Origin of the sequence: Anaerobacillus alkaliphilus (genome assembly GCF_004116265.1) — a bacterium.
Taxonomy (GTDB): Bacteria; Bacillota; Bacilli; order Bacillales; family Anaerobacillaceae; genus Anaerobacillus; species Anaerobacillus alkaliphilus.
Genome location: NZ_QOUX01000036.1, coordinates 1 through 48619, shown reverse-complemented (window position 1 = coordinate 48619; position 48619 = coordinate 1). Strand labels below are relative to the sequence as shown.

General features: G+C 36.6%; 49 protein-coding genes and 1 rRNA gene. 3 read left to right on the top strand and 47 right to left on the bottom strand.

Annotated features, from left to right (window positions below):
- Window positions 1–145: 145 nt before the first annotated feature.
- From cysK to DS745_RS10890, 18 genes are all read right to left on the bottom strand, one after another.
- Window positions 146–1069: a cysteine synthase A gene (gene cysK / locus DS745_RS10975; protein ID WP_129078304.1), complete on the bottom strand. Its 924-nt coding sequence runs from the start codon at window positions 1067–1069 to the stop codon at window positions 146–148.
- A 166-nt stretch (window positions 1070–1235) separates the two neighbouring features.
- Window positions 1236–2114, bottom strand: coding sequence for an Hsp33 family molecular chaperone HslO (gene hslO / locus DS745_RS10970; RefSeq protein ID WP_129078303.1), 879 nt, complete (start codon window positions 2112–2114; stop codon window positions 1236–1238).
- A gap of 113 nt (window positions 2115–2227) precedes the next feature.
- The gene (locus DS745_RS10965) at window positions 2228–2995 is read right to left on the bottom strand and encodes a type III pantothenate kinase (protein ID WP_129078302.1); all 768 of its coding nucleotides are present in this window, start codon (window positions 2993–2995) and stop codon (window positions 2228–2230) included.
- Window positions 2996–3322: 327 nt separating this feature from the next.
- Window positions 3323–5314: an ATP-dependent zinc metalloprotease FtsH gene (gene ftsH / locus DS745_RS10960; RefSeq protein ID WP_129078301.1), complete on the bottom strand. Its 1992-nt coding sequence runs from the start codon at window positions 5312–5314 to the stop codon at window positions 3323–3325.
- A 72-nt stretch (window positions 5315–5386) separates the two neighbouring features.
- Window positions 5387–5926 carry a hypoxanthine phosphoribosyltransferase gene (gene hpt / locus DS745_RS10955; protein WP_196121238.1) on the bottom strand — a complete coding sequence of 180 codons (540 nt, stop codon included), beginning with the start codon at window positions 5924–5926 and terminating at the stop codon, window positions 5387–5389.
- Between the two features lie 84 nt (window positions 5927–6010).
- The gene (gene tilS / locus DS745_RS10950) at window positions 6011–7396 is read right to left on the bottom strand and encodes a tRNA lysidine(34) synthetase TilS (RefSeq protein WP_129078299.1); all 1386 of its coding nucleotides are present in this window, start codon (window positions 7394–7396) and stop codon (window positions 6011–6013) included.
- Window positions 7380–7823, bottom strand: a complete 444-nt coding sequence (locus DS745_RS10945; protein ID WP_129078298.1) for a threonine/serine exporter family protein — start codon at window positions 7821–7823, stop codon at window positions 7380–7382. The genes tilS and DS745_RS10945 overlap by 17 nt, the downstream gene beginning before the upstream one ends.
- Window positions 7824–7839: 16 nt before the next feature.
- On the bottom strand, window positions 7840–8595 hold the full coding sequence (locus DS745_RS10940; RefSeq protein WP_241657793.1) for a threonine/serine exporter family protein: 756 nt from the start codon (window positions 8593–8595) through the stop codon (window positions 7840–7842).
- 126 nt (window positions 8596–8721) lie between these two features.
- Entirely contained in the window at window positions 8722–9690 is a 969-nt protein-coding gene (locus tag DS745_RS10935; RefSeq protein ID WP_129078297.1) for a serine/threonine protein kinase, read from the bottom strand.
- Window positions 9662–10390, bottom strand: coding sequence for a VWA domain-containing protein (locus DS745_RS10930; RefSeq protein ID WP_129078296.1), 729 nt, complete (start codon window positions 10388–10390; stop codon window positions 9662–9664). The genes DS745_RS10935 and DS745_RS10930 overlap by 29 nt, the downstream gene beginning before the upstream one ends.
- A gap of 172 nt (window positions 10391–10562) precedes the next feature.
- On the bottom strand, window positions 10563–13022 hold the full coding sequence (gene spoIIE, locus DS745_RS10925) for a stage II sporulation protein E (RefSeq protein WP_129078305.1): 2460 nt from the start codon (window positions 13020–13022) through the stop codon (window positions 10563–10565).
- Between the two features lie 390 nt (window positions 13023–13412).
- A complete protein-coding gene (locus tag DS745_RS10920; protein ID WP_129078295.1) occupies window positions 13413–13889 on the bottom strand; it encodes a S1 domain-containing RNA-binding protein in 477 nt (158 codons plus the stop codon).
- 70 nt (window positions 13890–13959) lie between these two features.
- On the bottom strand, window positions 13960–14340 hold the full coding sequence (locus tag DS745_RS10915; protein ID WP_129078294.1) for an FtsB family cell division protein: 381 nt from the start codon (window positions 14338–14340) through the stop codon (window positions 13960–13962).
- Window positions 14341–14362: 22 nt separating this feature from the next.
- Window positions 14363–14944 (bottom strand): spore cortex biosynthesis protein YabQ, encoded by a 582-nt coding sequence (gene yabQ, locus DS745_RS10910; RefSeq protein ID WP_129078293.1) that lies wholly within the window; start codon window positions 14942–14944, stop codon window positions 14363–14365.
- Window positions 14941–15249, bottom strand: coding sequence for a sporulation protein YabP (gene yabP / locus DS745_RS10905; protein WP_129078292.1), 309 nt, complete (start codon window positions 15247–15249; stop codon window positions 14941–14943). The genes yabQ and yabP overlap by 4 nt, the downstream gene beginning before the upstream one ends.
- A gap of 185 nt (window positions 15250–15434) precedes the next feature.
- Window positions 15435–15710, bottom strand: coding sequence for an RNA-binding S4 domain-containing protein (locus DS745_RS10900; protein ID WP_129078291.1), 276 nt, complete (start codon window positions 15708–15710; stop codon window positions 15435–15437).
- A 116-nt stretch (window positions 15711–15826) separates the two neighbouring features.
- Window positions 15827–17287, bottom strand: coding sequence for a bifunctional methyltransferase/pyrophosphohydrolase YabN (yabN, locus tag DS745_RS10895; RefSeq protein WP_129078290.1), 1461 nt, complete (start codon window positions 17285–17287; stop codon window positions 15827–15829).
- 73 nt (window positions 17288–17360) lie between these two features.
- On the bottom strand, window positions 17361–18941 hold the full coding sequence (locus DS745_RS10890; RefSeq protein ID WP_161568234.1) for a putative polysaccharide biosynthesis protein: 1581 nt from the start codon (window positions 18939–18941) through the stop codon (window positions 17361–17363).
- Between the two features lie 122 nt (window positions 18942–19063).
- Between DS745_RS10890 and DS745_RS10885 the strand changes: the two genes are divergently transcribed.
- A complete protein-coding gene (locus DS745_RS10885; RefSeq protein ID WP_129078288.1) occupies window positions 19064–20059 on the top strand; it encodes an NAD-dependent epimerase/dehydratase family protein in 996 nt (331 codons plus the stop codon).
- 233 nt (window positions 20060–20292) lie between these two features.
- Here the strand turns inward: DS745_RS10885 and spoVT are convergent, their stop codons facing one another.
- From spoVT to DS745_RS25515, 20 genes are all read right to left on the bottom strand, one after another.
- A complete protein-coding gene (gene spoVT / locus DS745_RS10880) occupies window positions 20293–20832 on the bottom strand; it encodes a stage V sporulation protein T (protein WP_129078287.1) in 540 nt (179 codons plus the stop codon).
- 259 nt (window positions 20833–21091) lie between these two features.
- Entirely contained in the window at window positions 21092–24619 is a 3528-nt protein-coding gene (gene mfd / locus DS745_RS10875; protein ID WP_129078286.1) for a transcription-repair coupling factor, read from the bottom strand.
- Window positions 24620–24809: 190 nt separating this feature from the next.
- A complete protein-coding gene (locus DS745_RS10870) occupies window positions 24810–25040 on the bottom strand; it encodes an anti-sigma-F factor Fin (RefSeq protein WP_129078285.1) in 231 nt (76 codons plus the stop codon).
- Window positions 25041–25161: 121 nt separating this feature from the next.
- Complete coding sequence (gene pth, locus DS745_RS10865) at window positions 25162–25719, bottom strand: aminoacyl-tRNA hydrolase (RefSeq protein ID WP_129078284.1); 558 nt, start codon at window positions 25717–25719, stop codon at window positions 25162–25164.
- Between the two features lie 465 nt (window positions 25720–26184).
- Entirely contained in the window at window positions 26185–26817 is a 633-nt protein-coding gene (locus tag DS745_RS10860; RefSeq protein ID WP_129078283.1) for a 50S ribosomal protein L25/general stress protein Ctc, read from the bottom strand.
- A gap of 99 nt (window positions 26818–26916) precedes the next feature.
- Window positions 26917–27867 (bottom strand): ribose-phosphate diphosphokinase, encoded by a 951-nt coding sequence (locus DS745_RS10855; protein WP_129078282.1) that lies wholly within the window; start codon window positions 27865–27867, stop codon window positions 26917–26919.
- Window positions 27868–27894: 27 nt separating this feature from the next.
- On the bottom strand, window positions 27895–29265 hold the full coding sequence (gene glmU, locus DS745_RS10850; RefSeq protein WP_129078281.1) for a bifunctional UDP-N-acetylglucosamine diphosphorylase/glucosamine-1-phosphate N-acetyltransferase GlmU: 1371 nt from the start codon (window positions 29263–29265) through the stop codon (window positions 27895–27897).
- 208 nt (window positions 29266–29473) lie between these two features.
- Window positions 29474–29767, bottom strand: a complete 294-nt coding sequence (gene spoVG / locus DS745_RS10845) for a septation regulator SpoVG (RefSeq protein WP_129078280.1) — start codon at window positions 29765–29767, stop codon at window positions 29474–29476.
- Window positions 29768–29951: 184 nt separating this feature from the next.
- Complete coding sequence (locus DS745_RS10840) at window positions 29952–30326, bottom strand: RidA family protein (protein WP_129078279.1); 375 nt, start codon at window positions 30324–30326, stop codon at window positions 29952–29954.
- A 1-nt stretch (window position 30327) separates the two neighbouring features.
- The gene (gene purR, locus DS745_RS10835) at window positions 30328–31173 is read right to left on the bottom strand and encodes a pur operon repressor (RefSeq protein WP_129078278.1); all 846 of its coding nucleotides are present in this window, start codon (window positions 31171–31173) and stop codon (window positions 30328–30330) included.
- A 58-nt stretch (window positions 31174–31231) separates the two neighbouring features.
- Window positions 31232–32095, bottom strand: coding sequence for a 4-(cytidine 5'-diphospho)-2-C-methyl-D-erythritol kinase (gene ispE, locus DS745_RS10830; protein ID WP_129078277.1), 864 nt, complete (start codon window positions 32093–32095; stop codon window positions 31232–31234).
- Between the two features lie 248 nt (window positions 32096–32343).
- Window positions 32344–32523, bottom strand: coding sequence for a small, acid-soluble spore protein, alpha/beta type (locus DS745_RS10825; protein ID WP_129078276.1), 180 nt, complete (start codon window positions 32521–32523; stop codon window positions 32344–32346).
- Between the two features lie 447 nt (window positions 32524–32970).
- Window positions 32971–33237 carry a biofilm formation stimulator Veg gene (gene veg / locus DS745_RS10820; RefSeq protein ID WP_129078275.1) on the bottom strand — a complete coding sequence of 89 codons (267 nt, stop codon included), beginning with the start codon at window positions 33235–33237 and terminating at the stop codon, window positions 32971–32973.
- A 250-nt stretch (window positions 33238–33487) separates the two neighbouring features.
- On the bottom strand, window positions 33488–34384 hold the full coding sequence (yabG, locus tag DS745_RS10815) for a sporulation peptidase YabG (protein WP_129078274.1): 897 nt from the start codon (window positions 34382–34384) through the stop codon (window positions 33488–33490).
- A gap of 78 nt (window positions 34385–34462) precedes the next feature.
- A complete protein-coding gene (gene rsmA, locus DS745_RS10810; RefSeq protein ID WP_129078273.1) occupies window positions 34463–35335 on the bottom strand; it encodes a 16S rRNA (adenine(1518)-N(6)/adenine(1519)-N(6))-dimethyltransferase RsmA in 873 nt (290 codons plus the stop codon).
- The gene (gene rnmV, locus DS745_RS10805) at window positions 35328–35888 is read right to left on the bottom strand and encodes a ribonuclease M5 (protein ID WP_129078272.1); all 561 of its coding nucleotides are present in this window, start codon (window positions 35886–35888) and stop codon (window positions 35328–35330) included. Before rnmV ends, rsmA begins: the two co-directional genes overlap by 8 nt.
- A 189-nt stretch (window positions 35889–36077) precedes the next feature.
- On the bottom strand, window positions 36078–37286 hold the full coding sequence (locus tag DS745_RS10800) for a G5 and 3D domain-containing protein (RefSeq protein ID WP_129078271.1): 1209 nt from the start codon (window positions 37284–37286) through the stop codon (window positions 36078–36080).
- Between the two features lie 232 nt (window positions 37287–37518).
- Complete coding sequence (locus tag DS745_RS10795) at window positions 37519–38286, bottom strand: TatD family hydrolase (protein WP_129078270.1); 768 nt, start codon at window positions 38284–38286, stop codon at window positions 37519–37521.
- Window positions 38287–38403: 117 nt separating this feature from the next.
- A complete protein-coding gene (gene metG / locus DS745_RS10790; protein WP_129078269.1) occupies window positions 38404–40362 on the bottom strand; it encodes a methionine--tRNA ligase in 1959 nt (652 codons plus the stop codon).
- Between the two features lie 155 nt (window positions 40363–40517).
- Window positions 40518–40652, bottom strand: a complete 135-nt coding sequence (locus DS745_RS25515; protein WP_421721816.1) for a hypothetical protein — start codon at window positions 40650–40652, stop codon at window positions 40518–40520.
- A 474-nt stretch (window positions 40653–41126) separates the two neighbouring features.
- Here DS745_RS25515 and DS745_RS10785 point away from each other — a divergent pair, with 474 nt between their 5' ends.
- The gene (locus tag DS745_RS10785) at window positions 41127–41414 is read left to right on the top strand and encodes an AbrB/MazE/SpoVT family DNA-binding domain-containing protein (protein ID WP_129078268.1); all 288 of its coding nucleotides are present in this window, start codon (window positions 41127–41129) and stop codon (window positions 41412–41414) included.
- A gap of 35 nt (window positions 41415–41449) precedes the next feature.
- Here the strand turns inward: DS745_RS10785 and rsmI are convergent, their stop codons facing one another.
- The 8 genes from rsmI to DS745_RS10745 all read right to left on the bottom strand — a co-directional run bounded on the left by rsmI (window position 41450) and on the right by DS745_RS10745 (window position 47957).
- On the bottom strand, window positions 41450–42322 hold the full coding sequence (gene rsmI, locus DS745_RS10780) for a 16S rRNA (cytidine(1402)-2'-O)-methyltransferase (RefSeq protein ID WP_129078267.1): 873 nt from the start codon (window positions 42320–42322) through the stop codon (window positions 41450–41452).
- Window positions 42323–42346: 24 nt separating this feature from the next.
- The gene (locus tag DS745_RS10775) at window positions 42347–43084 is read right to left on the bottom strand and encodes a tRNA1(Val) (adenine(37)-N6)-methyltransferase (RefSeq protein WP_129078266.1); all 738 of its coding nucleotides are present in this window, start codon (window positions 43082–43084) and stop codon (window positions 42347–42349) included.
- 108 nt (window positions 43085–43192) lie between these two features.
- Window positions 43193–43543, bottom strand: coding sequence for a DNA replication initiation control protein YabA (gene yabA, locus DS745_RS10770; protein WP_129078265.1), 351 nt, complete (start codon window positions 43541–43543; stop codon window positions 43193–43195).
- A gap of 7 nt (window positions 43544–43550) precedes the next feature.
- Entirely contained in the window at window positions 43551–44384 is an 834-nt protein-coding gene (locus tag DS745_RS10765; protein ID WP_129078264.1) for a PSP1 domain-containing protein, read from the bottom strand.
- A 6-nt stretch (window positions 44385–44390) separates the two neighbouring features.
- Window positions 44391–45377 (bottom strand): DNA polymerase III subunit delta', encoded by a 987-nt coding sequence (gene holB, locus DS745_RS10760; RefSeq protein WP_129078263.1) that lies wholly within the window; start codon window positions 45375–45377, stop codon window positions 44391–44393.
- 12 nt (window positions 45378–45389) lie between these two features.
- Window positions 45390–45719 (bottom strand): cyclic-di-AMP receptor, encoded by a 330-nt coding sequence (locus DS745_RS10755; RefSeq protein WP_129078262.1) that lies wholly within the window; start codon window positions 45717–45719, stop codon window positions 45390–45392.
- A 159-nt stretch (window positions 45720–45878) separates the two neighbouring features.
- On the bottom strand, window positions 45879–46511 hold the full coding sequence (tmk, locus tag DS745_RS10750) for a dTMP kinase (RefSeq protein ID WP_129078261.1): 633 nt from the start codon (window positions 46509–46511) through the stop codon (window positions 45879–45881).
- A 15-nt stretch (window positions 46512–46526) separates the two neighbouring features.
- Entirely contained in the window at window positions 46527–47957 is a 1431-nt protein-coding gene (locus tag DS745_RS10745) for an aminotransferase class I/II-fold pyridoxal phosphate-dependent enzyme (RefSeq protein WP_129078260.1), read from the bottom strand.
- A gap of 228 nt (window positions 47958–48185) precedes the next feature.
- On the opposite strand from DS745_RS10745, the gene DS745_RS10740 reads away from it, so the two are divergent.
- Window positions 48186–48380: a sigma factor G inhibitor Gin gene (locus tag DS745_RS10740; protein WP_129078259.1), complete on the top strand. Its 195-nt coding sequence runs from the start codon at window positions 48186–48188 to the stop codon at window positions 48378–48380.
- A gap of 112 nt (window positions 48381–48492) precedes the next feature.
- Here DS745_RS10740 and rrf read toward each other — a convergent pair.
- Window positions 48493–48608, bottom strand: a 5S ribosomal RNA gene (gene rrf / locus DS745_RS10735).
- Window positions 48609–48619 lie beyond the last annotated feature (11 nt).

Here is a 48619-nt window from a genome sequence, read left to right as displayed (position 1 = left end):
TTTTTGAGAAGTTATTTTCGAGTTATAGCCTTCAATGATCATTAATTTCGTATCACTTGTAAATTTAGTCATAAATAAAACTGCACCCCAATCGTTAGTTGTGTCTAACAATTGGGGTGCAGTTCAAATTGGACTGCTTTCTTAATTATTCTTCAAATTGATATAAAGCCGTACTTAAATATCTTTCACCGTTACTAGGAATGATTGCAACTACTTTTTTACCTTTACCTAGCTTTTGGGCTAGTTTTAGAGCGGCAGCAATTGCAGCACCAGAAGAAATACCACCTAAGATACCTTCTTCTTTTGCAGCACGACGAGCATACTCAAATGCTTCTTCTGTAGAGATTTGGATAACCTCATCATATATTTGTGTGTTTAAGATGTCAGGAACAAAACCTGCTCCAATCCCTTGGATCTTATGCGGTCCTGGCTTTCCACCAGATAATACTGGAGAATCCGATGGTTCTACTGCTGCGATGTGTAAGTTCGGGAATTTTTCTTTTAACACTCCACCAGCACCTGTAATTGTACCACCTGTACCAATACCTGAGACAAAACCATCAAGTTGGTCACCAACTTGCTCTAATAGTTCTCTACCAGTAGTTAGACGGTGAACTTCAGGATTCGCTTCATTTTCAAACTGTTGTGGCATAAAGTAGCCATTTTCTTTTGCTAATTCTGTTGCTTTACGGATTGCTCCACCCATTCCCTCTGGACCAGGAGTTAACACTAATTCTGCTCCATAAGCACGAAGAAGATTACGGCGCTCTAAACTCATTGTTTCTGGCATAACTAGGATTGTACGGTAGCCTTTCGCCGCAGCAACCATTGCTAACCCAATTCCTGTGTTACCACTCGTCGGTTCAATAATAGTCGTATCAGCTGTTAATTTTCCGTTTTTCTCAGCTGCTTCAATCATCGCTAAAGCTATACGGTCTTTAACACTACTTCCTGGGTTCATGTATTCAAGTTTTAAGTATACGTCTGCATGATCCTCAGATACTAGACGATTTAATTTCACTAAAGGTGTTTGACCAATTAATTCTGTAATTGAGTTTGCAACTTTCATAAATAACTCCTCCTCATAAGATCTCTATTTTTAATACCGAGTAAATTCATTGGTTTAATTACTATTAATTTATCAGAGCAAGTTACAACTGTCAATTCTTTTTTGTAAAAATTAGCCTTTATTTATCAACGTTGCATTTTAAGTGATAAATAAAGGCTTTCTTTACTTAGTTAGCTTCTTCTCGTAACTGTTCGAGCTCAGCTTTTGTAAACGTATATTTTTCGTTACAGAAGTGACATTCTGTTTCTGCTCCAGCTTCTGTTTCAATCATATCTGTAAGTTCTTCTTTTCCTAAACTGATAAGTGCATTAGCAATTCTTTCCCGTGAACAATTACATTTAAAAATAACATCCATTTTCTCTAAAATTTTTACATTGTCATCGCCTAAAAGGGCATACAATAATTCCTCAGGTGGCATTCCTGCTTCTATTAGCTTTGACACTGGGGGTATCGTACTTAACCTATTTTCTATAAACGTAATTGTTTCATCATCAGCACCAGGCATCAATTGAATGATAAATCCACCAGATGCCAAGATCGTTTCATCTGGGTTTACAAGCACACCGACACCAACAGATGCTGGTGTTTGCTCAGATGAGGCAAAATAGTAAGTAAAGTCTTCACCAAGCTCTCCGGATACAAGTGGTACACTTCCTGTGAAATGATCACGCATGCCAATATCCTTGACAACCGCTAATAATCCATCTCTACCAACTGCCCTTGCTACATCTAGCTTGCCATGAGCATTTAACTCAAAGTGCACTTTTGGATTTCCAACATAGCCTCTTGTTTCGCCTTTGGCGTTACTATCCACGATAATTGCTCCGATTGGACCGCCACCATCAATTTTTACTGTAATCTTTTCTTCTCCTTTTAACATAGCAGCCATCATTGTAGAAGCAGTCATAGCTCTTCCTAAAGCTGCAGATGCAGTCGGCCAAGTTCCATGTCTTCGAACTGCTTCTCCGACCATATTTGTTGTTCTAATTGCGTATGCTCTTACTTTTCCTTCAAATCCTATTGCCTTTACTAAGTAATCTGTCATAAAAAATTCCCACCTTCTAGTATATACTACCAAATAGAAGAGGATCACTCCACCGGAATGACTCCACCAAAATTGGTAGTAACCGACTCCCTTGAGTCATCCTCTTTACTAATTTATTCTAGATTTTTTGTATAGATCATTTGAAGTCCTTTGAGTGTTAAAAATGGGTCTACAACATCAATCATCGTCGACTCATTTGCAATTAAAGGTGCTAAACCACCTGTTGCAATCACCTTAGGATTCCCTACTGCTTGTGCTTTCATACGAGTAACGATACCTTCAACTTGTCCAACATACCCATATAAAATACCCGCTTGCATGGCACTAACAGTATTTTTACCAATAATGTTATTAGGCTTAACAATTTCTATTCGAGGAAGTTTAGATGCTCTATTGTATAAAGCTTCTGTTGAAATCCCAATCCCTGGAGCAATAGCACCACCCATATATTGTTTTTCTTCATTGATATAACAATATGTAGTTGCAGTTCCAAAATCAACAATAATCAAGGGACCACCGTACATATCAATTGCAGCTACTGCATTGACAATTCTATCGGCACCCACTTCTTTCGGATTATCATATTTAATATTCAAACCTGTTTTAATACCAGGACCAATGACCATTGGTGTGATATTAAAATATTTCTTACACATTTTCTCTAAGGCATACATAATTGGAGGTACTACTGACGAAATAATAATTCCATCTATGTCTTTCGTGGTGAGCCCTTCATAAGAAAAGAGTTGTTTCACCATCATGCCAAACTCGTCTTCTGTTTTTGTTCGGTCAGTCCCTATTCTCCAATGGTACTTAAGTTTTTCTCCTTCATAAACACCTAATACAATGTTTGTATTTCCTACATCTAAAACAAAGATCATTAATGTCACCTACTTAGGTTATTGAATTTTTATCCCTCTTCAGTATAAATACTTATGAGCGAAAAATGAACAAATTTGTATTTTTAACTTATTAAAGTGCTGTTTTCGAAAAGTTTGTTGCTTTCGTAAAAATCCCAAAAGCCGGATTTTTACACAAAATACTAAGGATTGATCACTAATTTAGTAAGTATTGCTCTTTTCTTACTTGATTTGTTGGCTGATATCTTCATCTAGGGTATTTTTTTCGATTATTTTAGCGTAAAAAGCCACAATGTTTACGAAAAGAGCTAGTAAAAAAAGGTGTCTATAAAAGACACCCTTTTAACATTACTTATTATCTTCGTTCTTGGTTTCATCCTTCTTTTCAGGAAGAAGTGCTTCTTCGTCATTTTCAACTGGAGCATCTGTAGGCTTTGTTTCTTCTTTCTTTGTATTAATATTCACTTTAACATCGCCTTCAGTTGTCTTATTTACGTTATTGGAATGATGCCCTTCTGGAAGCTTACCATCCGCCATTAACGATTTAATTTGCTCAGCATCTAATGTCTCTATTTCAAGAAGCGTTTTTGCAATCAATTCAAGCTTATCTTTGTTATCAAGTAAGATGGTTCGACAACGCTCATAGCTCTCTTTAATAATGCGTTGCATTTCTTGGTCAATTTCATATGCAATTGCATCACTATAGTTTTGCTCATTATTAATATCACGCCCAAGGAATACATTGCCACCTTGACCTGTACCAAATTGCATTGGGCCAAGCTTATCACTCATTCCGTACTCCGTGACCATTTTACGAGCAATTCCTGTTGCACGTTGGAAGTCGTTATGGGCACCTGTACTTACTTCACCAAAAATAATTTCTTCGGCAACTCGACCACCAAGTAAGCCGACAATCTTATCTAACAGCTCTGGTTTCGTCATAAAGTAACGATCTTCTTTTGGAAGCATTACTGCATAACCACCAGCTTGACCACGTGGGACAATGGTTACTTTATGGACCATATCAGCACTTTCTAGTCTAACTCCAACGACTGTATGACCGGCTTCATGATAAGCAACAATATTTTTCTCTTTTTCAGAAATAACTCTGCTCTTCTTAGCAGGTCCAGCAATAACACGGTCAATTGCCTCTTCAATATCGTTCATATCAATGATCTTCTTATCAGTACGAGCAGCAACTAAAGCAGCTTCGTTCAATAAATTCTCTAAGTCGGCACCCGAAAATCCAGGTGTACGAGTAGCAATCGTTTTTAAATTTACATCTTCGCCTAAAGGCTTATTGCGAGCATGTACTTCAAGAACCGCTTCACGACCTTTGACATCTGGGCGTCCAACTAAAATTTGACGGTCAAAACGTCCTGGACGAAGCAATGCAGGGTCTAAAATATCCGCGCGGTTTGTTGCGGCGATAATAATAATTCCTTCGTTAACGCCAAATCCATCCATCTCAACAAGTAATTGGTTTAATGTTTGTTCACGCTCATCGTGTCCTCCACCTAAACCAGCACCACGTTGTCGTCCTACAGCATCAATTTCATCTATGAAAATGATACAAGGTGCATTTTTCTTAGCATTCTCAAATAAATCACGAACACGCGAAGCACCGACCCCAACGAACATCTCAACGAAGTCTGAACCACTGATTGAGAAAAATGGAACTCCGGCTTCTCCAGCAACTGCTCGAGCTAGTAATGTTTTACCAGTACCAGGAGGTCCTACTAGTAATACCCCTTTAGGAATACGTGCTCCAATCGCAGAAAACCTACGTGGATCTTTTAAGAATTCAACAACTTCTACGAGTTCTTGCTTTTCCTCATCTGCACCTGCTACATCTTTAAACTTGGCTTTCTTTTTATCATCGTAAAGCTTAGCTTTACTCTTACCAAAGTTCATGACTCGGCTTCCGCCACCCTGAGCTTGGCTTAAAAGGAAAAAGAATAAAATAAAGATAATCACAAATGGAATAATTGATGTAAAGAAAGTTACCCAACCACTTGTTTGTTCAGCTGGTAATACTGTTAATTCAGTGTCGCCTCTTTCAGCAGCATCTAAGATAGCATCAAGAGCGATATCTGATCTAGGTACATTAACTACAAAAGCCTCTGCACCTGCTGTTTTTAGTTCTCCACGGATTACGTACACATCCCTGACTGGCTGAATAGAACTTTCACCCACTTCACCTCTTACTAAGTGAGTGTGAAATTCACCGTACGTCATATCCCGAGTATCTGCTGGTGGCCCGTTAAAGAAACTTACAATACCAACAATTACTAAAAAGATTAATAAATAAAAGACTGTATTTCGAAAAATTCGATTCATCCTTTACCTCCTCCCACTAGCACATAAAGCTTCATTAAATATTAGCATAAAACTATTCTTAATCACAATTAATTACCCCTGATAAATCTCGGGCTTTAAAATTCCGATATAAGGAAGGTTACGATAACGCTCTGCGTAGTCTAAACCATACCCTACCACAAACTCATCAGGCACTTTGAAACCTGCCAAATCAGGCTTCAGATCAACTTTTCTTCCTTCAGGCTTATCCAATAGCGTGACAATCTTAACCGACTTAGCTTTTCTATAATGAAATAAATCAACTAAGTAATTTAAGGTTAGCCCACTATCAATAATGTCCTCGATGATTAATACATCTCTTCCTTCTACAGAAGTATTTAAATCCTTAATGATTTTCACTTCTCCTGAAGAAACCATTTCATTTCCATAGCTAGAGACATCCATGAAGTCTACCTCTAAATGAACATCCATTCGTTTAATCAGGTCACTCATAAATGGCATTGCGCCTTTTAGCACACCTACTACAAGAGGAAAACGATCCTGATATTCTTCAGATAGAGATGCACCTAGTTCCTTTATTTTTGTTTGAATTTCCTCTTCTGATAATAATACCTCTTTAATTTCATCTCTCATCATGACTTGAAAATAACCCCCTAAAATAATGTATAACTAAAATGAATAATCATGCTTTAATCCTCAAAAAAATATGTACTTTTACTAAAACTCTTCAAAGGTTAACTTTACAAACTCCTTTGTTCCACTTGTAGGATCAGCAAAGTTCGCTTTTCTCAATTTAGGAACCCAAAGTATTTCTCCATCTCCATTAACTACAATCGGCCAGCTCTCTCTCTCATCACGAGGTACTTTCTCATCAATAAATAGCGCCTTTAACTTTTTTGTTCCTCGCATACCATTGATGAACATCGAGTCTCCCTTTTGGCGATTTCTTATTATTAAAGGTAGTTTTAATTTCTCCTTATCACAAACCATGGTGTTTCGGGTTATTGGTGCTTTCTGGTTTGCCTCAATTACTTCTCCAATTATCTTACCCTTTTTAAGAGTAACAATCCCTGGTATCAATAATTGGTCTTCATAAAAAGAAACACCCTTTTGTTTTTCAAATTCTAGAAAACATTTGTCATAGGATTTTGTGATGGATAAACCGTTTGGAAAATCTAGAGAGCCTGATGGATGACGGTTATTAAGGAACTGCAGAAAATCATTCATATGTATAGTGGTAATTTCTGGTATGTTTTGTTCGTAAAGATAGTTTAATATTAGTTGAAAGCCTCTTCTTTGTAAAGAGATTGGACAACTTATTAGCGTTGATATCGCAAGGACGATTTTTTTAGGTTCCTTTTTTAGGATAACATCTTCTAATTTTTCTCTAGCCAATTGCTCTAGAAGTTGCTCATCTTCGGTCAAGAGTTCACTTTGTTGTTGAAATTTTAGATGAACAGCTGGGTTTTCTCTCTTTAAAATCGGTAACACTTCATTTCTAATTCGATTGCGCATGTATTTTGAAGTGAAATTACTAAGATCAATTTTCGGCTGAAGATCTTCGTCCTTACAATAAGTTAGTATGTCTTCCTTTGACAGACAAAGAAAGGGGCGAATAAGTACTCCACAACTGAACGGTCTCTTAACAGGAATACCAGCTAGTCCATATCCATGTGCACCTCTCACCTGCCGCATAATCATTGTCTCTATTTGATCGTCACCATGGTGGGCCAACGCCAAAAAATGGCCTTTATAATTTTGCATTACAAGTTCAAAGAATTGATAGCGACATTCCCTTGCGGCAACTTGAACACTTACTTTATGCGTTTCTTGATATTGTTTCACGTTAGCCTTAGTACCTTCAAACGTAATTCCTTCTTCTAAGCAATAGCTTTCTACAAAACGGTATTCATCCGCCGATTCTTCTCTCAACATGTGATCTACATGGGCTGCGATAATAGTTATATGCAATTGCTTCAATTCCTTATGTAAATAATGCAAAAGCGCCAACGAATCTGGCCCACCTGAGACTCCTACTACAACAGTTGCGCCTTCCGATAAAAGGGAGTGTTTATTAATAAATGAGTTAACGACCTGCCTCATAGCGGTGTCCAATCCCCTTCCCAAATGAAAATATCGCAATCGCAAAGACAATTCCCGCAGCTATTCCCCCAGCATGTAACATTGTCTCAATCCCAAGTTCAAGTCCACCAAGGTAATCTCCATCAACAAAAGCTAACATTGTATAATAGGCTTTACTGCCTGGTACTAGAGGAATAATTCCTGGTATGGTAAAAGCAGTAGCTGGTATTCGAAATTTTCGTGCTAAAAAGTGGGCTAAAGTTGCCGCTGTGATGGATGCGATACTCGTAGCAAATATCGCAGTTACTCCGTAATCCGACAATAAGCGAAAGATAGTCCAAGCCAGAACTCCTATTCCACCACCCAGGAAAAGAGCATTTCTTGGAACTCCGAAAATAATACCAAACGAAACAGTAGCAAAAAAACAAACAACAAGTTCTATAATCATAATCATTCACCTCTAGCTATAAGAATAACGAAATTGCTAGAGCAATTCCTGTTGCAATGGAAAGAGATGTGATCGTTGCCTCTGCCCCTCGGCTAACACCTGCAAGAAGGTCGCCGCTCATTAGATCTCTAACAGCATTTGTTAAGGGTACACCTGGAACTAATGGCATTAATGTCCCAATGATGATCTGATTTAAGTTTGTACCGATCCCAAAATAAACAAGGGCAATAGCTACTGCCCCACCAGTAAAAGCCGCAATAAATTCCGCAAAAAACTTTACTCGTAAATATCGTTCAACTTCTATTAATAAGATACTAGCTGTAACACCAGCAAGAAACGCAGGTAATGTATCTTTCACGCCACCACCAAATAAATAAGAGAAGCCACCACCTGCAATTCCTGAGGCTAAGTGTATTAACCAAATAGGGTAATTCATTGGCGATAAAGCAATTCTTCTCAACTGGTGATAGGCCTCATCAGCAGTGATAGAGCCAATAACGAACTCACGGGATACTTGGTTAACTAGTGTTACTTTATTGAGATCATAGTACCGATCATCAATACGAATCATTTGCATGATATCTCCACGGTCCTCTTCTTCAAACGAAATAAAAATTCCAGTCGTTGTTACAAAACTATGAACATTCTTTAAGTCCGCTGCCTTTGCCATTCTTTCTAAGGTCTCCTCAACCCGATAGGTTTCAGCACCATATGTAAGCATAATCTCTCCAGCAAGTAAACAAATGTCCATCATTTGGTCTGCTTTCCCCACTATAGCACCCCCTTAAGAGCAATTATGAATGTTGAATTATGAATTGTGAATTGGTGTTAGTAGCACTTCGAAGCTTTGCTAATCTTATAATTCATAATTCACAATTGACAATTCATAATTGTGCATTCACATCATTTGTCCAAATAAGTATAGGATATATGCTAAAAGAAGGAAAGAGGCAAACAAGAATGTTTCAAGAATTCCTGAAGATTTCTCTTTCTTTTTATGAACTAGTTTTTTATTTGGCTTTTTTATGCTCGCTTGCGTTTTGTTAGCTGGTGGAATTGAATGCTTTGATCGATTAATAGAATTAATCACGTCTTTCTTCATTAGCTGTGCATTTTGATATTTTCCTTGAAGAGCATTTAATAAAACAGCTTCATATTGTTTCAAAACTGGCTGTTTTTGAATTTTTTCCTTCAATTGTTTAATGCCTTCACCGTTTTTCTCAAAGCGGTTTTGATAACACGTATTGATAATAATCATTGCAACAGCAAAAAGATCATAGGATGGTTCTGCTACTCTCGTTCCTAGCCCCCAGTAGCCACGGTCATAGAATTCTGTGTATTCTTTAATAGATCTCCCTAGTAACGTTGTTCCACCTACATCTAACCAACGGACTCTTGGCGGAGGGCCAACAATCATTAAGTTATCAGGCTTTAAATCTCCAAAAACCCAACCAGCTTGGTGTAGCCGATCTAAGTCACCTAATAACTGCACCATAAATATACCAATCCATTCGCTACCCTTGCCGCGTATAAATGTAAATAAATCTTGCCCCTTTAAATATTCCATAGCATAAAAAGGAATATTTCCTTCAGGCGTTATCCAGTCGTCTACATCGATTAAAGAAGGTCCAAGAACTTGTCCTTGGACCTTGGAAAAATGCTTTAGGACGTTTACCTCTGAGGTAATTGCCATACTATTTAACCCCATCTTTAAAGCTACTAAACCCTCAGGTGAATGTGCTAAATAAACAGTCCCTGTAGCGCCGTTACCTAACTCTTTTATTATTTTATAAGGTCGTTTATGCCATTTGCCAATCAGTTTCGTCTCAGGAGGTAAGTTACATACTTGACTCTTCTTGATACTCATCGGCTAACAGACTCCTTTTGCTCTTACGTGGGAACATTGCGATTGCTTCCTGTAGTGCTGGTCCTGTAGGTGTGATCCCTCCTGAAGCTAATTTATGAAACACACCTGTTAACGACTCAATTTTTGGCGTCCAGCTTAACAACTTATCAACTTCTTTTCGTTTCCCCGGAAATGAATATAATGCAAATTTATTAGAGCCTTGTCTAGAGTTTAAACTTATCGATAAGTCGGTCAAGGCTTCTTGGACCATCGCCAACTTATTTTTCATACTAGCACTTGTATCTACTAATATTAAAAGTTCCAACTCCATCGTTTCCCCAAGTTCATCGACAACTTCCATTACTTGACCACGTTTTTCAGGTGGCAAATCTTCTATATCCTGATCTTTTCCTAGTATTTGAGTTAACTCTCTATTAACTACCCCATGAATTGTTTGTGTCATTGCTTTTCTAGTAACCATTTGTACAGTTTTTGCTAGTTGCTGAGTGTATACTATTTGGCTTATCCCACCACCAGACATTGCTATTGCTTGAATTTCTTCAATTCCTTGGTCACTAATTCGATCATCTTCAACGACACCAATTACATTGACAGTGATCCCTTCTTCTTTCGCTAATGCTGCAATCGCAACTGGATCTTCACCTTGATTTGAACAACCGTCAGTTAATAATAGAATTTGCTTTAACGTCCCTTTACCCATAATACAATTCCCCTCCATTTTCCATGAATGTTACCATCATTCACTTTTTTTAGAGGGAATATACTTTAAATTCTGAATTAGTTAATTTTGAATTTTTAACTAAATGTATTGCTTCGAAGCTTCTCAGAACAATTCATAATTCACAATTCATAATTCATAATTGACAATTGGTCTACTGCGCTTTCTTTCTCTTGAGTGAGCTTGTTTGGTACATTGGTATTGTCGCCCATTTTGGTAAATTTCTTTTTACTTGGGCAACAACGACTGTCATATCATCTTCTATTCGGTTATCACCGGTGCGAATGACTTGTTCAATGATAATATCAGCTACCGCTTGTGGTTCGGTTGCCTCAATCTCTTTGATAATACGCCTCATCCATACTTCACTATTCTCAACATGCTTAGGACCATCAAAAATACCATCGCTCATCATAATTAATAAATCTCCTGCTTTTAGTTGATCGCTAACTACATCAACATCAAATTCATTGATAATCCCCATTGGAAGATTACTAGCTTCAATCATAAATACCTTTTCTCCCCTTTTGATAAAACTTGGGGTTGAACCGATTTTTAGAAACTTCGCAGAAGCATCTTGTAAATCAATCATCGCTAAGTCTAATGTTGAAAAAATTTCGTCTGTAGATCTTAAAGAAAGAACAGAGTTAATCGATTTAATCGCTACTGTTTCTTCAATACCTGATTGAAGTATATTTTGTAATAGTTGAAGAGTTTCATTGCTTTCTAAATGAGCTCTTTCACCATTTCCCATTCCATCACTAATAGCAACGGCATATTTTCCCGAACCAATTTCCATTGTTGAATAACTATCGCCTGATATCCAGGCTCCACCTTTTGCCACTGTTGCAATACCGGTCTCAATAACGTATTGCTTGGCTGATCCAAACGATACATTTGTTTGACCGTTAGCATACATGCTTTTCTCTATCTTTTTTACGACAATTTGTTCTTCAAGGATATGGGAAAGCATTGGCGCAATTACTTTTTCACATTCACCATGTTCATTCGTAGGAACGCTAATTTCTATATCAACATTACCCTCGTCAAGTTGAAAGATTTCCACATGACCAATATCGACGCCTGCGTCATGTAATGCATCTAAGATTTGTTCTTCTTGCATTTGTAAGTTTTCACGTTCTTTTTGAATTTCTTTTGCAAAGTCACCCATAACCTTTGATACGCCTAGAAGTTGGTCAGCAACTAGTCGCCTGCTTTCAAGAAGTTGTCGTTTTAACTTTTTCCCAGCGTGATATTGATTTAATTCTTGCTGAATGACGTGAACAACTTGTTCGCCCTTTAGGCAATATCTTGACCAGTCTGCTTTTAAACGTTTATTTATGGTTCCCTCGTCTTCACAGCTAACCATTATGTCTTGCATGTAGTTATATGTTTTATCAAAGTTCTTCGTCCAACACTGTTGTTTTCTAAAGCACATTTGACATGTTTTCTCAGTGACATTACTTAAGAAGTAATCTACTTCTCTTTCTGGATCTTCAATCTCAGCTGGTAGGTTTACATTTGAGAAACTATTCGACAACGTTTGGAATAAGGTAGAGAATTGTTCTACCTTACCTGCTGTTACATCGCGGAATTTACGCAGATATTGTTGTTGTTCTTTCCAATACTCTGTTGTCCCAGGTATATACTTGGCAAGTTTCATAATTAAACTCCGTGGCGTAACCATAAATATAGTAATTGCTACTAAGGATTCCATTACTGTCGCAGTTATTGCTCCACTACCTTCTCCGTATAAACCAATTAGAAGTGTCCCTACAAGTAAACCTATTCCTACTCCTACCTTTTTTCCATCTTTCAACAGTCCACCAAGTAGCCCTGAAAATGCTAATAGACTCATTTGATAAAGACTCGCTACGCTAGCTAAACTTAAGATTAGCCCTGTGACAACTCCAACTGTTGAACCAATTGCTGCTCCACCAACAAACGCGAAGATTAAGACTAGGTATCTAGCTAGTACGTTTTCTGCTGCCATCCCATAAGCTAGCCAACCAATAGTACCTGTCATTATTGAGGCTAGTAAGATAATTAAGCATACAATTTCTTCATTCTTTAATGAGTGCTTCCTTTTTCGTTCAGTAACGATTGGAACACTTTGTAGAAAGATCATTGTTAAAATAAAGCTAAGTCCACCTTCTACAACTGTTACTAGCCAGTCGTAATTTGTAATAGTTCCAGTAAAGATGTATGTCAAAATTATTTTTGTTGAAACTACTGAACTAAAAACGAGATACGGTAATAATCTTATCTTGTTTTCATATAATTTATTAAATAGCCGGTATAAAACTAGAAATCCTAAAATAGAGATAAAACTATAAGCGCCGTTAATAGGGATAACCGTAATAGCACCAGCAATTAAAGCTAGCATTGCAATTGGAGCCTTCTCTCTCTTAACAAGAAAAACCGTTGCAAAAAAAGGTAATACAAAAGGGAGCATTTCTGATAGGATCATCGCCCGACCGAGTAAAAAACCGATAATAAAAATTAGAAATCCCCATTTATAAAGAACAAGCGAAGCTATATTACCTAACCGATCAAAAAGACTTTCTCTATGGTTATCTGCTTCTAGTTGATCAGATAACACCAAACCCCTCATTGGTTCGACCACTTTCAATACTTTTCGAAACACTTTGTCCACCACCCGTATTTTTTTTGGTGTTTCTATTATAAGCAGATACTTCTTTCAATTTTTGTCAAAACAACAGAGCATGTCTAAAAAAGTGTTCGACTTCTTTCTAGTAACCTTGTCAAAATAACAGTAATTGCTAGAATATTATTTTCATTTCATGTAAAACTGTCTCGAAATACTACTAAATTAAGGCGAATAATGAGGACAAATAGTGGTTTTAAATTTGGATGACGCTACCATGATAGAAAAGAAGTCATTTAAAAACCTCTCATAAACAAAAATAAACACCCTTCAAATATTGAAGGGTGTGAAATTTATATGGTTAAGAATCAATTAATCCGTCAATTTGCAGCAAGTTTAGCCTCGTCTTGCGCCTCGACCTCCGCGTTTTGATTCAGTACTTCGCTTTAAAGTAGTTAATCGTTCTTCACTATCCTTTAAAAAGCGATTCATTTTATCCTCAAAAGAAAGGGATGGGCGAGCTTGATTATTATTTCTATTACCGCTATTACGAGAACCAAATTGTTTATTTGCTGGTCTTTCTTGATCACGATCACGTGGCGGACGTTTTTGTGGTCTTGGTTGCTCTTCCGGCGGACGTTCTTTAGCCTTTCGGATTGAAAGACCAATTTTACCGTCTTTTTCTACGGCAATTACCTTAACCTCAACTTCATCACCAACTTTAAGAAACTCGTTGATGTCTTTAACATAATTATCCGCTACCTCACTAATGTGAACAAGACCAGTATTACCACCTGGCAGCTCAATGAATGCTCCAAAATGGGTGATGCCGGTTACCTTCCCTTGTAACTTGCTGCCTACTTCGATTGACATGAAAAAAATGCTCCTCCTTAAAAACATAATTATAATACTATTTAATTATACATGAAGCAAAAAACAAGTGTCAATCTGAAGAAGATGAAGTAACTTTGAAGATGATCTCTCCAGGTCTAGACAGAAAATAATCTCTCCTAGCAATCTCTGAGATATATTCTAAATTATTTAAGTTTATAATCTCATCATTGAGATCTCTCTCTAAAATTTGTAAGCGTGCTAGCTCATTTTCAAGAATTTGTTTCTTTTCTAGTTTTTCATTAAGAACGCTATTTTGCGAATGGAGGGTTATTGCAGTAAATGCAATTGAAAGTATAACAAATAGACCTAAAGCACTCAGACGTCTAGCGAGTCCTTTTTTGCTTTTTGACCTTTGTTCCATCTGCGTTTCATGCTGTTCAATGTAATGAGAGTTTAGTTCTCTTACTTTTCTTGGTTGTGCGCTTCTCATACTCCTCACCCTTTTAAGATCTTTATTTTGATAACCATCGCTTTATATAGTTCTTCAACTTTTTCAAAAACCCTAGTTTATTTATTAATTTTCTGAATTTTTCTTTCGGCAAAAGACGCCAAATTCCTCTTCCCACCCATTTAAACGGTGTAAAGATTATCTTCAAAAGGAAAAAAATAACTGTAATTAAAAAGCCTATAATCATCATACACAGCTTGTATAGAAACTTCAATATCTCTTTCGTTGGATTTATGATTAATATAAATAAAGTTGCCTTTAGAAATTTATAAGTTTTAATTATTCCCTGAATCACTGCTTCCAACACTTTCATGTAAACACGATATAATAGAGCTCGATAGCATGAATAACCACACAATAAAGCTAGTAAGATATAAAAACGCATTTCTCCTTCATTAATTTGCAATAAAACATAAAAAACAAACAGGCCTTGGAGTATCCAGAATAAACTATCATTTATTACGGTAATCCACTTGTTCCAATGGCGACCTCGAATTAATCGGCTATAGGTGTCAATCGCCATTCCTAGCCATCCACCCATAGCCACCATTGCTAGCATTGTTTGTAATTGTACGGTTAGGCTCACTTGAACAACTTCCCAAAGAAGCCTTTAGATTTGTCGTTTTGTTGCTGATCTAAATAAACGAGGTCAAAAATTTTTCCTTCAATAGACACAATACCTTGGTCAACATCTAAGTTTTTCATATGGAGGTTGCTACCTCTGATTGCCAAGAAGCCAAGCTCTGTTTCTAATAAGAATTCCTCATTATCAAAGCTTTCTACTTGTTTTACCCCCGTGATATCTAAATGCTTTCTGCCACGCATGGTAATGTTATGTTCCTTGACCTTTCTATCTCTTCCCATCGGGGTACCATATTCATAATGTTCCATTTAAAAATTCCTCCTCAATCCTCTTTTACACTATTTTTATGTACAAGGACTTAAGAATAGAACAAGCCTTTTGGAATTGTGAATTGTCAATTTTGCATTATGAATTTTAGGAGCTATTAAGAATTATAAAGTTAGGTATTCTGAAAAAAATAAGGAGCGACGTCTTCTGTCGGCTCCTTGTACATTTAGAATAAATTCTCTTCTGTATTTAATTTTTCTTCTCCAACAATTGTATACATATTAGCTGCTTCATCTTTTTTTGAAGTTTCTTTAATATCGTCAATTCGTACAGTAACTATTTTTTGCCCAAAGCGAACCTTTAATTCGTCACCTACTTTTACTGTGGAACTTGCCTTTGCCACTTGGTCATTTATCGTAATACGCCCTTGGTCAGATACTTCTTTAGCCAATGTACGTCGTTTAATTAAGCGTGATACTTTTAAAAATTTATCTAATCTCATGTTTAAACCCCTTTCTTTAATGTAAAGTGTAGAATGTAGAATTATTATTAATTTCAATTACTTCATTTTACACTCTAAATTTCTCACTCTACATTTTTCATTTTAAATTTTTCATTCTACATTCTTTTCGCTTCTTCCCAAATTGCATCTAAATAGGCTAGATCTACATCTTCAAACGAGAGACTTCTTTCATGTAATGTTTGTTCAATGTATAAAAATCGTTGATAGAACTTTTCGTTTGTAGATTGAAGTGCTAATTCTGGATCAATCTCATAAAAACGTGCTAAGTTTACAAATGCAAATAATACATCACCAAATTCTTTAAAAGCTTTTTCTGTGTTGTTTTGTTTAAGTTCATTCATAAATTCAGCAATCTCTTCTTGGACCTTCATCCAGATGGGAGCTACTTCTTGCCAGTCAAAGCCAACTTTTGCGGCTTTCTTCTGTAACTTTGCAGCACGATACAATGCAGGCATGCTTTTCGGGACTCCAGCTAGTAGTGAAATAACTTCTTGTCCGCTCTCTTGTTTTTCCTGTTTCTTTATTTCATCCCACTGTTGAATTACTTCGTCTTCGTTATTTAATTTTCCTGCTTCAAATACATGTGGATGTCTGCGAATCATTTTTTCTGTTATGGCAGCTACAACATCATCAACAGTAAACATCCCTTCATCCTCGCCAATTTGAGCGTGCAGCATGACTTGCAGAAGGACATCTCCCAATTCCTCCGCTAAATGGTCATCATCCTCTTCATCAATCGCATCAAGAACTTCGTAGGCTTCCTCTAACAAGTACTTTTTTAATGAGACGTGTGTTTGTTTTTGGTCCCATGGACAACCATTTGGACCACGGAGTGTAGCTATCACTTCTCTTAGTTTTCCAAAATCTCGATAAAGCAAATTTTCTTCTTTTACCGGCGGCACATAAACTGCTGTTAAATTGTTCAAGGTTGTCACACGATCTAATTCGTAAAGCGGCACCGATAACAATTGCTCATGTTGACTACCTGCTGCGGTTACTACAGTTATTTCATAGTCATCTGGTAAGAGTTCCATTAAGGTGAGTTTTACTTCACTTGCAATAAATGCATCATAGACTTGGCAAATGATCATATGATGCCTTATTTGTAATTCGACTTTTTGCAGTGCTGTTCCATCGACGATCTGACAACCCTCTATTGGATCAATTTGTACCGCTTGAAATAGATTATCTAAGAAGCTTTGTCCGCCCTTAATTTCAACTGCCACGTTTACAGTAGGTGCCTGCTCTAATAATAGTTGCACAGTACTCTCTGCAACAAACGGATGTCCTGGCACCGCATAAACAATATCATTCTCTTTGGCTAAGTTAAGTAACTGATTTGTTATTTCTTGATAGACATCACTAAATTGCTCGTTATTTTCATAGATACTATCAAATGAGTGATAAGTAAATCCTTCTTTTTCTAGCTCCCTTACAACAGGATGTTCTTTTGTTCGTAGGTAGACATTTTCACTTTTTATTAACTTTTGATAAATTCCTAACGGCATCTGTTGAAGATCACCAGCACCTAAACCTAAGACTACGATTTTTGCCATTGTTTTTACTCCTTTTTCTGTTTTAAGCCTTACTCTTCCGATTTCCTCTATACTACTCTATAGGCCTTATACTTTATTTTCTAAGCTGCAATCTAGCTGCAAGCTTTTGTATTTTAGGAATATGCTCTAGTTCTTCTTCTGTAAAGAGCCTTGTAACAATAACTAAGAAAAGAAAAGTCACTGCTCCGACAGTCATACTGCTTACAGCAACAGCTGCATAACCTAATCGATGAGCATAATCTTCTGAAAAAATTAGATAAGTGCCTTCTTTCCAGATATATGTTAAAGCTCCCATTGCAACTAAAGAAGTAATGATTTTCATTGTCCTACTAGGTGAAACTTTAGCAAGTACATCTTCTCTTCTTAGTTTATAGTAATTTAGCCAAGCGCATACAGCACAAGCAACAACTGTAGCGATCGCTGCACCAAGAGTACCGTGACTTGGTATAAGGAAAAAATTTAGAAATCCTTTTACTATAATACCTACCATTACATGGATAACAGTTACATAAACCAAATTTAAGCCATGTAAGATTGCTGAAGTCGTCAAGAAAATTGACGTAAACAATATTGCTAGACCCATAACAGCAAGGACGATCGAGTCACTGTCATCTTTGAAAAGCATCGCATTGGTTGGCTCAATAATAACAGCTAGTCCCACCGCTGCAGCTGCCCCAATTAGGAAGCTAACCCTAAATGCAAGACTACTGTATTTCTTGATAAGGTCCTTTCTTCCTTCTATACTAACTTTTGCAATAAGTGGTACCACCACTAAAGAGAACGATGTTGTAATGACTGTTCCCATTTGAATGAGCGGTTGACCACGGTCGAACACCCCTTTTGCAACTTTAGCTAACTCCATTTCCACACCGTTTTCAACTAACACTCTTAACACTGTTATTGAATCAATAAACTGAAAAACAATTAAGATAAGACTACTAAAGCAAATCAGTATTCCTTGTAATACAATTTTAGTTATTACTTTCATTGAAAGGTTAGTACTTTTCTTCTGTATGGGTGTTTGTTTTTGCCTAACATAAAAAATAAACAAAACTACTGAACCTATAATACCACCAAAAATTGATCCTAATGCAGCACCCGTTCCAGCAGCGTAAGGTCCATAACCGTTCGCAATGAAAACATAGGTTAATAATAAAATCACACATACTCGAGAAAACTGCTCTGTTACCTGTGATATAGCTGTTGGTAGCATATCCTCTTGTCCTTGAAAAAAGCCCCTTAAGACAGATAATAACGGAATAATGATAAAGATAAATGATACTGTCTGTAAAGGTAATAGTAGCTGTTCATCGCCCATGATCCCTGCTAGCCGAGATGCTTGGCTATAAACGAGAATAAATGCTGTTATGCTTATAATTGATAAACCTACAAACGCATTTTTTAAGACAACTGAGCGGTCGTATACCCTTTCTGATAGTAATTTTGAAATTATTACCGGAAAGCCATAGGTAGATAACATGATGGCAACACCATAGATGGGGTATATTTGCTGATATACGTAAAAGCCAATATCGCCGGCAATATTTTGATATGGAATTCGATAAATTGCACTCAAGACTTTAATAAATATGGCTGCTAGTGACAAATAAACTGCCCCTTGCCATAATTTCTTTCCTTTTAAGATAAACTTCAACCCCCTAAGCGATGAAACTACATGCAATTATATCACAGAGTCGAAAACTATCTTTACTACAGATAGGAATATTATGTATTTTCACGAATTATATTGAAGGAGATGAAAAAGGAGGTTTTCAGATGAATATATTAGTTATTGGCGGTACGAGGTTTATTGGTATTCATATTGTTGATGAATTGCTTAGAAAAAAACACAAAGTAACGCTTTTTAATAGAGGAAAAACAAATGCTGACTATTTTCCTACTGTTGAAAGAATAGTTGGTAACCGTGATGATGATTTATCTATGCTAACTAACAATCACTGGGACGCTGTTATTGATACGTGTGGCTATGTACCAAGGATTGTTCAAAAATCTGCGACCACTCTTGCTCCAGTAAGTGACATGTATGTTTTTGTTTCATCGATTAGTGTTTACCGTGACTTTTCACAGTTAAATATAGATGAACAAGCGGAAGTTACAGTCTTAGAAAATAGCAACACTGAAGAAGTAACAGGTGAAACATATGGTCCATTAAAGGCTTTATGTGAACAAGAAGTTGAAAAGGCATTTCCAGGTAGAGCTTTGATTGTACGTCCTGGCCTTATCGTTGGACCTTACGATTCTACAGATCGATTTACATATTGGCCAATGCGTGTTGCACGTGGTGGAGAAGTTCTTGCGCCAGGTAGCAAAAACGCCCCAGTTCAATTTATTGATGCTCGCGATTTAGCTGCTTATATCGTTTCAGGAATAGAGCAAAAAGTAACAGGTATCTATAACGTCACTGGTCCTAAAGAAACGTTAACTTTTGAGGGTTTTCTATCTACTTGTAGATCTGTATTAAACGATGACGTGTCCTTTACTTGGGTAGATGATCAATTCTTAGCAAAAAATGAAGTTGGACACTGGATTGAAATGCCTCTCTATATTCCAGAAGCCATGAGCGGAATGCTTGCAGCGAATATTGACAAGGCCCTCAGTACAGGACTTTCATTTACATCTCTTGAAAAAACAATACAGGATACTTATCAATGGGATGTAGAGCGGAATATACCTGTTTCTGACCGAAAAGCTGGGTTGGCAGCAGAAAAAGAAGCGGTTGTATTAAATGCTTACCTAGAACATAAAAAATAAAAGGCTCTTTTCGTGTAAAAATTGTGGCTTTTCTATCCTAAAATTATCGGAAAAATACCCTAGATGAAGATATCAGCCAATAAATTATGTAAGAAAAGAGCATTACTTACTAAATCAGTGGTGAATTCTTAGTCATTTGTGTAAAAATCCGGTTTTTGGGATTTTTACGAAAGCAACAAACTTTGCGAAAACAGCCAAATAAAAAGAAGGGAATATCCCTTCTTTTTTCATGGCTACTGCTCCATTTGTCGCGCTAAAAATCCAGCAGCAGTCTCTGATAATTTTTGTTCCACGTCACCCATGGATTTGTCATTTTTCGAAAGCATAACTACTGCTCCAATTGGGTCACCATTTGCCACTATTGGGGCTACAACATATGCAGTAACATCTTCGGTTGAGTCACCCACGATATTATATTCACCTTTACTTGTTTGCACCATTGACTGTCGCTCATTCATAGAAGCTTCAACAATTTCACCAATGCTCTTATTTGCATAATCTTTCTTCGATCCACCCGCTACCGCTATGTATGTATCGCGATCAGCGATAAGAACAATATGGTTCAAGCTTTCGTAGAGTGCTTCGGCATATTCTTTTGCAAAATCACCTAACTCAGAAATCGGAGAATATTTCTTAAGAATTACTTCTCCATCCCGATCGACAAAAATTTCTAAAGGATCGCCCTCGCGAATTCGAAGCGTTCGGCGGATTTCTTTTGGTATTACCACACGACCTAAATCATCAATTCGACGTACTATTCCTGTAGCTTTCATTTGTGATGATGCCTCTCTTTCTTTGTTGTAGTTACTAGTTGTTAAGGAATCAATTTCTTTAGCGTAGAACTAAGAAATCAATACTTAATTCTTGGTCTTATTATCCTTCTTTAGGAAAGAACTATTCACCAATTCGACAATTTATTGAACAATTGGAAAACTGGCACTTACCATTTTTATGATGGTCCGCTTAGTTTTTCTAATTTAAAGAACATTATTCAACAACCGGTAAATATCTACAATTTAAGCGAGGTGATCATCAAATATCCTCTTTTTTTACAGTCCATAGCTTGGATAGAATTTCCTCAACTACCTGTAAATACTTGATAGGCTCTAGCTTTTTTGTCTTAATATTTATTTTGATTTTTGTCCCAACTGTTCCGATCGCAATGTCTCGACTCATTTTACTAATTAATTCAAACAGTTTCATACCATCAATTCGTTGGCTCTCTTCTTCTGACAAAAGAATAGAACATTGCTGATTGTCATCAGTAATTGTTTCTATACGTTCTTCTCGAGCAAGTAATTTAATTTCTGATATTTTGAACAGATAATTGACTTCTTGTGGATAGTCACCAAAACGATCAATCATTTCACCTTGCAAGTCTTCTATATCCTCTTTCGTTTCTACTGATTTAAATCTTTTATACATATCAATTTTTTGCTTCGAGTCAACAATATACGATTCAGGAATATAGGCATCTACATTTAAGTCGATTTCAACTTGATGACGATTAACCTTTTCACCTTTATCTCCTTTACGTTCCTCAATAGCTTCTTTCAACATCTGTGAATATAAATCAAAACCTACTGAAGCAATAAACCCATGCTGTTGTGCTCCTAATAAGTTTCCAGCTCCACGTATTGATAAATCTCGCATAGCAATTTTAAAACCAGAACCCAACTCTGTAAACTCTTTAATTGCTTGAAGACGTTTTTCAGCAACCTCTGTTAAAACTTTATCTTTTTGATAGGTAAAGTACGAGTAAGCTACCCGGTTAGAACGACCCACCCGACCTCTTAACTGATAAAGCTGAGACAAGCCCATCTTGTCAGCATTATAAACGATCAGGGTATTTACATTTGGAATATCTACACCAGTTTCAATAATTGTTGTAGTCACCAATACATCACTGTTTCCTTCTAAGAAATCTATGATAACTGATTCAAGCTCTGTCTCATTCATTTTTCCATGCGCAAAAGAAACTTTCGCGTCTGGCACTAGCATTGAGATTTTATCCGCCATTTGAGCAATTTCCTCAACCCGGTTGTACAAGAAATACACTTGTCCGCCTCTACTTAGTTCTCTTTCAATAGCTTCTCGAACAAGAGATTCATTGTATTCAACTACGTACGTTTGAACTGGGAAACGATTTTCAGGTGGCGTTTCGATTACAGATAAATCACGAACACCTAGCATTGACATATGTAACGTTCTTGGGATTGGTGTAGCTGTTAACGTTAACACATCAACATTTGCTTTTAATTGCTTGATCTTCTCTTTATGAGTAACCCCAAAACGCTGTTCCTCATCAATAATTAATAGACCTAAGTCTTTATAAACAACATCTTTTGATAGTAGTCGATGGGTACCAACAACGATGTCAACTGAACCCGCCTTTACACCTTTTAATGTCTCATTCTGCTCTTTTCTAGTACGGAAGCGGCTAAGTAAGCCGATATTAATCGGATGATCTGAAAAGCGCTCTCGTATGGTTTCATAGTGTTGTTGCGCTAAGATTGTCGTCGGAACTAAAAATGCTACTTGCTTTCCATCCATAATAGCCTTGAATGCAGCACGAATAGCAACTTCAGTTTTTCCATAACCAACATCACCACAAAGCAAACGATCCATTGGTCTTTCTCTTTCCATATCTTCTTTAATTTCTTGGATACAGCGTAATTGATCTTCAGTTTCTTCGTATGGAAACGAAGACTCGAATTCACGTTGTTCAATACTATCAGAAGAAAATGCATAGCCCTTACTAGCTTCTCGTTCTGCGTAGAGCTTAATTAGGTCATCTGCGATATCTTCAACGGAAGACTGAACTTTTTTCTTGACCTTTTTCCAGTCGCTTCCACCTAGTGCATAAATTTTTGGCTCTTTATCTTCTTGGCCAACGTATTTCTGAACTTGATCTATCTGTTCAACTGGAACATATAACTTATCATTACCTGCATAAGTAATGTGTAGGTAATCTTTATGGATCCCGTTAATTTCTAGTGTTTTAATTCCTAGATACTTTCCGATCCCATGATTTACGTGTACTACTAGATCGCCAACTTTTAATTCAGAATAATTCTTAATACGTTCGGCATTTGAAAGTTTCTGTTTACGTTTGGGCTTCTTCGTTTGTTTCGTAAATATTTCCTCTTCAGTAATTACAATGAGCTTTTGTAAGGGCAACTCAAATCCACCTGTTAATTGTCCGACAAAGATCTGACAAGATCCATTAACAAGTTCCGTTGCAGTTTCTACCACATTAGCAGCAATCTTATAATCTTCTAATATTGACTCAATTCGTTTGGCCCGCTCTTTCTCTGCAGTAGTGATGACAATTTTGTAGTTTCCTTTAAACCAACGCTCCACTTCACTTTTTAATAGGTTAAGCTGTCCATGAAAGTTTTGCATTGATTTACAGTTGAAATTAACAATATTCTTCGGACTAGTGTGTGGTACGTGTCTTAGAAAAAGGGATAAATAGACAATAGGTTTTTTTGTATCTTCAATAATTTCGTTTAAATGTTTCGACAACTTTAAATCTGAGATGATTGCTCCTTGACTAAGTAATGCTACTTGCCATTCTGCCTCTTCTCTATCAAGGCTTACCCCCATTTCCTGGACACGGCTCACCTCGTCAATGAAAATAACACCGTTCTGGGGTAAGTAGTCCAGTAATGTTGTTACATTCTCGTAGTAAAGTGACATATATTTATACATGCCTTCAAAGGAGTGTTTACCTCTTAAAAGCTCAATTTCATACGATATTTGCTCTACCATCGACTCTTTTGCTTTTCCATCTTTTAGCTTTGCTATACTACTAGATAAGCCCGCTTTCAGTCTTTGGGAACCTCTCTCAAAGTGCTCATCATATAAAATTACTTCTTGCGCCGGTCCGATACTAATTTCATTTACTTGTTTTTGAGATCTTTGTGTGTCCACGTCAAAAAATCGGATCGAATCTATCTCTGTATCAAACAGCTCAATCCTTAAAGGCATTTCTTCAGTTAGAGGATAGATATCAATAATTCCACCACGTAAGCTAAAATCACCAGGCGTAGACACCATTTCTGTTCTCTGGAAACCTGCTTGCACTAACTTTTTTAGTGTTTCTTCTATACTGATGTCTTCACCCACTCTAAGTTTCACCTGACAATGTTGCCAAATTTCTTTAGGTGGTAATAATCTACGTAAACCAGCAATGGGAGTAATAATTATCCCCGTCTTAGACTGGCTTAAATAATTTAATACTTCAATACGTTGCCCTCTCATTTCAGGACTAGCAACTGCTATTTCAGAGGAAATCAGTTCATTTACTGGGTACAAATAAACGAATTCTTCTCCAATTAAACTTACAAGATCATCATAGAGTTTTTGGGCTTGAAATAGATTATTTGTAACTACTATCTGAGATCTCTTTGTTTGCTCAAAGACAGATGCTAATAATAACGTTCTTGCTGAGCCCGTTAAACCAGAGACCATTTGTTCACTTAATTGGGCTTCTACTCCATCCAATACCGCTCTTACATCATCATCTTCTAAAAAAAATCGCTTTAATCCTAACAATGCTTTTGTTCCCCCTTTTTAAAGCCAAATCTCTACTATAACAAAGTAGCTTTTATTCTATTGATGAGGTTCCATCACCGGTCCTCCTACTTACAACCTAGAAGCGGAAAAATGCTTTGGTGTGAGACCAAAGCTAGAAAATTTCCGTACAAAACTATTATGACCTTTGAAAACCTAGTTTTAAACAGTCTTATTGAATAAATGTTTGGTTTTCATGGTATTGCGGGTTTCTATCAAGAGCTTCGTGACAGTCCTCGCAAATTGTGTTCACATGCATATTTCCATTGTCATCGTATTGAATCATCTCAGTTCTTTCACTTTGATCAAGTTGATGAAAGCCTAATTTTTCACTATCTAATCTTTTTTCTTCTAACTTCCCAACATTAACACCACAATGGCGACACCAATAGTGGATAGCCATACGAATTCCTCCCTACGATAGCCAATCTTATAAGCATACTTTTTCTACTATTTGAAAGTAGAAATGTCTTATTATAGTATGAGCGTACATATAGGGAACTATGCATCAACTTGTTTCTAGCTTAATTAAAAGTGTTCATTACCTTTAAGAAATCTTGGCTTAACCAACTCTCACATGCCTTAACAGCTTGAGTAACCGCTTCCTCGACTTCTTGCCTTTCATCTGCTCGAAAACCACCAAGGACGTAATTGGCAACTGCAACACCTGACTCTGGCCTTCCTACACCTATTCTTATTCTCTTAAAGTTCTCGGTACCAAGGTGGGCTAATAATGATTTTATTCCATTATGACCACCATGACCACCTTTTTGCCTTAAACGAATTTTCCCCGGTGGGATATCTAGATCGTCATAGATCACGACAACATCATCAATACTAATTTTATAAAAATCCATTACAGGGCGAACAGATTCTCCTGATAAATTCATGTAGGTAAGGGGCTTTAATAAGAAAACCTTCTCACCATTAATTGTCTCAAACCCAAACACACCCTTAAACTTTTCCTGCTTTAATGGGATATTGAATGTTTTTGATAGTTCATCTATCACTCGAAAACCAATATTATGCCTGGTATCCTCATATTTAGCGCCAGGATTACCAAGTCCTACAATTAATTTCACAATGACTTCCTCACTTTCTATATATGCCAGTCATATCGCTCTTTAACCATTTCGCTATGAAATTTAAAAATCCTTCAACTTTATATTAGGCTGTTTTCGCAAAGTTTGTTGCTTTCGTAAAAATCCCCAAAGCCGGATTTTTACACAGAATACTAAGAATTCACAACTAATTTAGTATGCATTGCTCTTTTCTTACATAATTTATTGGCTGATATCTTCATCTAGGGTATTTTTCCGATTATTTCAGGATAAAAATGCAACAGTTTTTTTTGTGCGACGAGTAACCGCAGGAGCAAAGGTTTTTTGTGCGACGAGTAACCGCAGGAGCAATGTTTACGAAAAGAGCCTTATATTATGTCTAACATTCCTAAGGATTTCCCTTCCCTATTTTAAAAAGGTATAACCATACGGCTATACCTTTAAAAAGATAATTTATTGTTTTACATTACAACTACTATCTGCTTGCTATTCTTCCTTAGCGGTATTTTCCATCTCAGCTTGTACTTCTTCTTTATCTGCTTTTTCTTGTTGCTCGTCAGGCTCGTTGCTAAGCGCTGGGGCTAAGATTGACATAATTCCTTCTTCGGGCTCATTGTTAATTTGGTAGTTACCAGACACCTTAATATCTCTAACTTGTAGAGAGTCACCAATCATCATCTCGCTAATATCAATCTCAATAGCCTCTGGGATTTCTGCTGGTAGGGATCGAACAGAAATTTCATATAAAGTCTGTTGGATAATTCCGCCATCCTTTACTCCGAGTGCTTCTCCTACTAAATGAAGTGGTACATTTGCATCCATTTCACTTTTCATGTCGACCTTATAAAAATCAACATGAATGAATTCTCCCTTTAATTTACCTCTTTGGATATCATGGGTGATTACTTCATAGCTTTCACCTTCTGTAGTTAAAGCAATAATCCCGTTTTTCCCCGCTTCTTTAAGTGTTTTCAGAAATTCTATTTCGTTAATAGATACGGTTTTATTTGGGATATCTTTTCCATAAACTACAGCCGGAACATTCCCTTGATTTCGAAGCTTTCTTAAGGTTGAACCTTTTAAATCATCACGACTAGTCGCTTTTAACATTGTAGCCATATTCTTCACCTCATATTTTTCATTCTCTATATGGTCTACCCAATAAAAGGTCTTTTTAACCAATATTCATGAAAAATTTGGTTTCCTATGCTACTGCTCTTAGTCAAAAAGCTGACTTACAGATCGTTCTTCATGAACGTGAATAATTGCTTTTGCTAATAATGGTGCTACTGATAAAGGAACAATTTTAGGAATTAACTTCTCTTCACTTAACTGAATCGAATTAGTGATTACTAATTCTTTTATTTTCGAGTTATCAATTCTTTCAATTGCCGGGCCAGATAGAACAGCATGTGTACAACATGCGTATACCTCTTTGGCTCCTCTTTCTACTAACGCATTAGCTGCTAATGTAATTGTTCCAGCAGTGTCGATAATATCGTCAATAATAATACAAGTTTTTCCTTCTACATTACCGACAATATTCATTACTTCTGCTACGTTTGGTTTCGGACGACGTTTATCAATAATAGCTATTGGAGCTTTAAGTCGATCCGCCATCTTTCTAGCTCTTACTACGCCACCATGGTCAGGAGACACAATCACTAGGTCATCCATTTGTTTTTGTTCAAAGTATTCAGCAAGTAGAGGAACACCAACTAGTTGGTCAACTGGTATATCGAAGAACCCTTGGATTTGTGTTGCGTGTAAATCTAACGAAATGACACGTGTTGCTCCTGCAGTTTCAAGTAAGTTTGCTACTAATTTTGCAGTAATCGGTTCACGAGCTCTTGCTTTACGGTCTTGACGAGCATAACCGTAGTATGGGAGAACAACGTTAATAGTTTTTGCTGATGCACGTTTTAATGCGTCAATCATAATTAAAAGCTCCATAATATGTTCATTCGCTGGAGCCGATGTAGATTGGATCACGAATGTATCACATCCACGAATACTCTCTTCAATATTAATTTGGACTTCTCCATCACTAAATCTAGAGACACTACTCTTTGAAATCTCAATTCCGATTTTTTCAGCAATTTCTTCAGCAAGCTTTCGATTAGAGTTTAACGTTAATACCTTTAAACTTGGATCACCATATTTTACCATTGTTGGACTTACCCCCATATGTGTATATTACTTTTTATTTAAATTTTTTACATATTCTTCTTTTACAGTTTGTCTTGCACGAGCAATAGCTAGAGCATTTTCCGGTACGTCATCTGTTATCGTAGAACCAGCCGCAACATAGGAGTTTTTTCCAATAGTAACAGGTGCAATTAAATTAGAATTACAACCAACAAAAGCGCCGTCTTCTACTTTTGTTAAGTGTTTGTTTTTCCCATCATAATTAACGGTAATTGAGCCACAGCCTAAATTAACGTCATTGCCGATTATGGCATCACCGATATAACTTAAATGTGAAGCCTTACTTCCTTTGCCAAAAGTGGATTTCTTCACTTCAACGAAATTGCCAATTTTAGCCTCGTCACCGATACAAGAATGTGGACGAATATGAGCAAAAGGACCAACAGCAACATCATCGCCAATTTCACTTGAAGAAACTACTGATTGTTTAATACTTGTATTATTACCTACAGCACTATCAATAATTTCTGTATTTGGTCCAATAATACAACTTTCTCCTATGAAGCTTTTTCCTGTTAATATTGTTCCGGGTTTTATAATCGTATCCATCCCAATTAAAACATCAGCACCAATATAAGTGTTACTAGGATCAATAATAGTGACACCATTACGCATATGAGCTTCATTGATACGTTTCTTCATAATCGTCTCCGCACTAGCCAAAGCAACACGATCATTTACGCCTAGAGTCTCATCAAAGTTAGCAGTTTGGTAAGCTGCTATTAACTCATCATTACTTTTTAATATTTCAATTACATCTGGTAAGTAATATTCCCCTTGAACATTCTTATTTCCAACATGTTTTAGTGCTGCAAATAATGCTTGATTATCAAAGCAATATGTTCCCGTATTTATTTCAGTAATCTTGCGTTCTTCAATTGTAGCATCTTTATGTTCCACGATCCGTTGAACAAGGCCTTGGTCATTACGAACAATTCTACCATATCCAGTAGGATCACTAGTTTCCGCTGTAAGGATTGTCGCCTTTGCCTTTTGCTCTTCATGAAATAATAGAAGCGAGTCCATCGTTTCTTTTGTAATGAGAGGGGTGTCTCCGCACAGAACAATAGTCACTCCTTCTTTATCTTCCAATAGGGAATCGGCTTGCATAACTGCATGACCAGTACCTAACTGCTCTCCTTGCAATACATATGTTACTCCGTCACCTAGTTGTTCCTTTACTTTCTCTGCTCCATGCCCTACAACAACAACAGTTTCATCAACCCCAACTTTTGAGATTTGGTCAACTACATGTTGTACCATAGGCTTGCCACAAACAGTATGAAGAACTTTATAAAGTCTAGATTTCATTCTAGTCCCTTGACCAGCGGCCAAAATTACCGCAAAACGATTGTTCATAGCTACCTCCAACGGTTCTTTTTTTCCATTACGAATATATATCAAAAACGTTGCTATTTCAAGTAACAATCACAATTCTCTAAAATAGATTATTTTACCATACATATATTGTTTCTTATAATCTCTAATAATATATAGCACACCCTCGGTTAGTAACAAAAAAGAATGGCCAGGGATAAATTATCCCCGGCCATTCGTATTTGCTTGTTTACGAAGCGCCTGCTTCTTCATATTCAACTTCTTCAATATCTCCAGCTTTCTCATACTCAGCTAAAACTGCCGATTGAATTTTCTCTCTCGTTTGAGATGAGATTGGGTGAGCGATGTCTCTAAATTCACCATCTGGAGTTCTTTTGCTAGGCATTGCTACAAACATACCATTGTTTCCGTCAATTACTCGGATATCATGAACAACAAATTCATGATCGATAGTTATGGATGCTATAGCACGCATGCGTCCTTCCGTTGTTACACGGCGTAGTCTCACGTCTGTTACTTCCATTTCTGCCACCACCTTTTTCCAATTAAATAAGTCCTCTAAATACATTCAACATGGAATTTCTTTTTTCCTTCTTTTTTTAACAAAAAAACAGGAAAAATTTCGTGGTTTTTCTAACTTTTACACAACATTCACAAAATGTTCATAAAATAAAGAAGGGCTATTGCTTCAGCCCTTCTTTAAAACGTTATTTAATTAAAGCAATAACCTCAATTTCGACAAGTACATCTTTAGGAAGCCTAGCTACTTCCACACACGATCTTGCTGGCTTATGAGTTGAGAAGTAATTTCCATAGACTTCATTTATTAAAGGAAAATCATTCATGTCTTTAATAAAAACAGTTGTCTTTACAACAGTTTCACGGGAAGCTCCAGCTTCCTTTAAGACTGCATCAACATTTTTTAACACTTGTTCTGTTTGTTCTTTTACGTCGCCTACAACTAACTCTCCGCTAGCCGTTAAAGGAATTTGGCCAGAACTGTAAAACATATTATTTACAATGACACCTTGTGAGTATGGACCAATTGCAGCTGGCGCTTCGTTTGTATGTACAATTTTCATTTTATTTTTCCTCCCGATATTGTTTTAAATTCTCAAAGAAATTTCCTAACTCAACCGTAATTAGTTTATCCTTCGTGTTAACTTCTGATAATCGAGTCATAGAAATGTACTTGTCAACTAACCTTTCATCGACATGATCGGCTTCTACCAGAACCCCTGTTCCTACCACGTTTGATTGAAATTCATCAACCAAATTAATCATTCCTTTTATCGTTCCGCCTGCTTTCATAAAATCATCGATGATAAGAACATTGGATCCTTCTTGCAAACTTCTTTTTGCTAATGACATCGTCTGTATTCGTTTTGTGGAACCTGAGACATAGTTTATGCTAACAAGAGACCCTTCTGTAATCCTATGCTCGTGACGAACAATACATACAGGCACATTCATGTATGAAGCTACAGCATAAGCTAAAGGAATTCCTTTTGTAGCCATTGTCATAATGACATCAACTTTTTTATTAGCAAACAATGTTGCAAAATAACGGCCAATATCGTTCATTAATTTTGGATTTCCGATGATATCCATCATATATAGATAACCACCTGGTAAAACTCTATTTGGATCTTTTAGTTTCGTACACAAATCTAATAGGGTGGCTTCTATTTCGTCAACACTTGCTGTAGGAATATACTTAACCCCACCACTAGCACCCGCTACTGTAACTAATAATCCTGTTTCTTGGCTTTCAAACATTTCTTTAATAATACCTAGGTCTTCACTTATTGAGGATTTAGCAGAGTCATACCGTTCAGCAAAATACGTTAAAGGGATTAGCTGATGGGGATTATTTATTAAGTAATTAGTTAAGTCAACTAATCGACCACTTCGGCGAAACTTTTTCATAGCTACCTCCAAAAATCCGAATATTTAAATGTAATATACCATTTTTGTACGGATTTTATCAATAGTAACGTTCTCCCATTATACGTACAGCATGCACATCATGACAAAAACCTCGTAACCCATTATAAATGCGTAACATTCTTGACTCATGTTTCACTAAACCAAATACAGTTGGTCCACTCCCGCTCATTAAAACTCCGTCTGCACCAAAGCGGATCATTTGGTCCTTAATTCGTTGCACTTCAGGATAAAGTTTGAAGGTAACAGTTTCTAGAACATTGCCTAATTCCTGACAAATTTGGCCATACTCTCTACCTTCAATCGCAGCAACCATCTTATTAATATCCGGATGATCTATATTATTTAAATTTAAGTTTCGGTAGACTTCAGCTGTAGACACGCCTATAGGTGGCTTGGCCAAAATTACCCAACATGATGGTGGCGCACTTATATGTTTGATTTTTTCTCCCCGGCCAGTAGCTAGAGCCGTACCTCCATATACGCAGAACGACACATCTGATCCAATCTTTGCACCTAGTTCTGCCAGCTCATCTAAACTTAATCCTAGATCCCATAATTGATTGAGTCCTCTCAGAGTCGCAGCTGCATCGCTACTACCGCCAGCTAATCCTGCTGACACGGGAATATTCTTTTGAATAGCTATCTTTACTCCCTTGCTAATCTTAAATTTATCCTTAAGTACTTGGGCAGCTTGATACGCTAGATTGCGATTATCGTTAGGAACAAACCCCTCTGATACATCAATTACTATTTTATTTTCCTCTAATAACGTTAATTCAATTCGATCTGCTAAATCTACCGTGGTCATAATCATCTCTACTTCATGAAAACCATCTTCCCTTTTATGAAGTACATCAAGAGATAAGTTAATTTTTGCAGGAGCCTTAATCGAAATTTTCACCTTTATCACCTTCTATGTTCCATATGCTTACGCTATTTTATCACTTGTTGTCGATTGTAACCACCATTTGTGACAAAAATTTCAAGTATCTACAAACTTTATATGTTTATAAGGATAGCCTAGCTAGGTGAAGTATATAACAGGCTTCCCATACTGTATAGATAACAAATTCTGTGGGTTAAAAGTAAAAAGGCTAACTCACCTAAGAGCTCTTAAGTAAGTCAGCCTATCGTAACAAGTTATTAACGTTATTTTTGCCTGCTAGCAAGTTGTTGTTCAGCAATTTCTACTGCACGTTTTACCATATTACCGGCATCACGAGAACGAATTCCGCCCCAGCCCTCTTTCTGGACTGTGTCATAAAATCCTAATTCTTTTGCAAGTTCTACTTTAAATTGCTCAGACATTATTCCTCGCCTTCTAGCCATTTAAAACAACCCCTTTAATTAACATTGTTACGACGCTTATAATGTACCCGTTTCTTAGTGTCTTTATTTAAGGCTCTTTTCGTAAATATTGTGGCTTTTTATCCTAAAATAATCGAAAAATACCCTAGATGAAGATATCAGCCAATAAATTTTGTAAGAAAAGAGCAATACTTACTAAATTAGTTGTGAATTCTTTGTATTTTGTGTAAAAATCCGGCTTATGTGATTTTTACGAAAGCAACAAACTTTGCGAAAACAGCCTTACTTAAAGCCTAGACTTTGTTTGCCTTTTTAAAAATGATTACAAACATAGCTAAACCTTCCCAAAATAAAAAAGAGCTACACTCATTACCTAAGCGTCAGGCACCTCCCTTAAGAAGTATGTACTACATACTTTTCTAGGGAGAAGTCAGACCCAAAATGAGTATACCTCTTTTTCACCAAGAACTATTCAACTTCTACAGCAACGGCATTTTCATCCTCACATACTGTTAACTGCACTGTTTCCGTTAAAACGTCTGCATAGCTATATGACACTCTTTCAAAGGCGTTTTGATCTTCATCAAGCTTAATTATGAATACAGACGGGTATGTTTCTTCAAGAAAACCAGAACGTTCAATTGTTTTACGACGACCACCATTCGCTTTTATTGTAATCCTTTTTCCAATATTAGCGTCTAACGTTCGCTTAATGTCCACTAAAGTTTTTCCCATTATTGAAACCACCTCACTTATACAGAGTGTAACACAGCCGACCAATAATGTCAAACAAAATTAAAATTATAGCAAGTAAACAAAATATTTGTCAACACTATTCGTTCAACTTTTTTTGACTAATTTCTCAAACATTAGATATTATTGCTTAAAATTTCGATATTATGTAAAATAATTGAAAAAATTGAAAGAACATAAACTGTCCAAAGTTAATGGATTTGACTAATATGAACAAAAAACAGAAGGAGCACTAGTGCTCCTTCTTCCTTGTCGAAACATATATATGATCTTCGTTGTTCTTTAGGGGCATACCTCGTCGTAATAACCCGCGCGTTTCTATTCCGCCTAATCCCTTTTCACCAGTTAATGTATTTCTTAACAACTCCCAAATGCTTACGCTATCTGTAAAAGGTGTCAAACTAACTTTGGCCGCTATATAAACTGGATCTAATGCGTGGATATTAATTCTGTCAGGTGAGCTAGCAAAGTTTGCACCTGCTCTAATTAATGTCTCAAAATACGATTGGCAGGCACCTGCAAATATAACTAAATGATCAATGTGAGGTTCAAACTTTCTAGCCTCTCGAACCGCTTCTGCAAAGTATCTTGTGTTTCGGTATGCCTTTACTTCATTTGGTTCGCCTTTACTTCTCATATAAGCATCATGACCTGTAATGACAAGTATATCTGGTCTAACCATTTCAAGAAGCGGGGTTATCTGTAATGGCATTTCCTTTTCTTGCATATGAACACCGTAAATAGGTACTCCGAGTTTTTCATATAAATCGGTACACTTCTTTAAATAAACTGGGTCACCATCAATGTGAAGAATTCGACCCGGTAGTTCAAAGTAAGAACAATTACTGTTATAGCCGGATGTCATTTCATATTCATTTCTATTTCTCGTCAGTCTACTATCTTGCCTAAACAGTCGATAGCAATTATCTTCTTTTTTCTTTTCTTCAACTTGCCTTAGGCCTTTCTCTGATTCAGAGACTAGGTCTAAATCCGAAAGGGGAGAGTCTGCAATTAGGCGCATCTCTTCTCCAATAATTATTGCTTGGTTATCATCTATTTTTGAAATACGAAAAAGTAAGTCGTTACCGTATGACCTTCTTGTTACTAAATCGCCAACCTTTACTTTCAAGAAACACACCTCCTCACCTATAGCCTATGAGGAGAACTGTATTTCAGTGATTGTTAATAAGATATCCGGGTCTATAAATTATTTAATCTCAAGTAGAGAATTTGCAAGTAACCCAAACTCCTCCATTGAGAGTGTCTCACCTCTACGTGTTGGATCAATGTTACATTCTGTCAAAACTGCCTCGATTGCCTCTTTTTCAGTCTTCGAAAATAAATTATGGGTTAAATTATTCATTAGTGTTTTTCTTCGTTGTGCGAAGCTAGCTTTGACAAGCTTGAAGAAGAATTCTTCATCTTTTACCTTAACAGCTGGCTCGGTTCTTAACGTTAACCGTAATACCGCTGAATCTACATTCGGTTGTGGTACAAATACCGTTTTCGGTACAATGATCTCAGTAGAAGCTTCAGCGTAGTATTGGGCAGCAATTGATAACGAGCCATAATCTTTCGTTCCAGGCTTAGCTGCAATCCGTTCAGCAACCTCTTTTTGGATCATCACTACAATCCCACGAATAGGGAGCTTCTCCTCTAACAATTTCATTAAAATAGGTGTTGTTACATAATAGGGTAGGTTTGCTACTACCATTAGATCTTGGTTTTCTTTAAAATTTTCTTTTATTACGCTATGTATATCTGCCTCGAGCACATCTGAATGAATAACAGTTACATGAGGGTAAGGTGCTAATGTTTCGTTAAGAATTGGTAGCAACCGCTGATCTATTTCAAAGGCAACAACTCTTTCACAACGTTTCGCAAGCTGCTCTGTCAGGGCACCTATTCCTGGTCCAATTTCAATAGCTCCTGAATTTTCATGTAAATCCGCACAACCTACAATATTTCTCAGTACATTCGTATCAATTAAAAAGTTTTGACCCAAGCTTTTCTTAAAAGAAAATCCATATTTTTTTAAAATTTCTTTCGTACGATTAGGTGTTGCAATTTCTTTACTCATTTTCTTCCTCCTTCAGTACACCTGCAATTGCCACAGAAAACTCTTCTGCTTTTATTTTAAACATAATAAGCCTTTTATACAGCTGCTTTCCATTCGTATAACCAATTTTTAAGAGATCACCTAATCGCTCACGGCGAGCCCTTGCTTTTTTTCCACCTATTAAACCTAGTGCCAAAAGTTCCTCTAGACTTACTTGCTCAATCCACTCTTCTTCTTCTTGTTGAGCATCAGATAAAGCACTACGAATAGCCTCTGGTGACGCATTTTCAACCCCGAGATCCTTTCCATTCTTTGAGATCGCTTCTTTCTTAGGTAGAAATGCGTGCTTACAACCCGGAACTTGCTGACTAACAATTTTTCTGATTCGTTCTCCAGGGTAATCAGGATCTGTTAGGATAATAACCCCTCTACGCTCCTTAGCAAGCTTAATTTGCTCAATTACTTGCTTTCCTATTGCAGAACCATTTGTTTCGATTGTATCGGCATCTACGGCGTTTTGAACGGCAACGGTATCATCCCTACCCTCAACAACGATAATTTCTTTTATTTTCATAAGTCCTCCGAAAAAAATAATTTCGAATTATGAATTGTCAATTTTGAATTATTATTGAAGAGCTTCGAAGCTTTCCTAAAGCCCAATTTATAATTCAAAATTCACCATTCACAATTGATCTTTATAGTATATAGCGTCTACTATGGTGAAAACAAGAAAGAGGATGACTCTGTCACCCTCTTTTGCATGCTATTTAACAATACGTACCTGAACATTTTTACGACCCCAACGAAGTGCATCACTGCGTTCAGCCATAAAGATATCAATTTTTCGACCTTGAATAGCAGAGCCAGTATCAGCTGCTCGATATTGGCCTAGTATTCTACCATTGTATCGAATTTCAATAATAGAACCTAAAGGTATTACATTAGGATCGACGGCAACAACCTTTTTATCTGGATTTGTACGTAAGTTTAATCCAGTAGCTGTGATGCCTGAACATCCATTACAATAAGCAGTATAAGCGGTCGAAGAAAACGTCACCCAATCACCAGGCGTCCCACCACGGGACACTTGTTGAACAGGAGCTGGTTGCTTTGTTCCAACAGCCACTACTCGATCAGTACTTTGTTGAACAGTTTCTGTTTTTACTAACTCTCTAGATACTTCTTTTCCATTTTCAAGAATTACTTCAAAATGTTTTGCAACTTTTCCTTTTTGACCTTTTTGAACTTCTTTTTCAGTTCCTCTTGTAAGAGAATTGTCATTTCTAGTTACCGTTGCAAAGTCAATTGTTTCTTCCACAACATCGGTGACCTTTTGTACTCTAATGATATTGATTTCGGTATTAGCTTTTACAATTTCAGCTTGCGATGGCTCTACTCTATCAAGCTCTCCTAGAATAATGTCTTCTGCTTTTAAAAAGTCAGCGACAGTTGTCGAAGTAGTCCACACTTCTTTCTCCTCACCGTCACTATGTATAGTAACTGTGAAGGCGGACTCATAAGTAATATTCATATCTTCAACAAGAGCTGTTTCTAGACTTGGCACTATCTTATCATAGTCACCAACTTCTAAATTTAATTCCTTAACTAAATCTTCTAGCGTACTAGATGTGGTCCATACTGGTAGCTTTTCACCATTATTTGTTAAATAGACTAACTTCGCAGGAATCCACACAACATTAACATCATTTGATAACAAGCTATCTAGTGACGGTTCAACAAAGTCGTGCTCACCTACTAATATATCATTCTCCAACATTAGTTCATCTACAGTCTTGGCATGAGTTTTGAGGTTTGTTTCTTCCCCATTTACTACTAGTGTAACAGATGTTTTTGTTAGCTCATAAGCAGCAACGCTAACCACCCCAACTAGTAATATCATACTAACGATGGACATGATTAACCTTTTTCCAGTAAGGCTTTCGGAAAAAAGTTTCTTCATGTTTGGTATCATAGTTAAAAACTCCCCCTTCTAAGGACCGAATTATATAGAGTTATGCCAGTCTTGTCAATGTAAAAAAATTCCCCCTCTCAGAAGCTTTACGTGTAATTATCCATAAAATGGACTAAAAAGGGAACAAAAACTGTTCGACAAGACTAGCATATGCCTGTTTTCTTGATTGTAGAACTAACTAGAAGTTAGTTTATAATAGACAAGCCTCTTTAAAATTCGACAAAAACCACTGTCAAATTATAGCAAAAAGTCTCTTTGCGTTATCGTTTGTAACCTGAACAACTTCGTCATAGGTCATTTCTTTTAATTCTGCAATTGTTTCTGCTACTAGTTTAACATAACTTGGCTCATTGCGCTTCCCTCTATATGGGTGGGGAGCTAAATATGGACAATCCGTCTCAATTAACAACCATTCTAAGGGAATTTCTTTTGCTACTTCTTTTGGACGTTTCGCATTTTTAAAAGTAACCGGTCCGCCAAAAGAAATAAAAAAATTCATAGAAATACATTGTTTGGCAATTTCAAGGCTACTTCCAAAACAATGCATGATCCCACCAATTTCATGAGCATGTTCCTCTTTTAAGATCTTTACGATATCCTCATGAGCATCTCGGTTATGGATGATAATTGGTAGCTTCACTTTTCGTGCTAACTGAATTTGTTTGCGAAAGACCTCTTGCTGCACTTCCTTAGGGGATTTATCCCAATAGTAATCTAAGCCCATTTCACCTAGGGCAACTACTTTAGGATGACTTGCTAGCTCTTCAAGCCAGGCTAAGTGCTTTTCAGTCATATCAATAGCATCAACTGGATGCCAACCTACTGCAGCATAAATGAACTCGTAATCTTCAGCCAATTGTAGAGCACCTTTTATTGTTTTCTCATCAAAGCCCACTACGACAATATTCGTTACTCCCTCTGCCTGGGCTCGCTTGATCACTTCCTCAACATCCTCTTCAAACTGATCGGCATTTAAATGCGCATGTGTGTCGAATAACATTTTTTAAAACTCCTTTTTAATTGTCAATTATGAATTTTGAATTATTAATTAGTCAGGGTATTGCTTCGAAGCAGAACCTAAACCAATTCATAATTCATCATTGTCAATTCATAATTGTTATTTCACTTGCGAACCATTCGGTAGAGTTTGTTCAATTGTTGCTAATGTTAATTTACCGTTATGAGAAGCTGCTAGGATCATCCCCTGCGATAACTCACCGCGAAGTGTAATTGGTTTTAAATTCGTAACACAGATAACTTTTTTACCAACAAGCTCCTCTGGCGAATAGTGCTCTGCAATACCCGAGACAACTTGGCGTTGTTCGTAACCCAAATCCAATTGAATTTTCAAGAGTTTTTTGGCCTTTTTGACCGGCTCAGCTTTTAGTACTTCTGCAACACGTAAATCTATATTCATAAACTCATCAATCGTGATTTCTTCAGTTTCAGGTGCTTCTACTTTTACCTCATCTTCGGTTTCTGAAGTAGTTGAAGTCGATGATCCTTCCATCATCGTGACAATATAAGCAACTTCATCAGCTGTTTCTAGTCTTGGGAAAATCGGTTCACCCTTAGAAATAGTAACTCCTGACTGTAATCCACCAAATTGTCTTAAGCTATCCCACGTTGTTTCTTTTTCAGTAATTCCAAGTTGTTCCCAAATTTTCTTAGGAGTCGTTGTTAAGAACGGTTGGATTAGAATTGAAACATAACGTAACGACTCTCCTAAATGATAAAGAACAGATCCTAATTGAGATTTGTTTTCCTCACTCTTTGCTAAAACCCATGGTTGTGTTTCGTCAATGTATTTATTTGTTCTACTAACCAGTTGCCATATCGCTGCTAATGCGACAGAAAACTCCATATCTTCCATTGCATTTTCAACCTTTTCCACTGTTTCTTCTGCAAGTGCAACTAAATTAACGTCATAACTTGTTGCATCTTTTATATAGCCTGGAACTTCACCATCAAAATACTTATTAATCATGGCTACAGTTCGATTTAAAAGATTTCCTAAATCGTTAGCTAAGTCAAAATTAACTCGCTCGACAAAGCTCTCTGGAGTAAAAACTCCGTCCGAACCAAATGGTACTTCTCGAAGTAAGTAATAACGAAGTGAATCTAATCCGTAACGTTCAATTAATGGGACTGGATCAACTACATTTCCTTTAGATTTCGACATCTTTCCGTCCTTCATTAATAACCAACCATGACCAAATACCTTCTTTGGCAAAGGAAGATCTAGAGCCATCAGCATAATAGGCCAATAAATCGTATGGAAACGAATAATTTCTTTTCCTACTAAATGAACATCTGCTGGCCAGTATTTTTCATACTTTTCTTGATTTGATGTACCGTATCCTAGAGCAGTGATATAATTCGAAAGCGCATCGATCCATACGTAGACGACGTGCTTCGGATCGTTAGGTACCTGTACACCCCATTCAAAAGAAGTTCTAGAAACAGCAAGATCCTCTAATCCTGGCTTAATAAAGTTATTTATCATTTCATTTTTTCTAGACTCCGGCTGGATAAAGCCAGGGTTGTCTTCGTAATATTTTAAAAGGCGGTCAGCATACTTACTCATTTTAAAGAAATAAGATTTTTCCCTAACCTTCTCCACCTGTCTGTTACAGTCAGGGCAGTTCCCATCTTTCAATTGTCTTTCAGTATAGAATGACTCACAAGGTGTACAATACCATCCCTCATATTCATCTAAATAAATATCTCCTTGGTCCAATAATCGTTGAAAAATTTGTTGAACAATCTCTTTGTGCCTAGTTTCGGTTGTGCGGATGAAATCATCATATGAGATATCTAACTTTTTCCATAGGTCTTGAATTCCACTTACAATTTCATCAACAAACTGCTGAGGGCTCACGCCTTTTTCTTCAGCTTTTCGTTCAATTTTTTGTCCATGTTCATCAGTCCCTGTCAAGTACATTACGTCATACCCACGTAATCGTTTATACCTTGCCATAGCGTCACCTGCCACGGTTGTATAGGCATGACCTATATGAAGCTTGTCACTTGGGTAATAGATTGGTGTAGTTAAATAAAATGTTTTGTTAGTCATCGTTCTTCCTCCTTAAATAATCGACTATTTTCCATACAAAAAAACCCTCACCCTAAAAAAGGGACGAGAGTTATCTTCTCACGTGTTACCACCCAAATTCCCTTGTATCTCACGATGACAAGGCTCAGTAAGTTACTCAATTGCAACTTAACCAATTAACGCTTGATCCACGTTGCCCCCTTACTAGCCAAAGCTTGCTCGAAGGCAAATCCTCCAAGACCATTTTCAAAAGTTCCACCTATACCAGTTTTCAGCTCCCCTGGCTCTCTGCCTATAGTTTTTATAACCATAGATAGGATTTCCTTTTTACTTATCTTTTCACAGGAATAATTATTATTTATTATATGAGTGTTTCTTCATACTTTCTTCAAACTCTTTGGCAAAAATATACCTAATGTTATTACTCATGTCAAGTTTACCCAAATAGTTAGTTTTTCATAGCTGCAAAATTTGTCGAATTTTAGCTAGTTATAACTTTTAGTTTTGTCGAAATAACAACTGGTTATTTACACTTAAATTGACTAATAATTGTAAAATTTTTAAATTAAAAACCAATGTTCAAAAATATGTCAAATGAAGAAATTTGTTGGTATGACTAGCTTGACGGTTGTATAAATTTAATAAATCTACAAAACTAGTAAAAAATTGAAGAATACTAATTGACTTCTTTTGGAAACGCTGGTATTCTTAATTTACAGAGAAAAATGTCGAAAAATGAAGAATTGACGATAGATAAAAAACAATCACTCAGGAGGAGAAAATAAATGAAATCTACAGGAATTGTTCGTAAAGTTGATGAGTTAGGACGCGTGGTTATTCCAATCGAGCTTCGCCGTACACTTGATATTGCAGAAAAGGATGCTTTAGAAATTTACGTTGATAGCGATCGCATCATCTTAAAAAAATATAAGCCAAACATGACTTGCCAAGTAACTGGCGAAGTAAATGACGATAACTTATCATTAGCTGGCGGTAAAATCATCTTAAGTCCAAGCGGTGCTAAAGAAATTATTGCTGAACTTCAAAACTTCGTTGAAAAAACAGTAAAATAATATTATAAAAAACAGGCTGACATTATATGTCAGCCTTATTTTTCGTTATGATACACTTGATATACTTCTCGCTTCTGTAGGTTTCTGTCTTTTGCCACCTGTTTTATCGCTTCCTTTGACGAAAGTTGGATTGCAATGTAATGTTCAATATGTTGCTCTATCGTAAGATCCGTCCACCAAATATCATCATTTACAATCGCCTCATCAGCTGCCCCTTCTAAGATAAGACAGTATTCACCTCTTGGGTCTTCCTTCGTATAGTGGTCAATTACTTCACTGACGTGTCCTCTAATAAATTCTTCAAATTTCTTCGTAAGTTCACGGCAGACTGAAATTTTTCGATCTCCTAATTGCTCAAGGATCGTCTGTAACGTTTCTTTTAAACGATGTGGTGATTCATAAAAAATAATTGGGCATTGGATATTTTTCAATGTGTCTAATTGCTTTTTCTTATCTTTTTTTTGCCTATTTAAGAACCCGTAAAAATAAAAATTTTCTGTTGGGAATCCAGAAGCAACCAGGGCAGGTAAAGCTGCATTTGCACCTGGTAATGGGATCACTGGTATATTTTCTTGAATACAACTAACAACCAGCTCATACCCAGGATCAGAGATAGCTGGCATTCCAGCATCGCTTACTAAAGCCACCTTTTTACCAGTCTGTATCTCTTCTACTAGTCTTGAGCCGCTAGATTGCTTATTATGATCATGATAGCTAACAAGTTTGGTGGTTATCTCAAAATGGTTACAAAGCTTCTTCGTTTGTCTTGTATCTTCGGCTGCAATTATGTCTACTGTTTTTAAAACCTGTAACGCTCGGTATGTAATATCCTCTAAATTTCCTATTGGTGTTGGCACTAAATATAATGCCCCTGCTTCTTCATTGTGAAAACTTTTTTGAATCCACATCAGTGTATATAACCTCCTTCAAGACTATGAAAAATAAATGTTTTTAAACTCTTCGGTGTATGTATTATCATCATGATATACGAATAGTGGTTGTAAAATTTTTATCCCTGACTTACCGTTTTTTATACCTTCTACTAATAATATATTCGCTTCACGTTCTTTCTTAGGGTGAACAAATTGAATTCGTTTTGGCTCGATTTGATATTTTTTCATAGAAGTAATGATATCAATTAAACGGTCAGGACGATGAACAATGGCGACCTTTCCTCTTTCTTTAACAAGATCACCACTAACACGAAGAACATCATCCAAGTCACAGTAGATTTCATGTCTAGCGATCGCAAAATGTTTATTCTCATTCCATTCTTTCTCTGTTACCGTTTTAAAATACGGCGGATTACAAGTTACTAGATCAAATTTACCTTTACCCAGGCTCGTAGGAGCATTCTTAATATCGCCATGAAGGAACGTAATTTGTTCACTCAGCTCATTCATCTCTGTACTTCTCACTGCCATATGAAATAAGCGTTCTTGTATTTCGACTCCAGTGATCTTTGCTTTGCTTCGTTCGCTGAGTAGTAATGGTATAACACCATTTCCCGTACACAGATCAACAATATCACCTTTTTGAATTGGTACATAACAGAACTTGGCTAGAAAAACTGCATCCATTGAGAAAGAAAAAACATCTGGGCTTTGAATAATTTTCAATTTTTCATTAGGTAAATGATCTATCCGTTCATCTTGCTCGATTTTAACCATTGTTTGCTAATCTCCTCGTATCATTAATAAACTTGATTATATCAAATCACGGGTAGTAGTTTCCATTAAGCACAAAAAAAGAGGTGGGATATATCCACCTCCTAATCATTACTTTTTATTTAAGAACGACAAGCAAAAAAGACAGTCTCCCTCTTTACGAATACTCCCATAATGAAGGTTACAAATGTGAAACCCTTCTTGATATAGTCTGGCTAAGTTATCATAACCTTCCCCAATATCAACTTTTTCATTGTCTACCTTTTTTTCTTTTACTTCTTCTTGCTTCTGATCAGATGCTTTTTCGATCCGAGAACGTAGATGGTCGTTTTCAATCTTAAGATGTTGATTCTCTTCTAAGAGGAGGGCTAAATGTTCCTTTAACTCCCCTAATTCACGATAAAGGCCACCTATCTTTTCTTCCATAAGACTTACTCGTGAAAAGACCCCTTTTTTATCCACGTTTACTTTACACCTCAATATTTGTGGTTTGAGTAGGTAATGCTCCTTCACTGATTAGCTCATCAAGTGTAAATTCCATAATTCGCTGATCGTTTAGTTCAACTTGTATAAGTTGCTCTAGAATATTTAAACCAATCACACGACCCTTACCGTGAGTGGTAACGATTGGCTTCCCGATATCAGGAAGTTCTTGTTTTGCAGTTTCATAATTGTCGTTCTCATATTTCAAACAACACATTAATCGTCCACATAACCCAGAAATCTTCGTTGGATTAAGAGATAAACTCTGGTCTTTAGCCATTTTAATAGAAACCGGTTCAAAGTCTCCTAGGAATGAAGAACAGCACAAGATTCTACCACAAGGACCTATTCCACCTAACATTTTCGCTTCATCGCGAACCCCTATTTGTCTTAGTTCAATCCTTGTCCTAAAAATTGCTGCTAAATCTTTTACTAGTTCTCTAAAATCAATTCGTCCATCGGCTGTAAAGTAGAATAAAACTTTGTTTCGATCAAACGTGTACTCTACGTCTACAAGTTTCATATCTAAGTTATGTTCTTGGATTTTGTCTAAGCAAACTTCAAAAGCCTCTTTTGCCGCTGCTTTATTCTCTTCTACTGTTGTACGATCTTTTTCATTGGCAATTCGAACAACTTTTTTAAGAGGAAAAACAACATCCTGATCTCCGACAACTTTTCTACCAATGACAACCTTGCCATACTCAATCCCTCTAGCTGTCTCAACGATGACTAGCTCACCTTTTTGTACCTCTATATCTTCAGGGGAGAAATAATATATTTTTCCCGCTTTTTTAAACCTTACACCGACTACCTGATGCACTATACATTATCCCTCCTGTAACCTCAGCATTAATTGTTCCATCAACAATTGAGGATTTACATTTGCACTTAATCGTCTCTTTGCTTCTAGAATATTAGCCATATGTTGGCTAACCTTCTGCTGTGAGCTCTTTAATGCATGTTTTTCTAATTTATCGATCTGATCAACAAAAATAAGTTGGTCATCTGTTGCTATCAAGGTACGAAGAACATCGCGATACCAAAGTAACAAGATGTCTAAACCTAAATTCAACTGGGCTCTCTCCTTAAAATGAGGTAACCAAGTTTCTTGAAGAGTGAGCAAAACCTGATGTGGTCTTGTACACACTTCCTCACCTAATTGTATCACTATGTTACGGGCTTGTGCAATCCAATCCTCATGGTAAAGCTGGTAAGCTTCCTCCAGATCATTCGTTAATTGCCCTAATAACTTAGCAAGCGGTTTAGCAATGCCACTATTTTCGAGGTTTTCAATTAGTTTTTCTGGCGTTAATGGAACAAAAGAGAGAATTTGGACTCTAGAAAGAATCGTATTTAGAATTCGGTGCACCTCTGTCGTTGTTAAGATTGCTATTGATTGTCCATCAGGTTCTTCTAAGAATTTCAACAGTCCATTAGCTGCACTAACTGTCATTTTTTCGGCATCTTCTATGATATAGAACTTCTTGACTGATTCTACACCACGAAAGGAAAATTCCTTTTTAAGGTCGCGGATTTGTTCTATTTTAATTGTTTGGCCTTCAGGTTGAATTATGTGGACATCTGGATGGTTGCCTGATTGTATTCTTTTACAGTCTGCACATTTTTCACACGCATTAGATCCTTGAACATTTTGACAGAAAAATGTTTTCGCAAGTTGTAAAGCGACTCTTCTCTTCCCCGTTCCCTTTGATCCATCGAATAAATAAGCATGTGAAAGTCGCTGCTTGTTGATACTGTTCTTAATAATCTTCACTACTTTTTCTTGAGTTTCAGAGATTTCGTTCCATGTCATACTTCTACCACCTTAAAATCTCTCAAACTGATCTACAGGTAATACAAACACAGTTGCACCACCAACTTTAACGTTCACAGGATATGGTATATACGAATCAGCATTTCCTCCCATTGGAGATATTGGCGCTACTAATTGATCTCTATTCTTACAATTATCTCTAATAATAGTTAATACATCATCGACTTTATGATCTTCAGTACCTATAAAAAACGTCGTGTTACCAGCTTTTAAAAATCCACCTGTACTAGCTAGTTTTGTGGCTTTGAAATTTCCTTTCACAAGAGCATTAGCAAGGTTGTTACTATCTTTATCTTGGACAATTGCGACAACAAGTTTCATCCTTTAACCTCCTTAGGAATATAGTTACGCTACCTTTATTAATAAAGCCTTTATTTATCCTATTATAACAGATGTCCATTGAAGAACCTAAGTAATGGTTTACGTTTAAAGTATTATTTAAATTTTAAAAGGTAACCTTCCAAAAAGGCTACCTAGAATTTATTTGATGTTTAAATAGGAGAATAGCTTTTCTTTCGTTTCATCTACAACTTCCTCTAGCGGTCGATCTGCATTAATCTTAATTATACGTTCTGGAAACATTTCTAGTAATTTCAGATAACCTTCTCGAACTTTATAGTGAAACTCCAGATTCTCCTGGTCTAAGCGATTAATTTCTCGTTCTTTATTTTGAGCAATCCTGGCAAGGCCCTTTTCTGGCTCTATATCAAAATAAAAAGTAAGCTTTGGTAAACTATTTTCGATGGCAAACGAATTAATGGCATAGACCTCTTCTAACCCAAGTCTTCTAGCAATTCCCTGGTAGACTAAACTACTATCTAGAAAACGATCACATAACACGATCTTTCCTAGCTCTAATGCTGGAATGACGCGCTCAACTAAATGTTGTCTTCTCGCAGCAGCATATAGTAGGGCCTCTGTTCTCCCATCCATCTCTTTGTTATTCGTATCCAAAATTATATGGCGAATACTTTCCGAAATCTTAATGCCTCCAGGCTCTCTCGTTGTAATAAAGTCTACATTTTCATCTTGAAGGATTTGAGATAACTGTTGAATTACAGATGTTTTCCCTGCTCCCTCTCCGCCTTCAAATGTAATAAATTTCTCATTCATTATGTCTTCCCCACTTTATCTATATTTAAATACCTTGAGACCCTCGTCAAAAATATTAGTTCCTTGAAAATAGGCCCCAGCTTGTTTTAATTCAATTAATTCATCTATATGCTTATTCTCAATTTTTTCACCACTTATTAATAATGGAATACCTGGTGGATAAGGAATGATTGCTTCTGAGACAATTCTACCAATTGAGTTTTCTAAACGAACAGTTTCCACTTCAAGTACTTCCATTTCCTCGTAGGTTAATGCTAAGCTAGATGTTTTATTAATAATTTTAGGTGTAACTTTCGCTTTGGCATTTACAACAGCTAAATTTTTTAATTTGTTCTTTATTCTTTGGCAGACACCCTGAAGGTCATTTTTTATTATTAATGGCATAACAAAGAGGACATTGTTCTGGTCAGCTAATTCTGTATAAATAGCTTCTTCCTCCAACAGCTTTTGTAGTTGATAACCACTTAACTCACAGCTTGATTGTACCGTTACCTTTAGCGGGTCCATGTCATATTCAGCATTCTCGACTACTTTTAGTTGAGGGATATTACTTAAATGTGATTTAAACAATTTAATGGAAGCTAAGGTATCTTTCAATTCGGTTTCAGACAGCTCAGCCAAAAAGTATCTAGCCAAATCTAGAGAAGCCAACAATGGATATGAAGGACTGCTCGATTGGAATAGCTGAAGATAATGTCTTACTTTATTTATATCTACTATCCCACTGTTGAAGTGTAAAAATGAGCCCATCGTCATCGCTGGTAACGTTTTGTGAGCTGATTGAACAACAAGATCAGCCCCATAATGTATAGCCGAATTGGGCAGCAAGTTAGATGGATGTCCAAAATGAGCACCATGTGCCTCATCAACAAGAACTACTATATTATGCTCGTGGGCAACTTGAACTACTCTATCAATTTGGTTTGTGTATCCATAGTAGTTAGGTCTTGTGATGATTAACGCCCTTGAGTTAGGATATTTTTTAATTGTTTCAATTAAACTGGCTTCATCTATACACGTAGCTACTTGAGCATTGTGATCAAAGCTCGGCTCAATAAATACAGGGTTCACCTTTGCTAATCTAAGTCCGTTAAGAACCGATTTATGGCTATTCCTCTGGACAAGTACTGTATCACCTTGGTGGCATGTTGCCATAATCATCGCTAGATTGCCGACGGTAGAACCTCCAACTAGGAAAAAGCAATGTTTCGATTTAAACAAGTTACAAGCTAGATCTTCGGCTTCTTTTATTATACCAGTAGGGTTATGTAAATCGTCTAGACCACTCAGTTCAGTAACATCAATTGCTAATAATGAACGATATAAACTCTGGGCATCATTCGAGAATACTGTACCGTTTTTATGACCAGGCACGTGAAAAGATATTGGAGCTTCATTAGAAAATGAAACTAGAGCATCATAAAGCGGTCTTTTACTTTGGTTCATCGTTTCACCTCTATACACTTCATTAAAAAACACTGTTTTATTATTATAGCGAAAAACAGCGATTAACTGAACCTTTTATAATTGTTCCTTTGTACATTAATAAAGACATACACAATCAAAAGGATAGTCGCATATATATATGAAAAGTAATTATATTCAAAAAATCAGAATTTTTTATGTATAGTTTACCTTTCATTGGAAATGAATGAACTATGGAGGTGAACACTTATGACTGAAGGGCATAACGTTGAAAAATGTTCCGTATGTGAACTTAAGAGTCAATCCGGTATTCATATTTGTGATATTTATATTTGTGAAACTTGTGAACGTGAAATTGTAAATTCCGATGTAAGCGATGAATTTTATAAGTACTATTTACAAAAATTAAGAAAACTAAAGCACTCTTTATTAAATATTTCCTAACAGACTCTTTAGATAGAGTCTATTTTTTTTGGGGAAACCGTCTGTCCTTTTGATGTTTAAATTCTTCAATAGACATAAAAAAACACATCCGTAATGGATGTGTTTTTTTATCACCTAGCAACGTCCTACTCTCACAGGGGGAAACCCCCAACTACCATCGGCGCTGAAGAGCTTAACGATCGTGTTCGGCATGGGAACGAGTGTGACCTCTTCGCTATCGCCACTAGATTTATTCAATT

Coding starts and splice junctions, on each gene's coding strand:
- DS745_RS10755 (WP_129078262.1), bottom strand. CDS start 45,719: ATGAAACTTGTTGTCGCAATTGTCCAAGATAAAGATAGTAACAACCTT.
- spoVT (WP_129078287.1), bottom strand. CDS start 20,832: ATGAAAGCTACAGGAATAGTACGTCGAATTGATGATTTAGGTCGTGTG.
- DS745_RS10885 (WP_129078288.1), top strand. CDS start 19,064: ATGAATATATTAGTTATTGGCGGTACGAGGTTTATTGGTATTCATATT.
- veg (WP_129078275.1), bottom strand. CDS start 33,237: ATGGGAAAAACTTTAGTGGACATTAAGCGAACGTTAGACGCTAATATT.
- tilS (WP_129078299.1), bottom strand. CDS start 7,396: ATGAGGCAGGTCGTTAACTCATTTATTAATAAACACTCCCTTTTATCG.
- holB (WP_129078263.1), bottom strand. CDS start 45,377: ATGACATGGAACGAAATCTCTGAAACTCAAGAAAAAGTAGTGAAGATT.
- hslO (WP_129078303.1), bottom strand. CDS start 2,114: ATGACAGATTACTTAGTAAAGGCAATAGGATTTGAAGGAAAAGTAAGA.
- tmk (WP_129078261.1), bottom strand. CDS start 46,511: ATGAATGAGAAATTTATTACATTTGAAGGCGGAGAGGGAGCAGGGAAA.
- DS745_RS10860 (WP_129078283.1), bottom strand. CDS start 26,817: ATGGCTACAATGTTAAAAGCGACTAGTCGTGATGATTTAAAAGGTTCA.
- DS745_RS10935 (WP_129078297.1), bottom strand. CDS start 9,690: ATGAGTATCAAGAAGAGTCAAGTATGTAACTTACCTCCTGAGACGAAA.
- DS745_RS10840 (WP_129078279.1), bottom strand. CDS start 30,326: ATGAAAATTGTACATACAAACGAAGCGCCAGCTGCAATTGGTCCATAC.
- ftsH (WP_129078301.1), bottom strand. CDS start 5,314: ATGAATCGAATTTTTCGAAATACAGTCTTTTATTTATTAATCTTTTTA.
- spoIIE (WP_129078305.1), bottom strand. CDS start 13,022: ATGAGGGGTTTGGTGTTATCTGATCAACTAGAAGCAGATAACCATAGA.
- DS745_RS10965 (WP_129078302.1), bottom strand. CDS start 2,995: ATGATCTTTGTTTTAGATGTAGGAAATACAAACATTGTATTAGGTGTT.
- DS745_RS10930 (WP_129078296.1), bottom strand. CDS start 10,390: ATGGGTAAAGGGACGTTAAAGCAAATTCTATTATTAACTGACGGTTGT.
- DS745_RS10945 (WP_129078298.1), bottom strand. CDS start 7,823: ATGATTATAGAACTTGTTGTTTGTTTTTTTGCTACTGTTTCGTTTGGT.
- rsmI (WP_129078267.1), bottom strand. CDS start 42,322: ATGTGGATTCAAAAAAGTTTTCACAATGAAGAAGCAGGGGCATTATAT.
- yabP (WP_129078292.1), bottom strand. CDS start 15,249: ATGGAACATTATGAATATGGTACCCCGATGGGAAGAGATAGAAAGGTC.
- purR (WP_129078278.1), bottom strand. CDS start 31,173: ATGAAAAAGTTTCGCCGAAGTGGTCGATTAGTTGACTTAACTAATTAC.
- DS745_RS10855 (WP_129078282.1), bottom strand. CDS start 27,867: ATGGTAAAATATGGTGATCCAAGTTTAAAGGTATTAACGTTAAACTCT.
- rsmA (WP_129078273.1), bottom strand. CDS start 35,335: ATGAGTAAAGAAATTGCAACACCTAATCGTACGAAAGAAATTTTAAAA.
- spoVG (WP_129078280.1), bottom strand. CDS start 29,767: ATGGAAGTAACAGACGTGAGACTACGCCGTGTAACAACGGAAGGACGC.
- DS745_RS10870 (WP_129078285.1), bottom strand. CDS start 25,040: ATGGCTATCCACTATTGGTGTCGCCATTGTGGTGTTAATGTTGGGAAG.
- DS745_RS10800 (WP_129078271.1), bottom strand. CDS start 37,286: ATGATACCAAACATGAAGAAACTTTTTTCCGAAAGCCTTACTGGAAAA.
- DS745_RS10825 (WP_129078276.1), bottom strand. CDS start 32,523: ATGGCTAGAAGGCGAGGAATAATGTCTGAGCAATTTAAAGTAGAACTT.
- rnmV (WP_129078272.1), bottom strand. CDS start 35,888: ATGAAAATAAAAGAAATTATCGTTGTTGAGGGTAGGGATGATACCGTT.
- DS745_RS10775 (WP_129078266.1), bottom strand. CDS start 43,084: ATGGTTAAAATCGAGCAAGATGAACGGATAGATCATTTACCTAATGAA.
- yabN (WP_129078290.1), bottom strand. CDS start 17,287: ATGGCAAAAATCGTAGTCTTAGGTTTAGGTGCTGGTGATCTTCAACAG.
- DS745_RS10795 (WP_129078270.1), bottom strand. CDS start 38,286: ATGTTATTCGACACACATGCGCATTTAAATGCCGATCAGTTTGAAGAG.
- DS745_RS10785 (WP_129078268.1), top strand. CDS start 41,127: ATGAAATCTACAGGAATTGTTCGTAAAGTTGATGAGTTAGGACGCGTG.
- metG (WP_129078269.1), bottom strand. CDS start 40,362: ATGACTAACAAAACATTTTATTTAACTACACCAATCTATTACCCAAGT.
- glmU (WP_129078281.1), bottom strand. CDS start 29,265: ATGAACAATCGTTTTGCGGTAATTTTGGCCGCTGGTCAAGGGACTAGA.
- DS745_RS10920 (WP_129078295.1), bottom strand. CDS start 13,889: ATGTCAATCGAAGTAGGCAGCAAGTTACAAGGGAAGGTAACCGGCATC.
- hpt (WP_196121238.1), bottom strand. CDS start 5,926: ATGAGAGATGAAATTAAAGAGGTATTATTATCAGAAGAGGAAATTCAA.
- DS745_RS10745 (WP_129078260.1), bottom strand. CDS start 47,957: ATGAACCAAAGTAAAAGACCGCTTTATGATGCTCTAGTTTCATTTTCT.
- DS745_RS25515 (WP_421721816.1), bottom strand. CDS start 40,652: ATGGTTATAAAAACTATAGGCAGAGAGCCAGGGGAGCTGAAAACTGGT.
- DS745_RS10915 (WP_129078294.1), bottom strand. CDS start 14,340: ATGAGAAGCGCACAACCAAGAAAAGTAAGAGAACTAAACTCTCATTAC.
- DS745_RS10900 (WP_129078291.1), bottom strand. CDS start 15,710: ATGAGATTAGATAAATTTTTAAAAGTATCACGCTTAATTAAACGACGT.
- cysK (WP_129078304.1), bottom strand. CDS start 1,069: ATGAAAGTTGCAAACTCAATTACAGAATTAATTGGTCAAACACCTTTA.
- DS745_RS10740 (WP_129078259.1), top strand. CDS start 48,186: ATGACTGAAGGGCATAACGTTGAAAAATGTTCCGTATGTGAACTTAAG.